The organism is Stenotrophomonas sp. YJH_SMC_101-4 (genome assembly GCF_059370395.1).
This window is the reverse complement of the sequence record NZ_JCAFTP010000003.1, coordinates 283846-339054: the sequence shown is the minus strand read 5'-3', so window position 1 is coordinate 339054 and position 55209 is coordinate 283846. Positions and strand designations below refer to the sequence as shown.

Genomic DNA, 55209 nt, shown 5'->3' with positions numbered 1-55209 from the left:
ATCCTGCGGACCCGCACCGCCTGTGAGCTGGCCGAAATCAGCTACGAGCGCCTGCATCAGCTGTTCCTCGGCCCGCTGTCGGCCGATGCCCCGCGCCTGCTGTACGCGCTGGGCCAGCAGATCTCCAAGCGCCTGCTCGACACCAGCCGCAAGGCCAGCCGACTGGCATTCCTGGACGTCACCGACCGGATCGTGCGCACCCTGCACGACCTGGCGCAGGAACCGGAAGCAATGAGCCACCCGCAGGGCAGCCAGCTGCGCGTCTCGCGCCAGGAACTGGCGCGCCTGGTCGGCTGTTCGCGCGAAATGGCCGGCCGCGTGCTGAAGAAGTTGCAGACCGACGGCCTGCTGCATGCCCGCGGCAAGACCGTGGTGCTGTACGGCACCCGTTGACCGTTGAGCACCCGGTGGGTGCGGACCTTGGTCCGCACTCCTTCGCGCGCTAGGCTCGGGGCATGGAGCTGAGCAGCGAATTCTGGTGGTTCATCCTCATCGGCCTCGGCGCGCAGCTGGTCGACGGCGCGCTGGGCATGGCTTTCGGCCTGGTCTCATCGTCGGTGATGCTGAGCATGGGCCTGCCGCCGGCGCAGGTCAGCGCCAGCATCCACACCGCGGAAGTGTTCACCACCGGCGCCTCGGGTGTGTCGCACCTCGCCGCCGGGAATGTCGATAAACGCCTGTTCCTGCGCCTGGCCCTGCCCGGCGCGGTGGGCGGCGCGGTGGGCGCCTACGTGCTCACCCAGATCCCGGGCGAGATCATCCGGCCACTGATCTACCTGTACCTGCTGGTGCTGGCGATCATCATCCTGGCCCGCGCGGCCGGACGCTGGATGCCCAAGGGCGAAATCCGCCGGGTACCGGTGCTGGGCTTCTTCGCGGGCCTGCTCGACGCCAGCGGCGGTGGCGGCTGGGGGCCGATCGCCACGTCCACCCTGCTCGCTCGTGGTGGCCAGGCGCGCACCACCATCGGTACGGTCAATGCGGCGGAGTTCGTGGTCACGCTGACGGTGTCGGCGACCTTCCTGCTGTCGATGGGGGTGCAGCACCTGCAGATCGTCGCCGGCCTGCTGATCGGCGGCATGATGGCCGCGCCGGTGGCGGCGATCCTGGTCAAGCGGGTGAAGGAGCGCTGGGTGCTGGTGGCCGTTGGCGTGCTGGTGCTGGGCATCAGCCTGTTCCAGATCGGCCATGCGGTGTACGGGCACCTGTATCGCTGAGGCATTCCCTGTAGAGCCGGGCCATGCTCGGCTGATCGCGCACGGATACCGCAACGAAGAGCAGCCGAGCATGGCTCGGCTCTACAACAGGCTCGGATCAGGCCTTGTCGCCACCACGGTCCACGCAGCCCCAGTTGAGGATGCGGGTGCCGGCCGGCAGCACGCGGCGGAAGAAGTCCACCCTGCCCGGCTTCGGGTTCACCACCACCGGCGCCTTGGCCGCCAGCAGCAATGGCAGGTCGGCAGTGCTGTCGGAGTAGGCGATATCGATATCGCCGTAGCCGCGCTCGCGCAGCATGCGCATCTTCTCTTCGTTGTGGCAGTGGCGGGTCGGGCCGACGCCGCCCAGCCGTGGGCCAACCTCGGTGCCGATCACCGGTACGTCCTGGTGGGCGACGAAAGCCAGGATCGCCCGTGCCAGCTCTGGCGGCGCGCCGGTGGCAACCACCACGCGGTCGCCCTTGGCGCGGTGCGCGGCGAACACCTCCAGCGCCTGCGGCAGCAGCTTGGCGCGCATCTGCGCCTCATTGCGCAGCACATAGGCGTCGATGACCTTGTTGAAATCGCGCGCACGGTGCAGGCCGAAGCTGCCGATCCACACATAGACCGAAATACCGGCACGACGGGTCGGCAGCAGCGCCACCATCGGCCCGGCAATCGGCGTGACCAGCAGCGCCGCCAGCATCCGCAACGGGTTGCGCTTGATCAGCGAGGCGAACAGGTGGGTGCCCGAATCGCCGTCGTAGAGGGTGTGGTCGAAGTCGAAGACCACCAGCGGCGCATCGTCGCGTGGCGTCGGATAGTGCGTTTTCATGCCGCGAAGAATAGCTGACGCAGGCCCTCGCCCGGCTCTTCCACGCGCATGAAGGCCTCGCCGACCAGGAACGCATGGATGCCGGCATCGCGCATCAGCGCCACGTCCTGCGGGCCGAGGATGCCGCTCTCGGTCACCAGCAGGCGGTCACGCGGCACCGCCTTCTGCATGTCCAGCGTGGTCTGCAGCGACACCTCGAAGGTGCGCAGGTTGCGGTTGTTGATGCCGATCATCGGTGCCGGCACCTGCAGCGCACGCTCCAGTTCGTCGATGTCATGCACTTCCACCAGCACGTCCATGCCCAGCGACAGTGCCAGTTCGGACAGGGTGGCCAGCTGGGTGTCGTCCAGCGCGGCGACGATCAGCAGGATGCAGTCGGCGCCCAGCACGCGCGCCTCGTACACCTGGTAGGCGTCAATCACGAAGTCCTTGCGCAGCACCGGCAGCGTGCAGGCCTCGCGGGCCTGCTGCAGGTAGGCGTCGGCACCCTGGAAGAAATCCACGTCGGTCAGCACCGACAGGCAACTGGCGCCACCGAACTCGTAGCTGACGGCGATATCGGCCGGGCGGAAATCCGGGCGGATCACGCCCTTGGACGGGCTGGCCTTCTTCACCTCGGCGATGACCGCGGGGTCGCCATTGGCCACGGCCGCCTGCAGGGCGCGCACGAAGCCACGTACCGGCGGGGCGCTGGCCACGGCGGCCTGAAGCGCCTCGAGCGGGCGCTGGGCGCGGCGCTGGGCCACTTCTTCGGCCTTGCGGGCCAGGATCGTCTGCAGGATGTCGCTCATCGTCGTCGGTTCGGTGCGGGGGCGGTGAGGACGGCCATTATCGGCCATCAAAAGGGTCAGGCTGAACCGCGCGCTCAGGCAACCAGCGCGCGGGTAGTCTCCACATACTGCTGCAGGCGCTGGCGGGCGCTGCCGTTGGCGATGGCTGCACGGGCACGGGCCAGGCCATCGCCGATATCGCTGGCCACGCCGGCCACGTACAGCGCGGCGCCGGCATTCAGCGCCACGATGTCCAGTGCCGGGCCCTGCTGGTTGTCCAGCACGGCGCGCAGCATGGCAATGGACTGCTCCGGGCCATCCACGCGCAGGTTGCGACTGGCCGACATGGCGATGCCGAAGTCCTCCGGGTGGATCTCGTACTCGCGCACCTTGCCGTCGCGCAGCTCGCCCACCAGGGTGCCGGCGCCCAGCGAGATCTCGTCCATGTTGTCGCGGCCCCACACTACCATCGCGCGCTCGGCGCCCAGCTCGCGCAGCACGCGCGCCTGGATGCCCACCAGATCGGGATGGAACACGCCCATCAGCACCGACGGCGCGCTGGCCGGGTTGGTCAGCGGGCCGAGGATGTTGAAGATGGTGCGCACGCCCATCTCGCGGCGGACCGGCGCGACCACCTTCATCGACGGATGGTGGATCGGCGCGAACATGAAGCCGATGCCGGTCTGCTCGATGGCCGCGGCCACCTGGGCCGGCTGCAGCTCGATGGCCGCACCCAGTGCTTCGACCGCATCGGCGCTGCCGGACTTGGACGACACGCTGCGGTTGCCATGCTTGGCCACGCGCGCACCGGCTGCGGCCGCCACGAACATCGCGCAGGTGGAGATGTTGAAGGTATGCGAGCCATCGCCACCGGTACCGACGATGTCGACCAGGTGGGTGGTATCGGCCACCGGCACCGCCAGCGCGAATTCGCGCATGACCGTGGCCGCGGCCGCGATCTCGTCGATGGTTTCCTTCTTCACCCGCAGGCCGGTGAGGATGGCGGCGGTCATCATCGGCGAGACATCACCGCGCATGATCTGCCGCATCAGGTCGACCATTTCGTCGAAGAAGATTTCGCGGTGCTCGATGGTGCGTTGCAGGGCTTCCTGGGGGGAGAAGCTCATGGGAATGCTCCTTGGATCAGGCCACCGGGCGCTGCAGGAAATTGCGCAGCAGGGCGTGGCCATGTTCGGTGAGGATGGATTCGGGGTGGAACTGCACGCCTTCCACCGGGAACTGGCGGTGGCGCAGGCCCATGATCTCTTCGATCGAGCCGTCGTCGTTCTCGGTCCAGGCGGTCACTTCCAGCACATCGGGCAGGCTGTGCTTGTCCACCACCAGCGAGTGGTAGCGGGTGGCCTGGTAACGATCCGGCAGACCGGCGAACACGCCCTTGCCTTCATGGCGGATGGGCGAGGTCTTGCCGTGCATGATGTTGCCCGCGCGGATGACCGTGCCACCGTAGACCTGGCCGATGCCCTGGTGGCCCAGGCACACGCCGAGGATCGGCGTGGTCGGGCCCAGGCGCTGGATCAATTCCAGCGACACGCCCGCTTCGTTGGGCGTGCACGGGCCAGGCGAGATAACGATGCGCTCGGGCTTCTGCGCGGCGATCTCGTCCACGCTCATCGCATCGTTGCGCACCACCTTCACTTCGGCGCCCAGCGTCTGCAGGTACTGCACGAGGTTGTAGGTGAAGCTGTCGTAGTTGTCGATCATCCACAACATGGTCAGGTTCCGTCGCTTATCAGGAAAATGGCGTATACGTTTTCGGTGTAGGTGATGGGGCCGGCTTCAATGGACTCCGGTGCACCGGGCGCAGGTGCCGAGGCCGGTGCATAGCTGCCGGTCACCGAGATCCTGTCCAGATACTCACCATCCTCGCCCGGCTGCGGCCATTGCCCGGCCTGGATGCCGTAGGCGAAGTCCGGCGCCACGTCGGAGATGCTGTACAGGCCACGCACTTTCGTTCCATAGGCCTTGGCCAGGCCCTGCGCGGACTCGCGGGTCTTGGCCGCTGCTTCGCCCTTGAGTTCGCGTCGCAGCGCCACTTCGCCCGAGTAGGTCGGGGCCACGCTGCTGACCTGCACGTTCTCGTTGGCCTTCAGCGCACCCAGCACGTCCTGCATCGCCTTCACGCTGGCGAAGCTGGCACGCAGCTGGCGCGACACGCGGGTGCCGATGAAGACCTGCCGGTTCTGCTCATAGCGCGTCGCCGGACCGATACGCAGGTTGTCCGCGCGCACGCTGCCCTCCACCGCCTTGTGCTGCTTGAACAGCGCCAGCACGCGCGCGACGTTGTCCTGCACGCGGTGGCGCGCGGCGTCGGCATCCATGTCGGTCTCTTCGATGTTCAACTGCAGGCCGAACCGGTCCGGCATCACCACGCGGCGCGCCTCGCCCTTCACCAGCAGGTGCGGCTGCGAAGGAATGGTATTGGCCTGCGCCCACGCAGACGGGGCCATCGTGGCCAGCAATGACGACCACAGCAATGCGCTCAGCAGCTTCATGCGGTACTCCTTGTCTTGAATGGGAACAGCAGGAGGTGCCGCGGCGCAGGCCACGGCACGGAAAGGCTCACAGGCCCTTGGCGGCCTGGGCGACGGCGCGGAACAGCGCGCGGCCCTTGTTCATCGTCTCGTCCCATTCCTTGTCCGGGTCCGAGTCGTAGACGATGCCGGCGCCGGCCTGCACGTACAGGCGGCCATCCTTGATCACCGCGGTGCGGATCGCGATCGCGGTATCGGCATCGCCGTGCCAGCCGATGTAGCCGATGCTGCCGGCATAGACATTGCGCTTGATCGGTTCCAGCTCGCGGATCACCTCCAGCGCGCGGATCTTCGGCGCGCCGCTGACCGTGCCGGCCGGGAAGGTGGCGCGCAGCACATCGGCATAGCTCAGCCCCGGCTGCAGCTGCCCGGTCACTTCGCTGACGATGTGCATGACGTGGCTGTAGCGTTCGATCACGAACTGCTCGCCCACTTCCACGGTGCCGGCCTTGGACACGCGACCGGCATCGTTGCGGCCGAGGTCGATCAGCATCAGGTGCTCGGCGCGTTCCTTCGGATCGGCCAGCAGTTCGGCTTCCAGCGCCAGATCCTGCTCGACGGTGGCACCGCGCGGACGGGTACCGGCGATCGGGCGCACGGTGACTTCGCCATCCTGCAGACGCACCAGGATTTCCGGCGACGAGCCGACCACCTGCAGGTCGCCGACATCCAGGAAGTACATGTACGGCGACGGGTTCAGTGCACGCAGCGCGCGGTACACATCCACCGGGCGCGCCTTGAACGGCACGCTCAGGCGCTGGCTGAGCACCACCTGGAAGATGTCACCGGCGCGGATGTATTCCTTGCTGCGCTGGACCGCATCGACGAAGCCTTCGCGGGTAAAACCGGAGACGAAATCGGACTCGTCCAGCACATCACTGTTGAGCGGGGCGGGATAACCGGCGCCCGGTGCGCGCAGCTTGGCGGTCAGGGCATCCAGGCGGGCCTGGGCCTGCTCGAAGGCGCCCTCGACCCGGGGGTCGGCATGCACGATCAGGTACAGCCGGCCCTTGAGATTGTCGAACACCGCCAGCTCATTGGAATCCAGCAGCAGGATGTCCGGGGTGCCCAGTTCATCACGGCCGGCCGGCGGCGCCAGGCGCGGTTCGATGTAGCCGATGCATTCGAAACCGAACCAGCCGACCAGGCCACCGGTGAAGCCCGGCAGGCCGTCCAGCTTGGGCACCGAGTGAGCACTGCGCAGCGCCTCGACCTCGGCGAACGGGTCGGCCACCTTGCGGGTTTCCACCATCTGGCCGTCTTCGCGCACGGTCAGCGTATGGCCGTGGAAGGCGTACACGCGGCGCGCCGGCAGGCCGATGATCGAGTAACGACCAAAGCGCTCGCCGCCTTCGACGGATTCAAACAGGTAGGTATTGGGGCCGTCGGCGAGCTTCAGATAGACCGAAAGCGGCGTGTCCAGGTCGGACAGCACTTCACGGACGACGGGAATATGGGTGTGGCCTTCAGCGGCCTGCTGCTGAAACTGAGCGTGCGAGTTCAAGACGACTTTCCTTCCGGGACACAGCGTTATGGGGGCGGACGACGGCAACGGGCCACCATCGCCACCAACGGCGTGCGGAAGAAAGGGTATGCGGGGTCGTCAGGCTGGACACCCCTTGACTGTATCGCAGCCGGGGCGGGAGGGGAACCCCGCCGCCGCGGCGCGGTTCATTCGGCCATTAGCCCATCCGCCGGGCGTTCTCCTGGGCCTCCAGCCCCTGTTGCTGGGCCAGTCCAGCCGCCGTCGCCTGTTCGCGACCGGTGTTCAGGGCGTCAACCTGCGCCGTGCTCACGGCCAGCGGCTGGGCCATGCCGGCCGCCACGTCCACGTGCGCATGTCGGCGGTGGGCCGCCTGCAGATCCGGGGTGTCGACCGCGAATGCCCGCGTGCGGTCGTCACTGAGCAGCACATGGGAAATGGCCTGCAGCCCATCGCGCTTGGCCTGCGCAGCCAACGCCCCGGCCAGCTGGTCGCTCTGCAGGTTCGGGATGCGGCCATGTGCCACATCGAGGCCGTGCACGCCGGTCTGCGCGCCCTTGAACAGATGGAAGTCGATGTGCCCCGGATCGTTCAGCGCTGGCATCTTCGCGGCCCCCTCCTGCAGCTGCGCATGCGGCCGTCCAAGCAGCTTGCGCGCGGCCGCCTCCTGGCTCGCGATTGCCGCGTCGAGACTGGGGTTCATCGTCTCGCTCATGCCATGCCGGTCCACCGACTCCCCCATGGTCGCACTGCCGCGCCCGATCACCCACGACGTCTTGGCAAGGTTGACCAGGTTCTGCGGCAGTGCCGGCGTGGGCAGGTGCGTGGCAATGCCCTTGTTGGCCATCGCACCCAGCCCGACGGTGCCGGCCAGCACGGCCGGCGCCTGCGAGGTCAGCCCGGTGATCTGATGGCTGCTCCAGTTCATGCCCATGTGGAAAGTCGCGCCGTACACGGCATAGCCATTGCGCAGCCCATTGGCCACGCCATGCACGCCCTGCTGCAGCTGGCCGCCCAGATGATGGCCGCCGGCGCGGATGCGGCCGGCATCCGCCGCTGCTTCACGGGTGGCTTCACGGGCCTTGGTTTCGTGTTGATTGCGGGCCGCGTCACCGTGCTCGCGCATCTGCCTGGCCATGTCGTCGGCACCGAGCGCACCCAGCACGCTGGCCCCGATGTTCCAGCCGTAACTGCCCTTGGCCTGCACGCGGTGGCTGACCGATTCGACCAGACCCTGCAGCTCGCGTCCCTTGGCAATGACCGTCGCACCGCCTTCGATGCCGACCCGCATGCTCTTTCCACCGTAGTCGACCACGGTGCCGATCGCATTTCCCTGCAGGGTCGACGCACGCTCGACGGCCACGCCGGACAGGCTCATGCCCCGGCCCGCCAGCGCGCCGACCTGCTCGACATGTTCACCGGCAACCCGTCCGGCACGCATGCCACGCGCACCTGCGATCAGCACCTCGGCCAACGGGCCACCGTATTCGGCAAGCTGGCTTGGCGCTTCTCGATGGCGGCGGTCCACCACCTTTCCATTCACTTCGGTCTTGGCATCCAGCAACAGTTCCATCCTGCCCGCGGCCACCGGAACATTGCGCAATGCCTCCGCCCCGGATTTCGACGCCAGCTGGTCAACCAGCTGGGCGGTGGCCGTCTGCGCACCGGCCGGCATCATCTCCTGCAGCTTGCGGGTAACCATCTGCTGCACGCCGGGCTGGCGCAGCAGCTGGCTGGTCTCGCTGGCCAGCAGGCCAAAGCCCTGCCGGTGATGCTCGTTGAGCCGCTTCAATCCGTTCTGCACATCGTTGAGCACTTCACCCGAGGTCTGGTAGGTGTGCACCGTGTCGCGCGTGTTGAACACCGGCAATCCGTGGGATTTCGCGTAGCGATCGGCGGTGGCCGGATGCAGGCCCGCCGAATTGAAGGTGGTCGCACGTACACCGGTCACCGCCGAAGCGGCAGAGGCCATGCCGCCGCCAAGCGAATGACCGGCGAGTTCAAAGTGGGTACCGGAGGTCTTCAAGCGACTCGCCAGTGCCATGGCCCGATCGTAGTAGTCGCTCTGCATGCCCACGCCCTGGCGTCCGTTGTTGAGGAAATCCTCGCCTCCGGACTCACGCCGCCCGCCTTTCGCCCGGGGATCGATGATTTCGCCCGTTGATCCCTTGAACACCAGCACCGGCTTGGCATCATCACCGAACACCCTTTTGTCCGGAATGTAGATCTCTGCGCGGAAACCCGAGTCGTTCGGCCGCATCAGCTTCTTCAGGTCGGCTGCACCCAGGCTGATGCCCGCCGCTTTGAGCGTGTCCGGGTCGGTCACGGCACTGGCTCGCGTCCACCCGACCGGCGGTTCTCCTTTGCCCTTTGCCGAGGCATACACATCATCAGCAAGCGAACCCAGCTCGCGGGCGTGATAGGTCTCGCGCAAGCGCGCCGCTTCGGTGGCGTGTCCACCGCCCTGCAGCTGCTCGACCAGGTGCTGCTGCGCCTGGACGCTCCTGGCGCGGGCCTGCAGCAGGCGTTCCTGCTGCTCGGGATCGTGACCGCTCATGGCAGACTCCATTGCTCATCAGTGAAGACGCGGTCATCCAGGACCTGCTGGAATGACCACGGTCAACGCTATCATCCCCCGAACGCGTCCATGTCAAGGAATCACATGCACCGTCACCCTCACAGTTCCTTTACGCCATTTTCCTGCCTGGCACTGATGCTGCTGATGCTGCTGAGCGCCTGCGCGCGCACATCTTCACATGGCGCGGAGCGCTATTTCGAGGGCAAGGCCCTGGAGCTGGCCATCGCCGCCGAACAGGGTGATGCGGCGACGATTACGCGCCTGATCAAGACCGAGGGCGTGAACCCCGACAAGGAGTTCTCGAAGCAGGATGGCATTCCGCTCATCGCGTGGCCGTTGCGCGCGCAGAACCTGGAAGGCCTGCGCGCGATGCTCGAAAACGGCGCCGACCCGAATGCACGGCGTATTGAAACGCTGGACGGCGAGACGTTCCGCCACAACAACGCCATGGTCTATGCCGCGAAGATGGACGATCCGCGCTACCTGGCCCTGCTGCTGGATCATGGCGGCGACCCGGACACGCGCACCTCCAATACCGAAACGCTGCTGTTCCAGGCCTTCATTTCCGGCAACCTGTGGAAGAACATCCAGCTGCTGGTGGAGCGAGGCGCACGCGTCAACGAATCCAACATCGGCCAGGCCGATACCGTTCTCAGCTGGTACACCGGCCGTGGCGGCTTCGAGCAGGCCTACTGGCTGCTTGAACATGGTGCGGACCCCACGATTGCATCGCCGTCATCGGCGCAACCGGGCGCGCCCGATCGGATGGCCATGGTCGAAGCCATCTACTGGGAAATCACCACACCGGACCTGCTGCCCTGGCAGAAGAAGTGCCAGCAGTGGCTGATCGATCACGGCATTGCCCGGCCGCCGCTGCCGCAGTACATCCGCGAGAAGCGCGAAGCATTCGGGTTCCCGGCGAAGGAGCAGGACATACCGCCGTTGTAGGACTTCCGGTCCGGCTCAGCGCGGCTCGGACAACAGTGCACAGCCCACGGGCAGGTGCATCCGCACCCTGCCCGGCACGCACGCGATGCGGAACAGGCGCGCCTGTACCGGTTCACCGTCCAGGTTGAGCGTCAGCGGGCGCTCGGACTCCACCTGCAGCCAAGGCAGCCGCGCGCGCGTTGCCAGCTGTTCCAGTGCGGCCTGGGTGCCGGACTTCAGCATCTGGCCGAGCGTGGCGGTGACTTCCCCCTCCAGCTCCGGAAGCACCGTCACGTCCAGCTGCCCATCATCGATCAGTGCCTGCGGGCACAATTGCTGGCCTCCGCCGGCCTGGCGGCCATTGCCGATGCCGAGCGCGATGAAGTCGCCTTCCCACGTGAAATCCGGGCCGGTCAACCGTGCGGTGATCGGCTCGATGCGACCCAGCTTGGCGATGCCGGTGATCACGTAGGCCAGCCCGCCCAGCATCTTCTTCAAGCCGGCATCGGTCTCCACCGTCACCTGTGTGCCGAAACCACCGCTGGCAAGGTTGGCGCACCACCAGTGGGTGCCATCGGCGTCCACGCGCAGGAGATCAATCGCATGCGGCGTTGCCTGCCCGATCAATCCGAAGGCCTCCTTCGGCTCGGTGGGAATGCCGGCAGCCGTGGCGAAGTCGTTGGCGGTCCCCATCGGAATCAGCGCCAGTGATGGCAGCGCATCCGCCGGTTCCTCACGGTGGGCCAGGGTCTCGGCCACCGCGCTGAGCGTGCCATCGCCACCGGCGGCCACGATCACGTCCACACCATGTTCGATCGCCTCGGCCACGTAGCGCTCGGCATCACCCTCCTCCCAGGTCACCCGCACTTCCAGCTGCACACCCTGCCCGCGCCAGTGGCCGACGGCGTCGCGCAACTCATCGTTGCCAGCGGATTTGCCATTGAGGATCAGGCGCCAGCGCGGTGCGGCCATGTGGTGCTTCCAGGACGGGGGCGCACAGGCTAGCAATGCGCTGTTTGTCCGCGGTGAATGTCACGCAGATGTCATTCAGCAACCGGAGAATGGAAGGCCATAGCAGGGACGACGGATGGAGGCAGGATCAGCCTCCCACGCATGCAGCGAGGCCACGCCGGGGTTTGGCGTGGTCTTTTTTTTTGCCTTGCCGCGACGGCTCAGAGATAGGCGTCGATCGGGCTGTGCAGCAGGCAGCTGTCAAAATCATCCACGTCGCGCAGCTCTGCGGGCTCGATTCCGTGCTGCTGCAGGAGGATGGCGAGTGCCGCCATGCCATCGGCAAACCGGCGCTCGACCCGCGTCAGCGGATCCTGCATGGCCAGGTCATAGTCGAAGCCATAGGCGGTTTCGGTGAAGCGTGCGGCGTGGGTGACAAGACGCGCCTCGAAGGCACCGTAGGCATCCGGCAGGACATGCACGAACCGGCGCAGGTCGTCCTGTGCTGGGAGCTCTGCTGCCAGCGGATGCCCCTGCGCGATCCGCTCCAGGGGAGGCAGCAGCGGTGCTGGATAGCGGCGCTGCCACAGCACCAGCGCGCGCTCGACATCATAGCCGCACCGCTGCAGGTCGGCGGCGGCCTCATCCACCGGGGCGCCCGTGCGCTGCCTGTACTCGGCAATCAGCCGGCGCACGATCCAGGCATACGCCACGGCAAGATCCCCGCCCGATTCCATCAGTGCCTGCCTGCAGATACGGATGGACGCGGGCAGCTGCTGGCGAAGCAGGGTGATGCGTTGCGGCAGGGTCAGCGCATCCACTTGGCGGCTACCCGGCAAATGCCTTCAGCGCAGCGCCTTCCAGCCGGTACACCGTCCACTCGTCCTGCGGCTTGGCGCCGGCGGCGGTGTAGAACTCGATGGCCGGGGTATTCCAGTCCAGCACCGACCATTCGAAGCGGCCGCAGCCTTCGGCCACGGCCTGCCGGGCGATGTATTTCAGCAGCGCCTTGCCTGCGCCGACGCCGCGCTTTTCCTGGCTGACGTACAGGTCTTCCAGGTAGATGCCCTTGCGGCCCAGCCAGGTGGAGTAGTTGTAGAAATACACCGCATAGCCGATGGCCTCACCGTCGGCTTCGCAGATCAACGCGCGTGCGGTCGCGTCGGCGCCGAACAGGCTCTCGGCGATGCCGATCTCATCGGTCTGCACCGAATGCTCGGCCTTCTCGTAGATGGCCAGCTCACGGATGAAGTGCAGGATCAGGCCGGCATCGGCCACGGTGGCCGGACGGATGTTCAACACGGCCACCGTACCCATGGCTCAGCCCCTTGCCGCAGCAACGTTCGCGCGCATCTGCGCGATCACGTCCTGGTAGCTGGTCTTGGCGTTGAAGATGGCCGAGCCGGCGACGAAGGTGTCAGCGCCAGCGGCGGCGATCTCACCGATGTTGTCGGCCTTCACGCCACCGTCGATCTCCAGGCGGATGTCCTTGCCGCTGGCGTCGATCATCTTGCGCACCACGCGCAGCTTGTCCAGCGCCGAGGGGATGAAGGCCTGGCCACCGAAACCCGGGTTGACCGACATCAGCAGCACCAGGTCCAGGTCATCCAGCACCCAGTCGAGGATGTCCACCGGGGTGGCCGGATTGAGCACAATGCCCGGCTTGCAGCCCAGCGAGCGGATCAGCTGGATGGTGCGGTGCACGTGGCGACTGGCCTCCGGGTGGAAGCTGATGTAGGTGGCACCGGCTTCGGCGAAGTCCGGGATGATGCGGTCCACCGGCTCAACCATCAGGTGCACGTCGATCGGCGCGGTGACGCCGTGCTTGCGCAAGGCCTGGCAGACCATCGGGCCGATGGTCAGGTTCGGCACGTAGTGGTTGTCCATCACGTCGAAGTGGACCCAGTCCGCACCGGCGGCGAGGACGTTGTCGACTTCCTCGCCGAGGCGGGCGAAGTTGGCGGAGAGAATGGACGGGGCGATGAGGCAGTTGGACATGGCCGGGGCCTTCGGAACGGGGAAAGGATTCTCCCGCCCGCAGGCGGGACTGTCGGGTCAGCGCTTGCGCAGGGTCTTGATGCGGTCGTAGGCGGCGTTGATCCGCCGCGACTTCTGCTCGGCCTGCTGCTGCAGCTCGGGGGCGGCACCGCCCAGCTTGTCGGGGTGGTACTGCGAGATCAGCTTGCGATAGGCGCGCTCTACCTCGGCATCGGTGGCCTCGGAGGTCAGCCCCAGCTCCCGGTACGGGTTCTCCTTGTTCAGGCGGAACCAGTCCGAGTCGAAGGCATGGCCGATCAACAGGCCGACCACCGCGCCAAACAGCGGATTGGGCCGGAACAGCAGGGCGCCGGCGATGAATCCGAGCAGTTTTCCGTACCAGCGCATGGCGCTCCGGGGTCGACCGACGAAATGGACGCTCATTTTACGTCACAGCGGGCCCGGACGGCTTTACACTAGGCCGCCCGCTGGTCAGCGGGCCCGCCGGGTCCGTTGGGCAGCCGTATCGACAACGCCCCAGGAGTGCCCGTGCCAACCACGCTGTTGCAATCCGATCTCCCCGGCCTGCCCTTGCGCCATCGCGGCAAGGTGCGTGATGTGTTCGATATCCCGCGCGAGCGGCTGCCCGCAGGGACCCCACCGGGCGACTACCTGCTGATGGTGGCCACCGATCGCCTGTCGGCGTTCGACGTGGTCCTGCCCGACCCGATTCCGGGCAAGGGCGAGATGCTCTGCCAGGTGTCCAACTTCTGGTTTGCCAAGACCGCGCACCTGATGCCCAACCACCTGACCGGCATCGACGTGGCCAGCGTGCTGCCCGAGGGCGTGGACCCGGCCCTGTATGCAAAGCGCGCGGTGGTCACCCGCAAGCTGAAGCCGGTGCCGGTGGAAGCGATCGCCCGCGGCTACCTGATCGGCAGCGGCTGGAAGGACTACCAGCGCACCGGCAAGGTCAGCGGCATCGACCTGCCCGACGGCCTGCGCCAGGCCGAGCAGCTGCCCGAGCCGATCTTTACCCCCTCGACCAAGGCCGCCGTCGGCGACCATGACGAGAACATCGATTTCGATGCGATGGTGAAGCAGGTCGGTGCGGACCTGGCCGAGCGCGTGCGCGATGCCACCCTGCGTATCTACAAGTTCGCCGCCGACTACGCCCGCGAGCGTGGCATCATCCTGGCCGATACCAAGTTCGAGTTCGGTACCGACGCCGATGGCCGCCTGTACATCATGGACGAGATGCTGACGCCGGATTCCTCGCGTTACTGGCCGGCCGACGAGTACGAAGTGGGCACCAGCCCGCCGAGCTACGACAAGCAGTTCGTGCGCGATTACCTGGAGACGCTGGACTGGGGCAAGACCGCCCCGGGCCCGAGCATCCCGGCCGAGATCATCGAGCGCACCCGCGCCAAGTACGCCGAGGCGCTGCAGCGCCTGGCCGGGATCAGCGTCGACTGATCCGCCTGCGCCCCCGGCCCGCCGGGGGCGTTTCATTTTGGTGGTAGTGCCGGCCGCTGGCCGGCAACCTCGGCGAATCCGCAGCCAGACATGGCCTGGCTCTACTGTCGGCCCTGGCGGGAGTATGCTGGCCGCATGCAGACATCCACCGAGCTTGCGCGGCCGATCGACCGCTATTTCGCCAGCTACTCCGACGACCACCGCAATGTGATCAACCAGCGCATCCACGTGATGGCGGTACCGGCGATCCTGTGGTCGGTGGTGGCCCTGCTGTGGTGCCTGCCGCCGCTGATCACCTGGTTCCAGTACGGCATCTGGTCGGCGTTCGCGATGTTCAGCGCGTGGTGTTTCTACAACAAGCTGTCGCGCCCGCTGGGCATCGGCATGCTCATCCAGTTCTTCGTGTTCGGCTGCCTGTGCCGCCTGCTGGAGGCCGAAATCGGCCTGCAGGCCCTGCGCTGGCTGGCGGTGGGCGTGTTCGTGGTGGCCTGGATCGCGCAGTTCATCGGCCACAAGTTCGAGGGCCGCAAGCCCAGCTTCCTGACCGACCTGACCTACCTGCTGATCGGCCCGGCCTGGGTGATGGCCAAGTTCTACCGCAAGCTCGACTGGCGCTATTGAACTGCGGCCGGCCGACGGCGACCGTCGTTTCCTGAACGGGCAGATTCCGTCACCCGCACTCCACGACGGCCCTGCCAGCCTGCCCCGGTGACTCGCTCCCCACTTCCCGCCCGTCGACGGCAGCCCCTGTGCGACAGGGCCTGCGGTCTCCCTGCGTGGGCGTAGGGTGTCCTCCCAGGGCTAGCGGGGAAGAGATGCAGGAACGCGATGCTGCACCGCAGAAAAAATGAATCAGCGAACGTTACATGCAATTGATCGCTGTTCGATGGGTTTCGGCGACATTTCGCAGCCTGTTATCCTCCCTGACCTGCTCGTGAATCATGGATTCCCTGCATGCTCCCCAGCCTGCCCCTGCTGCTGGCCCTGCCGTTCCTGATGGCAGCGGCTGTTGCGGCCTTCCCCCGTAGTTCGCGCTCGACTGCTGCCTGGCTGGCGGCGCTGGCGCCGTTGGGCGGACTGGCCATCCTCGGCTGGCTGACCCCGTCCGTACTCGACGGCCAGGTGGTGCGGACGATGGTCCCTTGGCTGCCACAGATCGGCCTGGACTTCACCCTGCGCCTGGATGGGCTGGCCTGGATGTTCGCCGGGCTGGTGCTGGGCATCGGCGCGCTGGTGGTGCTGTATGCGCGCTACTACCTGAGCCAGCAGGACAACGCGCACCGCTTCTACTGTTACCTGCTGCTGTTCATGGGCGCCATGCTGGGCATGGTGCTGTCGGGCAACCTGCTGTTGCTGATGATCTTCTGGGAAATGACCAGCATCAGCTCGTTCCTGCTGATCGGCTTCTGGTCGCACCGCCAGGACGCCCGCGAAGGCGCGCGCATGGCGCTGGTGATCACCGGCGGCGGCGGCCTGGCCCTGCTCGGTGGCGTGCTGCTGATCGGCCGTATCGTCGGCAGCTTCGACCTGGACGTGGTACTGGCCGCCGGCGAGCAGATCCGCGCCAGCGCGCTGTACCCGTACGCGCTGTTCCTGGTGCTGGCCGGCATCTTCACCAAGAGCGCGCAGTTCCCGTTCCACTTCTGGCTGCCGCACGCGATGGCGGCGCCCACCCCGGTCTCGGCCTACCTGCACTCGGCCACCATGGTGAAGGCCGGTGTGTTCCTGCTGGCGCGCCTGCACCCGGCGCTGGCCGGCAGCGACCTGTTCTTCTATACGGTCAGCGGCATCGGCGCGCTGACCCTGCTGATCGGTGCCTGGAACGCGATCTTCCAGCACGACCTGAAGGGCCTGCTGGCCTATTCAACGATCTCGCACCTGGGCCTGATCACCCTGCTGTTCGGCCTGTCCACGCCGATGGCGGTGGTGGCCGGCGTGTTCCACATCCTCAACCACGCCACCTTCAAGGCCTCGCTGTTCATGGCCGCCGGCATCATCGACCACGAAACCGGCACCCGTGACATGCGCAAGCTCGGCGGCCTGCGTAAGCTGATGCCGTTCACCAGCGCGCTGGCAATCATCGCCTCGCTGGCGATGGCCGGCATCCCGCTGCTCAACGGCTTCCTGTCCAAGGAAATGCTGTTCGCCGAAGCGCTGACCGCCGGTGGCGGCCCGGGTGCGATGCGCACGGCGGTGTCGGTCGCCGCGCTGCTGGCCGGCGTACTGGGCGTGGCCTACAGCCTGCGCTTCGTGCACGACACTTTCTTCGGCCCTGGCCCGCACGACCTGGACCGCGTGCCGCATGAACCGCCGCGCTGGATGAAGGTGCCGGTGGAACTGCTGGTGGTCATCTGCGTGGCGGTAGGCATCGCCCCGGCACTGACCGTGGCGCCGGTGCTGCATGCCGCTGCGGCGTCGATCCTCGGCAACGCCATGCCCGAGTACAGCCTGGCGGTCTGGCACGGCTTCAACCTGCCGCTGGCGATGAGCGCGATCGGCGTAGTCGGTGGCGTGGCGCTGTACTTCGGCCTGCGCAAGCTGATCAACCTGCACGGCGTGGAAACCCGCACCACCGGCCGCAACGTGTTCCATGCGCAGCTGGATGCCCTTTCCGCGCTGGCCATGCGCCTGACCAATGGCATCGCCAATGGCAGCCTGCAGCGCATGCTGCTGGGCCTGGTGCTGGTGGCGATCGTGGTCGCCGCCGCGCCGTTCGTGGCCAACCCGGCCTCGCCGAACTGGACCGCGCCGCAGCCGATCCCGCTGCTGGGCTGGGTGCTGTGGCTGGTGATGATGGCCTGCGCCGTTGCCACCCTGCGCGTCTACAAGCAGCGCCTGCTCGCGGTGCTGCTGGTGGGCGGTGTCGGCCTGATGGTGGCACTGACCTTCGTGTTCCTGTCCGCACCCGATCTGGCCCTGACCCAGCTGCTGGTGGAGATGGTGACCCTGGTGCTGATGCTGCTGGGCATGAACTACCTGCCCGCGCAGTCCGGGCCGGAGCGGCCGCGCTGGCGCAAGCGCCGCGATGCGGTGATCGCGATCATCGCCGGTGCCGGGCTTGGCGCGCTGGCGTACTCCGCGATGACCCTGCCGCCCAACACCATGGCTGGCGAACTGCTCGCCCGTGCCCTGCCCGAGGCATATGGCCAGAACGTGGTCAACGTGATCCTGGTCGACTTCCGCGGCTTCGATACCTTTGGCGAGATCACCGTGTTCGGCATCGCTGCGCTGGTGGTGCACGCGCTGCTGCGGCGTACGCGGATGGCACCGGAGCAGATCATGCCCGGCCCGCCGATCAAGCTGCCGGTGCCGGCCGACCTGGCGCAGATCATGTTCCCGCTCACCCTGACCGTCTCGATCTTCCTGTTCCTGCGCGGCCACAACGCGCCGGGCGGTGGCTTCATCGCCGGCCTGGTGCTGGCGGTACCGCTGCTGATCCAGTACGTGATCCAGGGCACCGCGTCGGTGGAATCGCGCTTCGGCTTCGACTACATCCGCTGTATCGGCATGGGCCTGCTGATCGCCCTGCTCAGCGGCAGTGCCTCGATGCTGTTCGGCGTACCGTTCCTGACAAGCGGGCACCTGGACCTGCACCTGCCGCTGATCGGCGACGTGCCGCTGGCAAGCGCGATCGGTTTCGACATCGGCGTCTACCTGGTGGTGTTCGGCGGCGCCATGCTGATGCTGTCGATGATGGGCACGATCAAGCCGTCGCGTACCCGCACTGCCCGCAAGGGTGAGATCGACCTGCAACGCCGTTCGGCCCGCACCGGGGAGATGCACTGATGGAACTGGCCCTGGCTACCGCGATCGGCGTGCTGACCGCCATCGGCATCTACCTGCTGCTGCGTGCGCGCAGCTTCGATGTGATCCTCGGCATGACCTTCCTGTCCTACGCCACCAACCTGCTGATCTTTGCCGGTGGCCGCGTGGTGCTGGGCAAGGCGCCGGTGCTGCAGGAAGGTGTGGACAGCCATCTCGGCAACTACACCGACCCGTTACCGCAGGCACTGGTGCTGACCGCGATCGTGATCGCCTTCGCGATGACTGCGGTGAGCATCGTGCTGGCCATGCGCAGCCGCAGCGACAACCACAGCGACCACGTGGACGCCCACGAGCCCGACGACGACCTGCAGGATGAGCGCGTGCCGCCGCGTCAGGGCGAGGACCGCGCATGAACCACCTGGTGATCCTGCCGATCCTGATTCCCCTGCTGGGCGCTGCGCTGTCGCTGTTCGTCGAACACCGTCGCTACGGCCCGAGGGTGCAGCGCGCGGTGGCCTGGACCGCGCTGTCGGCGCAGGCCCTGGCGGTGGGCCTGCTGTTTGCCAGCACGGCCAGCGGTGACATCAACGTCTACCTGCTGGGAGACTGGCCATCGCGGCTGGGCATCGCGCTGGTGGCCGACCGGCTGTCGGCGTGGATGCTGCTGACCACCCTGCTGCTGGCCATTCCCTGCCTGCTGCATGCCTGCTCGGGCTGGGACCGCCGCGCACCGCACTTCCATGCACTTTTCCAGTTCCAGCTGGTGGGCCTCAACGGTGCGTTCCTGACCGGCGACATCTTCAACCTGTTCGTGTTCTTTGAGGTGATGCTGATCGCCTCCTACGGCCTGCTGCTCAGCGGTGGCCGCGGCCTGCGCATGCGCATCGGCCTGCACTACGTGGTGTTCAACGTCACCGCCTCGACCCTGTTCCTGATCGCGCTGGGCCTGCTGTACGCCTCGCTGGGCTCGCTGAACATGGCCGAGCTGTCGCAGCGCATCGCCGAGGTGCCAGCGGCGCAGCTGACCCTGGTGAAGGCGACGATGGGCCTGTTGCTGCTGGTGTTCTGCGCCAAGGCCGCACTGATGCCGCTGTACCTGTGGCTGCCGGAAGCCTATTCGCGCGCGCCGGCCGCTGTGGCTGCGCTGTTCGCGATCATGACCAAGGTCGGCCTGTACTCGGTGCTGCGCATCCAGATGCTGTGGTTCGGCGACGATGCCGGCGCGATGACCGGCTATGGCCGCGACTGGCTGCTGTGGGCCGGCGTGGCAACGCTGGTGCTCGGTGGCCTGGGTGCGCTGGCCGCAACCCGCCTGCGCGTGCTGATCTCCTACCTGGTGATCGTGTCGGCAGCCACGCTGTTCATCGCCTTCTCGGTAGGCACGCCGCAGGTGCTCTCGGCCGGCCTGTACTACCTGCCGCACAGCAGCTTCGTGGCCGCTGCGCTGTTCCTGATTGCCGACCTGATCCGTCGCCGACGTGGTGGCGCCAGCGACCGCAAGGAAGTGGTGGCACCGATGCCGGGCAAGGAAACCCCAGCGGTGCTGTTCCTGATCGGCGCAGTGTCGGTGGCCGGCCTGCCGCCGCTGTCCGGCTTCCTGGCCAAGGCCGCGCTGCTGGCTGGCATGCCGGCACAGTACACCGCCCCCGTCTGGACCGCGGTGCTGGTCAGCAGCCTGCTGGTGATCATGGGCCTGACCCGCGGCGGCATCCGCCTGTTCTGGCGCGTGCCACCGGTCGATCCCGAGGCACCGAAGCCGCGCAAGGCACGCCTGCGCCGGGTCGAGCTCTACGCCGCCTGCCTGCTGCTGGGTTACGGCATCGGCATGACCCTGGCCGCCGCCCCACTGATGCGCTACACCGACGCCACCGCCGCACAGCTGCTGCACCCCAGCGAGTACGTGCAGCAGCTGCGCGCGACCACGCCGGAGATCCGCCAGCCATGACCGCCCAGCGCTCCCTGTTCCGCCGCGTCATTCCCTCGCCGATGCTCAGCATCATGGTGGTGGCATTCTGGCTGCTGATGTCCGACAGCTTCACCCTCAGCCAGATCGTGCTGGGGCTGGTGCTGGGCGTGGTGGTGCCGCTGTTCGCCGCGCGCCTGGACCGCGAGTTCGCGCGCATCGGCACCCTGCGCCCGTTGCCGAAACTGCTGTGCGTGACCCTGTGGGACATCCTGATGTCCAACATCCGCGTCGCCATCCAGGTGCTCGGCCCGGAGAAGAACATCCACCCCGGTTTCATCTGGTTGCCGCTGGACATCGCCAACATCCACGGCATCGCCGCGCTGACCAGCATGATCACCCTGACCCCGGGCACGGTCTCGGCCGCGCTCAGTGACGACCGCAAGTACCTGCTGGTGCACGTGCTGCACCTGGAGGACCCGCAGGACCTGATCGATACGATCAAGCGCCGTTACGAGGCGCCGTTGATGGAGATCTTCCCATGACCGGTTTTGAAGTCATCCAGACCACGCTGGTGGTGTGCATGCACGTGGTCGGCCTGGCGATGCTGCTGGCCACCTGGCGCCTGCTGCGCGGGCCGACCGTGCCCGACCGCATCCTCGCGCTGGACACGCTGTCGGTGACCGCGATCGCCGAGCTGATGCTGTTCGGCATGTACCTCAACTCGCCGATCTACTTCGAGGCCGCGCTGATCATCGCCATGCTCGGCTTCGGCAGCACCGTGGTGCTGAGCAAGTTCGTGCTGCGCCGGGACATCGTCGAATGATCACCGCGATCCAGATCGGCCTGTCGATCCTGCTGCTGTTCGGCTGCTTCTTCATCCTGGTCGGCGCACTGGGCCTGGTGAAGCTGTCCACCTTCTTCAAGCGCCTGCACGCACCGACCAAGGCCAGCACGCTGGGCGTGGGCTGCGTGCTGGTGTGCTCGGTCTGCTACCACATCTTCCTCGGCCAGGACCCGCAGCCGCGCGAGCTGCTGATCACCGTGTTCCTGTTCATCACCGCACCGATCAGCGCACACATGATGGCCAAGGCCGCGCTGTCGCTGCTGATGGAAACCCGCCCCAGCCTGCCCGGCAACGAGCCGGCCGCTGAAGAGCAGCTGCCTCCGCCGGAACCGGTGCGGGAAGAAGAGACCACGCAGAGCCGGTAAATCCGGTAGCGGCCGACCTTGGTCGGCGCATTGTTTGCGCGAGTGCCAACCAAGGTTGGCACCCACCGGGTGATCGGTGGTGGGTGCCGACCGTTGGTCGGCACGAAATCAACCGCATCCACGCATGGCGTGGATCTACAACGCCGGTGCGCCCACCAGCAGCAGCTCCAGCACGAGCCAGCCGACGAACGCGACCAGCAGGATCACGCCTTCGCCACGGCTGATCTTCAGATCGCCACGCAGCATCGGGTACAGCACCAGCGCGAACGCCAGCAGCGCCGGCAGCTCCAGGCGCACGAACGAGGCCGGCAACGCCAGCGGCTGCAGCACTGCCATCGCACCAATCACCAGCAGCAGGTTGACCACGCTGGAACCCAGCACGTGGCCCAGCACCATGTCGCCATGCCCGCGACGCGCGGCGGCGATGGCGGTGGCCACCTCCGGCAGTGCGGTGCCGATTGCCACCGGCAGCAGGCCGACCAGCAGGGGCGTCCAGCCCAGGGCTACGCCGAAGTCCGCGGCGGCGCCCACCACCAGGCGCGCGCCCCAGTACAGGGCCAGCACGGCGATCAGCACCCGCAGCACGTTCAACGGCAGGCTGGTGCGGCTCAGTGCGGATTCGGCGATGGCCGCCTGCACCTCGGCGCTCTCGCTACGGCCACGGCGCAGCAGCAGCACCTGCACCACGATGAAGCCGGCCAGCAGTATGCCGCCCTCCCAACGTGCGAGGCCGCCATCAAGCCCGAACAGGATCAGCAGCACACCCGCCGCCAGCAGCGACCACCACAGCACCGTCTGCAGGCGTGCGCGCAGCAGCAGGGGCGCAGCCATGGCCGCCACGGCGAGGGTCAGGCCCAGGTTGACGATGCTGCTGCCCACCGCGTTGCCCAGGGCCAGCTCCGGTTGGCCCACCGCCAGCGCGCGCGCATTGACCGCCAGTTCCGGCAACGAGGTGGTTACCCCGAGCAGCAGCAGCCCGGCGGTGAACGGGCTGGCCCCGAAACGTTGGGCCAGGCCGGACACGGCCTTGACGATGGAGTCCCCGCCCAGCGCCAGCAGCAGCAGGCCGAGCAGGAACCAGGCAATGGCAATGGCGATCATCGAGCACTCCCCCCAGCAGTGGTGGCGCGATTCTACGCTTGGCCCGCACGCGCGGCTGGGCCGTGGATCAAGGATCAGCCACACCCTTCCGCATAATCGACCTGCGGGGTCTGCCCGACGCGCCAGGCACCCACCCGGCCATCGGCACCGAGCGCGAAGTCGATCACCGCCCCGCCCTCCTGCGCCGGGCGAACGCGCAGGTGCTGGGCCTTCTCGTCGTACTTGTCAGGGCCGACATCGGCCCGCTCCGGATACAGCACCTGCAGCTCACCCAGGGTCATGCCGACCTTGCCGCCGCCTGGTGCGGTGATGGCGGCGCTGCGCACGTCGTAGCGCACCAGCTTGCGGCCTTCGATCATCAGGCGCGGGTCCTCGGCATCCTGCGGGCGCAGGAAGTAACAGCCATCGTTGCCATCGTCAGCCGGCAGCGGCTTGCCGGCGGCATCGGTGCCCAGCCCCTGCAGCGGCGTGCCGAAGCCGGCGCGCACGGCGGCGATGCCGGCCCCCAGCTTCGCACCAGCGAAGCCGTCCAGGCGGGCTGGACTGTCCTTGCGGAGGTCGTTCGCCGGGCGAGCCGCCAGATCAGGATCCGTCGACTGGGCGGGGCCGGTCGCCGAGGCGGTTTCCGCCGGAGTGTCGCTGCCGCTGCCGGCCGCCCCCTGCTTGTCGGGGCCGCCACTGCAGGCGGCGAGCGAAAGGAGCAACAGACCAGCAATCGGGAGGTGCTTCATCGGTGCGGTTCCCTGGCACGAAGATGGCTGCACGCTAGCCCATCCGGTGTGCAGGCGCTGCATTGTCATCGCGGTTTCATCGCCTTCGTTCAGGCTCGGCGAGCACCGACCTGGCCGTCCCTTCCATGCAACCGCGCAAGACCGATCTCGCCCGAACCGCGCTGCAGGCCCACCGCGCGCCGCTGGACATGCGCCAGCGCCGGCTGCTGATCCTGTGCGACGGCCAGCGCACCGTTGCCGACCTGACCGGTCTGCTCGGCCAGGAAGCACCGGCGATGGTCATCCAGCTGGTACAGGCGGGGTACCTGAGCACCGGCACGGGCGCCACGACCCCGGCACCGTCGACCGCAGCCGCGGTAGCGTCGGTGCCCACAGCACCGGCAGCGGCGCCTGCTACACCCGCGATCGAACGTCGCCGCTCGCTGGTGGCCGCGCGCATCTACGTGCTGGGCATATTGGAGATGCAGCGCCACCCGCAGGCGGCAGCACTGTTCCGTGACCTGCAGCAGGCGCGTGCGGAAGAAGAGGTGCTGCAGCGGCTGCAGTCAGCGATGCAGATGCTGCCCGGGCTGACCTCGGAGGGCTATTGCCAACGCGTGCGGCAGCGCCTGCTGGAGGCGTTGCCGCTGGAGCATTGCGAGGCGTTCGCCGAAGTGGCGTAAGCGCAAGTTCCGGCGGAGAGCATCACGACCGCCTTTCGCTAGATCCACGCCATGCGTGGATGCGATCAGGATCCGTGCCGACCAAGAGCGGCACCTACCAGGAACGGCAACCGGTAGATCTACGCCATGCATGGACGCGATCAAGATCCGTGCCGACCAACGGTCGGCACCCACCAAGGCAGCGGTTGGTAGATCCGCGCCATGCGTGGATGCGATCACGATCTGTGCCGACCAAGGTCGGCATCCACCACGCTAGCGGGACGACCGGAAGTTGTTACGCAGGCCGTTCCAGCACTGCTGGTAATCGCCCTGGCGGTGGCCGGCGGCCAGCGCCTGTGCAGTCGGGCGGATCACTGCGCGGGTCTCGAACATGAAGGCCATCGTGTCCTTGATCACATCGGCCTTGGACAGATCGGCGTTGGAGGCCTTGTCGAAGGTCGGTGCATCCGGACCGTGGCCGCTCATGCAGTTGTGCAGCGAGGCACCGCCGGGCACGAAGCCTTCGGCCTTGGCATCGTAGGCGCCATGCACCAGGCCCATGAACTCGCTGGCGATGTTGCGGTGGAACCACGGCGGGCGGAACGTGTTCTGCGCCACCAGCCAACGCGGCGGGAAGATCGCGAAGTCCATGTTGCTGGTTCCCGGCGTGTCGCTGGGCGAATGCAGCACCAGGAAGATCGACGGGTCCGGGTGGTCGTAGCTGATCGATCCGATGGTGTTGAAGCGACGCAGGTCGTAGCGGTACGGCGCGTAGTTGCCGTGCCAAGCCACCACGTCCAGTGGCGAATGGTCGATCGGCGCACGCCACAGTCGGCCTTCGAACTTGGCGATCAGTTCGAAATCACCATCAATATCCTCGAACGCCGCGTGCGGGGTTTCGAAGTCCCGCGGGTTGGCCAGGCCGTTGGAACCGATCGGGCCGAGGTCGGGCAGCTTCAGCAACGCACCGTAGTTCTCGCAGATGTAGCCGCGGCTCGGGCCATCGGGCAGTTCGACGCGGAAACGCACGCCGCGCGGAATCACCGCGATCTGCTGCGGCTCGATCTCGATCACGCCCAGCTCGGTCAGCAGGCGCAGCGCGCCCAGCTGCGGCACGATCAGCAGTTCACCGTCGGCGTCGTAGAAGTAGCGGCCGACCATGTCGCGGTTGGCCGCATACAGATGGATGCCGACACCGGCATGCGCGTCGGGTGAGCCGTTGCCACCCATCGTGTACAGGCCCTCGACAAAGTCGGTCGGCAGCTCCGGCAGCGGCAGCGGGCTCCAGCGCAGCTGGTTCGGCGAGGCCGGCTGTGCGCCGAAATCACACTGCAGCTGCGACTGCGCAAATGGAGTGAACTCGCCATGGGTCACCGCCGGGCGGATCCGGTACAGCCAGCTGCGGCGATTGCTGCCGCGCGGCGCGGTGAAGGCGGTGCCGGTCAGCTGCTCGGCATACAGGCCGTGGGCCACCTTCTGCGGCGAGTTCTGCCCGACCGGCAGCGCGCCGGCGACGGCCTCGGTGGCGAATTCGTTGCCGAAGCCGGACTGGTAGCCGCGGGCGGTGATGGCGGGGGACATGGGGGCTCCTGGGTACGGCGAGACCGGAACGGAAAGCAGCCGAGCATGGCCCGGCTCTACAGATGGGCAGGCGCCGGGACTGGCCCGGCGCTACCGATGACCTTACAGCACGCCGCGGCGGATCTGGTCGCGTTCGATGCTCTCGAACAGCGCGGTGAAGTTGCCTTCGCCGAAGCCTTCGTTGCCCTTGCGCTGGATGATCTCGAAGAAGATCGGGCCGACGCAGTTCTGGGTGAAGATCTGCAGCAGCTTGCGCTGGTGGGTTTCCGGATCGGCATCGATCAGGATCTTGTTCTTGGCCAGGCGCGGCACGTCTTCACCGTGGTTCGGCACGCGCTGGTCGATCACCTCGAAGTAGGTCTCCGGCGTATCCAGGAAGTCCACGCCCTGCGCGCGCATTGCTTCGACGGTCTCGTAGATGTTCTCGGTGAAGCAGGCGATGTGCTGGATGCCCTCGCCCTTGTACGCGTCCAGGTACTCGTTGATCTGGCTCTTCGGGTCCGAAGATTCGTTCAGCGGAATGCGCACGATGCCATCGGGCGCGGTCATCGCCTTGGACACCAGGCCGGTCTTCAGGCCCTTGATGTCGAAGTAGCGGATCTCGCGGAAGTTGAACAGGCGCTCGTAGTAATCCGACCACTGCTGCATGTTGCCGAAGTACAGGTTGTGGGTAAGGTGGTCGATGAAGGTCAGGCCGAAGCCGACCGGGTGCAGGTCGGCCCCTGCGATCGGCTCGTAGTCGCCATCGTAGATGCTGCCGGCGCTGCCATAGCGGTCGACCAGGTACAGCATGCAGTCGCCGATGCCCTTGATGACCGGCGCGCTGACCGCCTTGCTGTCCGGCTTGAAGGCGATGGCTTCGGCGCCGTTGCCCAGCGCGGTCTGGTAGACCTCCTGGCCCGGCTTCTTGAAGCGGATGGCGAAGCCGCAGGCGCACGGACCGTGCTTCTCGGCGAAGTCGGCGGCGAACGAATCGGGGTCTTCATTGACCAGGAAGTTGACGTCGCCCTGACGATAGACGGTAATCGAACGCTGCTTGTGCTTGAGCACCGCGCTGAAGCCCATCTTCCGGAAGTACTCGTGCAGCTCCTGGCCACGGCCGGCCGGGGCGGCGAATTCGACGAACTCGAAGCCGTCGATGCCCATCGGGTTCTCGAAGGTGGTGACCTGCATGCCGGGGTTGGGGTGCGAGGCGGTCGGGACTGCGGTATTCATGGCGTGGCTCCGAATCGGTACCGCATCGGTACAAACCAGGTGCGGGCAGGTAGGGACCCGGCGAGAATGCAGGGTCTGGACCTACCCCTTATAGTTACACTTGAAACCACCAGCAAGGTGCACCGCAACATGAGCCCCGCCGATCCCGCCTCGACCCGCCTGCGTGCCTCGCACGTCCTGCTCGACCTGGAACAGTTCCTGCCGTACCGGCTGAGCGTGCTGTCCAACCGGGTCAGCGGCAACATCGCCAAGCTGTACGGTGATCGTTACGGTCTGGCGATTCCCGAATGGCGGGTCATCACCATCCTGGCGCTGTACCCGGGCTCCTCGGCCAGCGAGGTCTCCGACCGCACGGCGATGGACAAGGTGGCGGTCAGCCGCGCCGTGGCCCGCCTGCTGGAGCGCGGCTTCATCAAGCGCGAGACCCACGGCGACGACCGCCGCCGCTCGGTGCTGGCGCTGTCCGCAGCCGGCTTCGAGGTCTACGAGACCATCGCGCCGATGGTGATCGAGATCACCCGCAAGCTGATGTCGGTGCTGAGCGAGGAGGAGGAGCAGCTGCTGGAAAAGCTGATCCTGCGCCTGGCCGGTGACGGCCTGGAGCGGATGGGCGAAGGGGTCTGAAAGCAAAAGGGGACGGAGGGGATTAAGCCGTTTCAGGCACACGAGGGCTGATTACGGCTTAATCCCCTCCGTCCCCTTATTTCAGCTCAGATGCTTGCGGCGCGCATGGATCCACGGCACCGCCAGTGCGGCAATGGCACCGCCGGCGAAGCCGAGCGAGGCGGCAACCGTGGCCGCTTCGACCGCCCCCGGCAGCGCCAGCGCGGCAGCTACAAGCAGCAGCGACGGCAGGCCGACGAAGGTGCCCAGGAAGAAATGCCAGCGCGGCGACCAGGTGTTGAGCTGCAGCAGGCTGACCGGCTGCCAAGCATCGGATGCGGCATCTTCGGCGATCTTCGCCACGGCCTTGGCCAGATCTACTTCCGGCAGCGCGCGCCCCTGCCGTGCGGTGGCCAGCAGCTCGGCCACGGCCTCCACCGGCGGGAAGCTGGACGGCCACGCCACCGGGGCCGGCACGCCGTAGGCGGTCAGCACCGGCACGCTCAGCCACGGCGCTACCAACGGACGCATGCGACGGCGACCGTGCACGCACCAGATCTGCGACTGGCCGTGCGCGGTGACGCTGTACAGCGCCAGTTCGTTGGCCGGCGGATAGCCGAGCATGGTCACCCGTGCCGCCAGGCTGTCCTGGCCCATCGCGCGCAGGAAACCGGGGCGGCTGCGCCCTTCCTGCATCCACGCTAGGCCGAGTGCACCCACCAGATAGGCCTCGGCCACGTCCTTGCTGCCGGCGGCGGCGCGTTCGTCGCTAGCCAGGTACCAGGCCAGCGATTTCGGTTCGGACACATCGTCCAGGCCCCAACGGCTGTCGTCCCCCAGCACATGGCGCACTGGCAGGCGCGCGGGCGCGGTTTCGCCACGCTCGCCTGGCTGCAGGAACGGCAGCACGCCCTGGATGAAGGTGGACAGTTCGATCGCACGCACGCCATGGCCCTGCCATTCCGGCGGCAGCAACCCGGCCAGCTGGCCGTCGACGGCCAATGCATCGAGCCTTGATTTCTGCTCAACCAGTTTCTGCACCGCCCCCTTCAGCACCACGTTGTCGGGCAGCGCGATCTGCGGCAGGCGATGGCGCGGCGGGGCCAGTTCAACACTGTCCTCGCCGGTACCGGCGTCATCCAGCAGCGCCTCCTGCGGCGGCAGGGTCACACCCTCGCCTGCTTCGCCTTCGGCCAGAGTACTGGCAGGTTCGGGCAGTCGTTCGGCGTGGTCGCTGTGCATGGGCGTTCCGGTAGGTTGCATCGACGGGTGTCGACTGAGGTCCTTGCCGGTAACGGCGAGCGCGTTGCGATATTGAGATGCCGATTTCGGGAATGTGACCGCAACCACAGTAGATCCACGCCATGCGTGGATGCGACCCGACATCAGTGCCGACCAACGGTCGGCACCTGCCGAGCATGCCGGCCAGCAACCGGCACTACCCTATTCCGGTTTGTCAGGTGCCCACTGCTTGAGGAACGCGGTCACGCGCGCGGGCTGGAAGGTTTCGCCCTTGCGCAGTTCACCCGTCGCCTGCGATACCAGCAGGCCGCCATCGGCGTCGAGCACCAGCAGGTACGGGTAGTCGCGCTCCATCACCGGGTAGTGGGCGAAGAAGGCGGCGTTGGGTTGTTCGTCGCTGGCGTTGACCTTCACCCACACGTAGTGGGCATCGCGGAAGCGGCGCAGGTCGCCGTTGCCTTCCACCACTTCGTCCAGCGCCCGGCAGCGATCGCAGGCGGCGTTGCCGACCTCGAGCAGGATGCGCTTCTTGCCGCGCTGGGCTTCCACCTTGGCGGTGGCCAGATCGTCGGCGGGGTTGCGGGCCGGGTCGAACTGCGCGCCGAGCCCGGCGATGGCGGCAATATCCGCCGCCACCGGGGTGTTGCCCGAGGCCACCGGTTCGCTGGGGTCAGCGACCGGTGGCTCGGTGGGTCGGGTATCCAGCGGCTGCGTGGGCTCGGCGGCGGCAGGCGGTTGCGGTTGGGAACAGGCGCCGATCAGCGCCGCACAGACCACCACCACTGCTCCACCGAGCTTCATGCGCATGCCTTCTACCCTCTCATCGTTACTTGACGCCGTGCATCAGCTTGTTGATCAGCGGGGCGATCAGGAACAGCACCACGCCGGAGCCGATCAGGGCCCAGAACCCGAAGGTATACCCCTTCAGGGCCGACTCGACCGTCATGCCGCCTTCACCACTGACCACGCCGGCGAAGATGCCCGACAGGTTGTTTCCGATGCCGGTGGACAGGAACCAGCCACCCATGCCGAAGCCGACCAGGCGCACCGGGGCCAGCTTGGTCACCATCGACAGGCCGATCGGCGACAGGCACAGCTCACCCACGGACTGGATGACGTAGACCATGAACAGGGTCCAGAACGGGATCTTGCCGTCCACGACCATCTGCGACAGCGCGTACATCAGCAGGGCGAAGGCGGCGCCATTGAACAGCAGGCCCAGGCCGAACTTGCGCGGGATGGACGGATTGGCGCGGCCCATGGCCACCCAGATCCAGGCGATGATCGGGGCCAGGGTGATGATGGCCACCGAGTTGACCGACTGGAACCACGCGGTCGGGAACGTCCATTCACCGAACTGGCGGTTGACGATGTTCTCGGCCAGGAAGGTAAACGAGCTGCCGGCCTGTTCGAAGAACATCCAGAACATCACGTTGAAGGCGAAGATGATCAGCATGGCGATCACGCGGTCGCGCTGCACCTTGCCCTCGCGGATGCCCTCGACCAGCAGCAGGATGGCCAGCGCGGTGAACATCGCACCCAGGATCCAGGCCAGCGCGGTGGCGCCGGTGGCCAGCAGGAAGTACGCGACCGGGATGGCGACCACGGCACCGGCCAGCACCATGATGATGCGGCCGAAGCCTTCAGCGCCGGCCGGCGGTGCACCGATGCCCTTCAGGCCGGCGCGACCGATGTAGAACCACACCAGCGAGATCAGCATGCCCACGCCCGAAGCGATGAACACGACCTTGTAGGACGGCATGGCATCGGTACCGAAGACCTTGCGGGCCAGGTACTCGGTCAGCACCGGGGCGATCATCGCGCCAATGTTGATGCCCATGTAGAAGATGGTGAAGCCCGAATCGCGGCGCTCGTCCTTCAGGCCGTACAGCTTGCCGACCATGGTCGAGATGTTCGGCTTGAACAGGCCATTGCCGACGATGATCGTGGCCAGGCCGAGCTTGAAGATGTGCTCCTGCGGCAGCGAGATCATGAACAGGCCGGCGGCCATGATGATCGCGCCGGTCAGGATCGATCGCTGATAGCCCAGTACCCGGTCAGCCACGTAGCCACCGAAGATGGCTGCGGCATACACCAGGGCCAGGTAGGCCCCGTAGATGCGGCTGGCGTCGCCTTCACCGGCAGCGCTGCCGTTGTAGAACTGGGCAACGATGTACAGCACCAAGGCCCAGCGGATGCCATAGAACGCAAAGCGCTCCCAGAACTCGGTCATGAACAGCATCCACAACGGGCGCGGGTGGCCCAGCGTGGTCTTGAAGTCCGGCAGCGCCGGCTCTGGGGTGTTCGCAGTGGCGTTTACGCTCATGCGGGTTTCCTGGTTCGGTGGATGACGAGCACGTCCGCTGTGCAGTTGGAGCAACGCGCGAGGATCACCGACTTCTGGCGTTCACGTCAAATACACGCCGTTTGAGGCAGGTGCCAGCCTGCTCGCTGAACTTGCATCTGAAACGATCCAGCCAGTGGCCGGGATCCAAGCTGAATACGGATCAGCCCTGCGCTGACGGGGGCCCGGCCTGCAGGCTGGTGCGCACCTGGAACAGCTCGGGGAAGAAGGTCAGTTCCAGCGCCTTGGCCAGGAAGCCCACCCCGGACGAGCCGCCGGTGCCGCGCTTGAAGCCGATCACCCGCATCACGGTGCGCATGTGTCGGAATCGCCATAGCTGGAAGGCGGTCTCCAGGTCCACCAGGTCCTCGCACAGCGCGTACTCGCGCCAGTAGCGGTCGGTGTCCTGGTAGATGCGTTCGAAGACCGGCTGCAGTGCGTCGTCGGCCACATGTGGCTGGGTCCAGTCGTGGTTTTCATACACGGCCGGTACGGCGTGGCCGAAGCGGGCCAGGTACTTCAGGAACTCCTCGTACAGGCTGGGCGCCTCCAGCACGGTGCGCAGCTGCGCCTGTCCGGCCGCATCGTGCTCGAACACCTGCAGCATCTGCGCGTTCTTGTTGCCCAGCAGGAACTCGATGTAGCGGTACTGCAGCGACTGGAAACCCGACGACGGGCCCAGCACGTCGCGGAAGCCCATGTACTCGGACGGGGTCAGCGTTTCCAGCACCGACCACTGCTCGGTCAGCTGGCGCAGCACCTGCTTGCTGCGCGCCAGCACCTTGCGGCACTGCCAGACTTCATCGCGCTGCAGGAAGCCGATTGCGGCGCGCAGCTCATGGCCCAGCAGCTTCAGCCACAGCTCCGAGGTCTGGTGCTGGATGATGAAGAGCATCTCGTCATGGTGCGGCGGGTTGGACAGCGGCTGCTGCGCGCTGAGCAGCTGGTCCAGCCGCAGGTAGCCGCCGTAGGTCAGGCGCCCCTGCAGGTCGGTGTGGATGCCGGCTTCGAGATCGCGTTGGTTGTTGTCGACGGACATGGGCGGGACCAGATCGGGGGCGGCAAGGGTAGCGCGTTGCCGCCGCGCTGGCAGCCGCCGGGCCCATACCCGGGCGTGCGGTTGGCCGTGGAGCATCGGCCGATCCCGGGCCTGCGCGTGGAACCGTCCAGGCCGTTGTACTGGCGGTCAGCCAGAGGCGTATTCTGATGCTTTGCAGCAACGACTGAATACGTTGTTGTTATTGGCCCCCCACCCGCCGGCAGGGGTAAAACGGGGAATCGCCGTGTTGCGGCGCAGGAAGGCTATTCCGTACGCGTTCCTTAACATGGCGATTCATATCATTTGTAACTTCTCTGTCGAAGGTGCAGTACGCAATGACGGTTGCCGCTGAATTCAAGATCGAATACCTGCAGTACCTGGATACGGACGGCACGCTCGTCCGCGACGACCTGCCCGCGTCGCTGCGCGACCCCAAGGTCCTGGTACCGCTGTTCAAGCAGATGCTGTTCGTACGTACGTTCGACAGCAAATCCATCGCGCTGCAGCGCACCGGCAAGCTCGGCACCTATGCCGCCTGCCTGGGCCACGAGGCTGCGCACGTGGGCATCGGTGCTGCGATGCAGAAGGACGACGTGTTCGCACCTTCGTACCGCGAGTATGGCGCGATGTTCATGCGTGGCGTGCGCCCGCACGACGTGCTGATGTACTGGGGCGGCGACGAGCGCGGCAACGATTACGGCGGCAACGCGGCCAAGGACTTCCCGTTCTGCGTGCCGATCTCCACCCAGTGCCTGCACGCCGCAGGTGCCGCGCTGAAGTTCAAGCTCAACAAGGAACCGCAGATCGCGGTGGCCGTGTGCGGCGACGGCGGCAGCTCCAAGACCGACTTCTACGCGGCACTGAATTCGGCCGGCGCCTACAAGCTGCCGCTGATCCTGTGCATCGTCAACAACGGTTGGGCCATCTCGGTCCCGCGTTCGGCCCAGACCGGTGCCGAAACGCTGGCGCAGAAGGGCCTGGCCGGCGGCCTGCATTGCCTGCAGGTGGACGGCAACGACCTGATCGCGGTGCTGGCGGCGATGGAGCAGGCACGCGAGCGTGCACTGGCCGGCGACGGTGGCACCGTGCTGGAACTGATGACCTACCGCCTGTCCGACCACACCACCGCCGATGACGCGCGCCGCTACCGCGACGACGCCGAGGTGAAGGATGCCTGGCAGCGCGAGCCGATGCTGCGCCTGCGCAAGTACCTGATCAACGCCGGTGTGTGGAGCGAAGAAGAGGAAACCGCCTGGGTTGCCGAGTGCGGCACGCGCGTGGACGAGGAAGTGAACCTGTACCTCAACACGCCGGTGCAGCCGGTCGAGGCGATGTTCGACTTCCTGTATGCAGATCCGCCGCCGGACCTGCTGGCCCAGCGTGCCCAGGCGATCGCCCTGGAGAAGCGCCATGGATGAGATCAAGAACGGCGCGCCCGGCGCGCACACCAACGCCGCCGACAGCGCTGCTGTCGCGCGCGGAGAAGAGAGCATGACCACCACGCCGATCACCCTCATCGAAGCCATCACCCAGGCGCTGGCCTGGGAGCTGGAGCACGACCCGTCGGTGCTGGTGCTGGGCGAGGACGTGGGCGTCAACGGCGGCGTGTTCCGCGCCACCGCCGGCCTGCAGCAGCGCTTCGGCTCCGAACGCATCCTCGACACCCCGCTGGATGAAACCACCATCGCCGGCCTGACCATTGGCCTGGCCGCGCAGGGCATGAAGCCGGTGGCAGAAGCCCAGTTCGACGGCTTCATGTATCCGATGGTCGACCACATCGTCTGCCACGCCGCACGCCTGCGTTACCGCACCCGTGGTCGCCTGCACTGCCCGATGGTGCTGCGCGTGCCGTGGGGCGGTGGCATCCGCGCGCCGGAACACCACAGCGAAGCCAACGAGGCGATCTTCACCAACGTGCCGGGCCTGCGCGTGGTGCTGCCGTCGTCGCCGCAGCGTGCCTACGGCCTGCTGCTGGCCGCGATCCGCGAACCGGATCCGGTGATCTACATGGAGCCCAAGCGCATCTACCGCCAGTACAAGGAAGTGGTCGTCAATGACGGCGAAGCCTTGCCGCTGGACGTCTGCTTCGTGCTGCGCGACGGCACCGACGTGACCCTGGTGACCTGGGGCGCACAGGTGAAGGAAGCGCTGGAAGCGGCCGACAAGCTGGCCGGCGAAGGCATCAGTGCCGAAGTCATCGACGTGGCCACGCTGCGTCCGCTGGACTTCGCCACCATCGCCGAGTCGGTGGCCAAGACCGGCCGCTGCGTGATCGTGCAGGAGGCCCCGAAGACCGCGGGCTTCGGCGCCGAGATCGCCGCGCGCCTGGCCGAGGAATCGATCTACGACCTGCTGGCGCCGGTCGAACGCGTTACTGGCTACGACACCCACATTCCGCTGTTCCGCCTGGAAATGAAGTACCTGCCGAGCGTTGAGCGGATCGTGGCTGCAGCCAAGCGCGCGGTGGCGGCCGGCTGACATGCGGGCCCGCCTTCTGGGGGCTTACCGCAGCCAGTATCCCAATCCGCTCCGGTTCCACACCGGCCAGATCGTCGAAGTAGGTGTCCGTGACGAGGAATGGCCGGCGTTTGCCTGGGTACGCACCAACGATGGGCGCGCTGGATGGGCGCCCATCGCCTGGTTGCAGCTGCTGGACGAGGGTCGCGCCGAAGCCCTGTGCGACTACGACGCCCGCGAGCTGGATGTGGAAAGCGGCGAGATGGTGAAGCTTCATCACGAACACGGTGGGTGGTGGTGGTCCGAGCGCGCCAATGGCGCGACGGGCTGGCTGCCGGCCCGCGAACTGGAACTGCTGGAAGAGAACTGCAAATGAGCCAGACCAAGAACTTCAACCTGCCCGACCTGGGCGAAGGCCTGCCGGACGCGACCATCGTCGAGTGGTTCGTCAAGGAAGGCGATGTGATCAAGCTGGACGAGCCGCTGGTCTCGATGGAGACCGCCAAGGCCGTGGTGGAAGTGCCCTCGCCGTTCTCCGGCAAGGTGCTGAAGCTGTCCGGCGGCGCCGGCGACATCATCCCGACCGGCTCGGTGCTGGCCAGCTTCGAACTGGACCCGAACCTGCCGCAGCGTGCCGATGGCCAGGACACCGGCCACAGCCATGGTCACGCCGCACCTGCCGCTGCACCGACGCCGCCGCCGCTGCCGGCCGCTGCCGCACCGGTCGCGGTGGAAGAAGCCAAGCCCGCCGCGGCCGAGCGTGATGACGCCGGTACCGTGGTCGGCGCGATGCAGAGCTCCAATGCCGTGCACGCGGAGCAGGCGCTGGCCGTCGGTGGCGTCAAGGCCGTGCCGGCCGTGCGTGCGATGGCGCGCAAGCTGGGCGTGGACCTGAGCCGCGTGGCCGCTACCGGCACCGATGGCGCGGTGACGATGGCCGACGTCAAGCAGGCCGCCGCCAACGGCACCGCCAAGCTTGGCGCCGCTCCGGCACCGGTCGCTGCCGCGGCGTATGCAGCGCCGGCCCCGGCGCAGGTGTCTGCCCCGGTGCAGAGCGAAGCCCGCACCCCGCTGTCTGCCGCCGGCAAGCCGATGCGCACCCAGCCGCCGGGCGTGGTCGCCAAGGGCCAGCCTGAACCGCTGAAGGGCGTGCGCCGCAACATGGCCCGCGTGATGGCCGATGCACACAGCAAGGTCGTGCCGACCACGCTGAACGACGACGCCGACATCCACGCCTGGCTGCCGGGCAACGACGTCACCGCGCGCCTGGTGCGTTCGATCGTGGTCGCCGCGCAGAAGGTGCCGGCGATGAACGCCTGGTTCGACGGTGAAGCGCTGACCCGCACCCTGCACGCGCAGGTGGACATCGGCATCGCGGTGGACACCGACGACGGCCTGTTCGTGCCGGCCCTGCGCAATGCCGACATGCTCGACGCACGCGGCATCCGCGAGGGCGTCAACCGCCTGCGCGAGCAGGTGGAATCGCGTTCGATCGCTGCCTCGGAACTGAGCGGCTACACCATCTCGCTGTCCAACTTCGGCATGTTCGCCGGCCGCTATGCGACCCCGGTCGTGGTACCGCCGTGCGTGGCCATCGTCGGTGCCGGCCGTGCCCGCCACCAGATGACCCCGGTGATGGGCGGCGTGGAAGCGCACAAGGTGATCCCGTTGTCGGTCACCTTCGACCACCGCGCGGCTACGGGTGGTGAAGCCGCCCGCTTCCTGCGCGCGATGATGGACGATCTGGCGCTGGCCAGCTGATCGGCCACCTGACCGGTGGGTGCCAACCGTTGGTTGGCACATGAACTGGGAAAACGCCGGGCGCAGCCCGGCGTTTTTTGTGCCTGCTCCGTCGCGCTCCATCCACGCATGGCGTGGATCTACACAATGCGGGCGATCAATCGCGCGCGACCAAGCCCTCGGCGCGGCTGTAGACACGCAGGCGGTGGCCGTCAGGATCTGCTCCAACGAAAGTGTGGCCGAACTCCAGTGTCACCGGCGCCTGCAGGATCTGCACGCCGAGGGCGCGCCACGCATCGTGCATCTGCTGCACGGCGTCGGGGTTGGCGACCACCATCGCCAGTTCTGCGGCACCGGCCTGCGTGGACACCGGTGGTTGCACATCGTCGCGCTGCCACAGGCCGAGTGCGGCGCCATCGCCTAGCAGGAACAGGGCGAAGCCAGGAGACTGCTCGACCGGCGGTTTGCCGAGGATGCCGCTGTAGAAGGTGGCGCTGGCGGCGACGTCGCGCACGTACTGCAGCAGGGTGCTGGGCGTGAACATGGGGAAGCTCCGTTGTTGGGAGCGTTCATGGTGGTATGGGCCTGCTGACAGATTCTGTCAGCATATTCGACTGTCGGTAGAGTCGTCTGTCGGTAGAGTCGACTGTTAGTCGACTGCTCTTCCTTCAACGCGCTTGAAACCCCGCGCTGCGCGCGATAGTCGACTAACAGTCGACTCTACCCCGCCGCCCGCTTCCCGCTGTTGCTGTGGTTATGAGCGGTCCAACCAGTCCGGTGCGATGCCCTGTGCCTTCTGCCACCGCCGCAGCAGGGTGGCGCGTGGCACGAGGTAGTGATCCTCCAGCACACGCACCTGGCGGATGCGGTCCAGCCGGAAATGACGGAAATCCTCGCGGCGCTCACACCACGCCGCCAGCATCGGCACTTCATCGAAGTAGCCCAGCGCGAACGGCCAGACGGTGCGCTCGGTACGCTGGCCCTGCGCGTCCTCGTAGCCGAACTTCAGGCGCTGCTGTGAACCGACAGCCTCTCGCACGGCCTGCAGACGAGCTGGGGGAACCTTGGCCGCCGCACGCGAAGGGCCCACCCGCAGGCCACTGTCACGCAAGGCCTCGCGCCGCGCTGCGGGCAACACATGCGCGATACGCGCCAGGGCATCGCGTGCGGCTTCGGCCAACGCGGGTTCGGTACGGGCCGCAACCCAGCGCAGGCCCAGCACCAGCGCATCGATCTCGGCCGGTGGCAGGGTCATGGGAGGCAAGGTATCGCTCGGTGCCAGCAGGTAGCCGACGCCGGCCTCGCCACGCAGGTCAGCGCCCTGCTCGCGCAGGGTCTCGATATCGCGGTACAGCGTGCGCAAGCTGATGCCCAGCGCGTCGGCCAGCGCCTGCCCCGCCACCGGACGTCGATGACGGCGCAGCAGCTGCAGCAACTGGGTCAGGCGCAGCGCACGTGACATCAGCCGACCAGTGCGCTCGATGCCACCACGTGCTCGCCCGGCTGCGGGGTCAACGCGGCCTCGACCAGCGCTTTGGCAATTTCAGCGGCCGGATTGATCCGCCACGCCCGCGGCAGCACCGGCCCCAGCACGCCCAGCACCTTCAATGCGAGGCGCTCACCGCGGCGGACCTCGCTGCGCTCGCCCCCGATCAGCCCTGGGCGGACCAGGGTCAACGAGTTGAAGCCCAGCGCGCGAAGGTCGCGTTCCAGCTCGCCCTTCACCCGGCTGTAGAAGATCGACGACTGCGGGTTGGCGCCAGCCGCGGAATTCAGCACATAGGTCTGCGCACCCTGCGCCTTCGCCAAGCGGGCGAACGCCAGCGGATAGTCGTGGTCGATGCGATGGAAGGCCTCGCGGCTGCCGGCCTGGGCAATGGTGCTGCCCAGCGCGCAGATGACCGCGTCTACGCGCGCCCATTCGGGCGAGGTGGGCAACGCGTCGAAGGCCAGCACCGGGTTCTCCAGCTTCCCGTGGGTTACGCCCAACGGGCGGCGGGTGGGCGCCACCACGGCGCTGCAGCGCGGGTCGACCAGCAGCCTGGGCAGGGTCAGCCCGCCGACCAGGCCGGTCGCCCCCAGCAACATCACGCGCATCACCACCTCCGCTGCGGCATCCTGTCGCCCATCGTAGCCGTTCAAGCCATCGGCAGCCGCGCCGATATGCTGGAACCTGCCCCTGCCAGCCCCAGGATTCGCTCCATGACGGACCAGCCCGACCACCGCCCTGCCCCCGGTACCGCCCTTGGGCCGCCGGCACGCGTGCGCGCGGTGGTGGACGATGGGCTGGGCGACCGCGTGGTGCTGCAGGGCGGCGGTGGCGTGGCCCTGCAGCAGCTGTTCGCAGGCGCCGACGCGCCGGAACCGCTGCTGGCGGCGTTCGCCAACGGCATGGCCACGCTGCCTGGCGAGCTGGGCGACATGGGCGACCGCCTGCAGTCGGCGCAGGCCAGCGCCGATTGGCCGCGCTATGGGCGCGCGATGCGGCAGCTGATCGACAAGTACATCCGCACCATCGAGCAGCATTCGCCGGACGGTCAGCCGGAAAGCCTGCGCCTGTCCGAGCAGCTGCGGTTGCTGCTGGGCGGTGCGGTGGTGGCCCTGCTGCAGCACGACCCGGATCTGCGCGAACAGGCGCAGGCCCTGGCCACGCGCCTCCGCCAGTGGCAACCGGGTACCGCACTGGAGCCGATCGAACAGGGCGTGCGCGAACTCGGCCACCAGGTTGGCGTGCGCGCCGAAAGCTGGCAGGAGCAGCAGGCGCTGCTGCTGGAGCTGTTCGCGCTGTTGCTGGAGAACGTGAGCGAGCTGCTGGACGACCGCAGCTGGCTGCAGGGCCAGATCGCGGCGGTGCGCCAGTTGCTGGACGGACCGCTGGAAGCCGAAGCGGTCGAGCGCACCCGCGCCGAACTGCGCGAAGTGATCTACAAGCAGGGACTGCTGCGCCAGGGCATTGATGATTCGAAGGCGGCGATGCGCGGGTTGATGGGCGAGTTCATCGAGCGCATGGATGGCATGGCCACCAGCACCGGTGAATACCACGACCGCATCGGCAGCTACGCGCTGCAGCTGCGTGAGGCGCGCAGCATCGCCGACCTCAACCAGCTGCTGCAGGAGGTGATGCGCGATACCGGCAAGGTGCAGCAGCAGGCCGCGCAGGCCCGCGATCATCTGGCCAGCGCGCGGCAGGAAGTGGAACGCGCAGAGCAGCGCATTGCCGAGCTGGAGCAGGAACTGCGTGCTGCTGGTGACCTGGCGCGTATCGATCCGCTGACCCAGGCACTGAACCGCCGCGGCCTGGACGAACTGCTGCAGCGTGAGCTGGCGCGTGCCATGCGCAACAACTCGCCGCTGGGCGTGGCGGTGATCGATCTGGATGATTTCCACCTGACCAACGAGGCGCACGGTCACGCGGGTGGCGATGCTTTGCTGCAGCACCTGGTGGCCGTGTGCAAGCTGCTGCTGCGCGCCACCGACGGCATCGCACGGTTGGGCGGCGACGAGTTCGTTCTGGTACTGCCGGAAACCCAGGGCGCCGACAGCATGGCCACCGTGCAGCGCCTGCAACGTTCACTGGCGCACCGCGTGCTGACCGTGCAGGACCGGCGGGTGCCGGTGCATTTCAGCGCCGGGCTGGCGCAATGGCAGCCCGGTGACGATACCGAGACCCTGCTGCGCCGCGCCGATGACGCGCTGTATGCGGCCAAGCGGCAAGGCAAGAACCGGGTGCAGGCGGGCTGATGATCCAGCGTGCAGACGCTGTAGCGCCCGAGCCCATGCTCGGGCGGCGGCGCGCAGCGCCGTAGAGCAGCCGAGCGTGGGCTCGGCTCTACAGATCACTTCCCGCGCAGCTTCTGGAACCCGGTCACCGCCGCCAGCACGATGGCGCCGGCGATGATGCCGACCACCATGTTGGCCGCAGCACTGATCAGCCAGCCCCACTGCCCTTCACCGCCCAGCGCCTGCACCGCGTGGTGCAGCGCCGGCACGTTGTGCACCAGGATGCCGCCGCCGACCAGGAACATGGCGATGGTGCCAGCCACCGACAGGAACTTCATCAGCCACGGCGCCGACGCCACCAGACCGCGACCGAAAGCGGCAATGGCTCCGCCCTTGCGCGACAGGTACAGGCCGACGTCATCAAGCTTCACGATGCCCGCGACCAGCCCATAGACGAACACCGTCATCGCCAATGCAACCACGGCCAGCGTGACCACCTGGTTGGTGAACGGCGCGGTGGCCACCACGCCCAGGGTCAGCACGATGATCTCGGCCGAGAGGATGAAGTCGGTGCGGATCGCGCCCTTCACCTTGTCCTTCTCCCACGCCACCATGTCCACCTGCGTATCGGCCAGCGCCTTGCGCCGTTCGGCCTGATGCTCGGCGTCGTCCTCGGCTGAGTGCAGGAAGCGGTGCGCCAGCTTCTCCACGCCTTCGAAACAGAGGAAGGCACCACCGATCATCATCAGCGGCACGATCAGCGGCACGTTCCAGCCGCGGCTGTGCAGCCAGGCCTCCAGGGCGCTGATCGCCAGTGCTGCCGGTACCAGGATCACCTTGTTGACCAGCGAGCCCTTGGCCACCGCCCACACCACCGGCAGCTCGCGGTTGGCGTTGACCCCGGTCACCTGCTGCGCGTTCAGCGCCAGGTCGTCGCCCAGCACACCGGCGGTTTTCTTCGCCGCGACCTTGGTCAGGACCGAGACATCGTCGAGGAGGGTGGCGATATCGTCGAGCAGGGCGAACAGGCTGGCACCGGCCATGGGAAGTCCAGAGAGGGAATGAGCGGATTCTGACCGATACCGGGGCGGCTGCGGAAGCGGTCGGATTCACCGCGTGCCTACCGCCCCCCGGCGACACTGCGGAATCCGGACATTGCTGGCCAGCGGCCGGCACGACCGTCTTTGCCGCATGGGAGTTCCGCTTGAGCAATCCGCCCACCGCCAATGGCAATCCCCCGCTGGTCAAAGGCATGAACCGGCGCAGCCAGATCCTGCGCCTGTTGATGCGCTACCGCCATTCAGGCGTATTTTCCGGCATGAACCTGGATGCCGCGGGCAATCCGGCCGACGTACCGGCAGATGGCAACCCGGAACAGTTCGTCAGTGACCTGGAAGCCTTGGGGCCCACCTTCGTCAAGCTGGGCCAGATGCTCTCTACCCGCCCGGACATGGTGCCGGTGGAGTTCGCCACGGCGCTGGAGCGCATGCAGGAGAAGGTGGCCGAGATTCCGGTCGAGCGCATCCATGCCATCGTCGAGCAGGAACTGGGCGCCCCGGTGAACAAGCTGTTCGCTGCGTTCGATCCCGAGCCACTGGGCTGCGCGTCGATCGCGCAGGTGCACCGCGCGGTGCTGCACGATGGCCGCCAGGTAGCAGTGAAGGTGCAGAAGCCTGAAGTCGCCGCGCAGCTGCGCTCGGACCTGGAGGCGCTGCGCAGCTTCGCGCTGGCCGCCGACCACCTGACCCAGGTGGGCCGCCGCGTGCGCCTGCGGGATTGGCTCAACGAGTTCGCCAAGACCCTGATGCAGGAGCTGGACTACCACGCCGAGGCCGAGAACCTGGCCCGCTTCGGCCGGCACCTGAAGCCGTTCCGCCGCCTGTGGATACCGCAGCCGCTGTGGGACTACAGCAGCCAGCGCGTGCTGACCATGGAACTGGCCACCGGCGTGCGCGTGGATGCGATCCCCGATGTGCGCCGCACCGAACAATCGATGGACCCGTTGGCGGCGGCGCTGATCCGCGGCTACCTCGACCAGATCTTCGTGCACGGCGAGATCCACGCCGACCCGCACCCCGGCAACCTGCGGGTGATGCCCGATGGCCGGCTGGCGATCTTCGACCTGGGCATGGTCGCGCACATGCCGCCGCGCCTGCGCGAGCGCTTGCTGAAGATCCTGTTCGCCGCGGTCGACGGCCGTGGCGAGGAAGTGGCCGACGACCTGATCAGCATCAGCACGCGGCTGGAGGCGTTCGACGAGGAACGTTATCTGCGCGAGACCGGCCAGTTGATCGCGCGTTACGCCGCCAGCGGCACGTTCTCCGAAGGCCGCGTGGTGCTGGACATGGTGCGCATCGCCACCGCCTGCGGGCTGCGCACGCCGCCGGAACTGAGCCTGCTGGGCAAGGCACTGCTCAACCTGGAAACCGTGTGCCGGCTGCTGGCACCAGAGCTGGAAACACGTCGCATCGTCGAGCGCCAGCTGCAGCACGTGATGCGCGCACGCCTGAAGAAATCGCTGTCTGCCGCCAACCTCGCCAGCGAGGCGATGGAGCTGCAGCAGCTGCTGCGCGATGGGCCGCGCAAGCTGTCGGACATCATGGCCCTGCTGGCCGAAAACCGCCTGCAGATGAAGGTGACCGGCCTGGAAGAATCGCGGTTGATGGAGAACCTGCAGAAGATCGCCAACCGCGTCGCGGCCGGCATCATCAGCGCCGCGTTGATCATGGCCGCCGCGATGATGATGAAGATCGACACCGGCTGGCATCTGTTCGGCTACCCGCTGATTGCGCTGATTCTGTTGTTCATCGGCGTGGTGCTCGGCCTTGGCATCGTGACCAGTGCATTGCTGTTCGACCGTCGCGCACGGGCACGCGAAGAACGCGGGCATCGCTAGCGCATCAACGAAAACGCCGTATTCATGCGGTTTTTAATGCAATCCAACGTAGCCTTTCACGCTCGTTTTACCTTCTGAGCGCGATTTCGCGCGCGTCATTCCAACAAACATTTCAGTCAGGTTCGTGCATGCACTATCGAGTCATCGGCCTGTCATGTGCATGTGCTTGCGACAGCGCCGGTCGGATGGACACGCGTCGGTACGACGTCCATCAACATCCCGTCACTGCCGAAGCTGCCTATGCTCTGGATACTGTTGTTGTCGTTGTTGCTGCTGTGCTGGCTGTTCCTCGCGTCCGACAAGTGGGTGTGGTGGAAGGCCAGCGCATTCTCGCTGCTGCTGCTCATGCTCAGCGCATGGTGGCTGATCGACAAGCTGTCCGGTGATGGACTCAACGCTGCAACCCTGTACCACCTCGGCGCCGACATGGAAGGCGCCGGTGTCTCCGACTTCAAGGGCTACATCGCCGGCTTCATCGTGCTGGCGCTGGTCTCGCTGCTGCCGCTGTTCGCCACGCGGGTGAAGCGCTGGCGCCGGCCCGGCCACGGTGGCGCGTTGTTCGCCGGTTTCGCGGCCGTGTGGGTGGCCACGATCATGATCAGCCCACTGGCCCGCGACGGCCAGCGCCTCTACCAGCAGCTGCGCCCGGTCGACTTCGCGCGCATCGCCCCCGAGTACCAGGTGCCGACACAGCCACTGCAGCGCCCGCGCAACATCGTCTGGATCTACGGCGAAAGCCTGGAGCGCACCTACCTGGATGAGAACGTGTTCCCGGGCCTGATGCCCAATCTCAACCGGCTGGCCACAAAGTCGCTGGACGTGCGCGGGCTGGCCTCGGCCGAAGGCAGCGGCTGGACCATCGCCGGCCTGGTGTCGTCGATGTGCGGCGTGCCGTTGACCACCTCGCAGGGCGATGAGAACAGCATGGACCGCATGGGCAGCTTCCTGCCCAAGGCGGTATGCCTGGGCGACTACCTGAAGCAGCAGGGCTACACCAACCACTATCTGGGCGGTGCCAACGGCCAGTTCGCCGGCAAGGGCCAGTTCCTGGCCAGCCACGGTTTCGATGAAGTGCATGACCTGGCCTGGTTCAAGCAGCAGAAGAAGATCGGCCGCATCCACTACTCGGCCTGGGGCGTGCACGACGACGTGCTGCTGGACACCGCCTACCAGCGCTTCGAGCAGCTCTCGCGCGCCGGCTCGCCGTTCATGCTGACCACGCTGACCATGGATACCCATCACCCAGCCGGCCATCTGCCGGTGTCGTGCAAGGGCGAGCGCTACCAGAGCCAGTACGGCAACATCAACATGCTCAACGCGCTCAAGTGCAGTGACCGGCTGATCTCGCAGCTGGTGCAGCGCATCCAGGCCAGCCCGTACGGCAAGGACACGTTGATCGTGATCGCCTCCGATCACCTGGCGATGCCCAACGATCTGACCCACATTCTGACCCGGCAGAAACGCGAGAACCTGCTGCTGTTCCTGGGCGATGGCATTGCCCCGCAGCAGCTCAGCGCCGACGCCGGCACCACCCTGGATTCGGGTGCGACCCTGCTCAGCCTGCTGGACCCGAACCTGAAGACGATGGGCTTTGGCCGTTCGCTGATCGATACCCAGCGCGCGCCGAGCGCCAGCGTCGCCGCACGCCGCGACGGTGGCCGCGACTACCCGCAGTATCTGGCCTTCGCCCGTTCACTGTGGCTGGGTGAACCGACCCGCGAGCTGAAGATCGACGGCGACGACCAGGTGGTGGTCGGCTTGCAGCACGTGCAGCCACCGGTGCTGCTCGAGTACGACAAGGACTGGGGTTTGAAGTCCGTGTATCTGGAAAACACCTCACGCCAGTTCGATGATGCCAACCCGGACAACACCCTGGCCTATGTCGACCGTTGCACCGCGTTCGAGGACGGCTCGGCCGACGGTGACTGGTGCGCCCTGCTGGTCAACCGCGACAACGGCATCAAGCTGTACCGCGACAACGACCTGCGTGGCGGCATTGCCGTGGATGCGCCGCTGGACGCCTTCCAGGGCCCACGCCCGAGCGTGCGCCAGGCACACATGATCACCCAGAAGGGCCGCCGTACCCGCGCCGGCCAGTACATGCTGCAGCTGGTGGCGAGTACGCGCCCGGATCGTGGTTTCTGGATCGAAGCGGTGTCGTCGCAGCGCAAGGTGGTGCTGGCCCAGCAGTGGGTGCAGCCCGATGCTGACGGCAAGATCAACGTGTCGTTCGGGCTGGATCACGAAGTGGACGATCTGGAGATCCGCGCGTGGTTGAACCACGCCGAGAAGCTGGCGGTGGATACGTTCGCACTGGTGCCCTCGCGCAGCCGACCGCGGGGGTAGGGTTCTTTGCAGGGCTGCGCCCTGCACCCGCTACAAGCCGGGGCAACAGCAACGGCAACAGCGTGCATTCCGTGGTTGGGTGGGGCGGTGTCGGAGTGCGGGGACGCCGTGAATCCGTCCTTGGAGGCTTGGCAGCCGCATCCATGCGGCTGACACCCCGCACTCCGACACCGCCCCACCTCTGACAGATTCCTGCGGCTGTCGGTAGGTGTCGACCTTGGTCGACACAATCTGTCAGATATCGAAAATCAAAATGGGGTCAGATCCGTTTTCCTACGGAAAACGGATCTGACCCCAAAAGCAATTCCAACAGATCGCAGAAATCTGTCGAAGGCGGGGTGGGGCCGGTTGCGGGAGTGTCCGCGGCATGGATGCCGCGGCCAAGCCCCCAAGGATGGGTTTACGGCGTCTCCCGCAACCGGACCCACCCCGCCAATCCTCGGAATGCCAGCTTTTGCTGTTGCTCTTGCGGTTGACGTTGCTTCGGCGGGTGCAGGGCGCAGCCCTGCAGAACACCCCCTACTCCTGCGGATCGCGGGTGATGTGGATGTCGGTCGGGGTCGACAGCGGAATGTTCCGCTCGGCCAGGATCTGCAGCAGGCTGAAGTACAGATCGCTGCGGGTCGCATACACCTGCCGCGGGCTGGCTACGTACGCGAAGCTGTTGATGGTGATCTGGCCACCGGCAATGCTGTCGATGTAGACCGTCGGTGCCGGCTGATTCAGCACGTTGGTGTGCGCGGTGTACGCATCCAGCAGCGCCTGCCGCAGGTTGCCGACATCGGTGCTGGGCGGCACCGCGAACTGGATCTGGATGCGGCCCTGGTTGTTGCCCATCGTCATGTTGCGCACGGTCTTGGTGACCAGCTCGGAGTTGGGCACGATCAGCGTCGACTTGTCGCCCACCTGGATCTCGGTCGAACGCAGGCTGATGCGGCGGATGTCGCCTTCCTGATCACCCAGCTTCACCCAGTCACCGATCTTCACCGGGCGCTCGGCCAGCAGGATCAGGCCGGAGACGAAGTTCTGGGTGATCACCTGCAGGCCGAAACCAATACCCACCGACAGCGCGCTGACCAGCAGTGCCAGCTTGCTCAGCTGCAGTCCCATCGCGCTCAGGGCCCAGATCACCGCGATGATGATGCCGACGTAACGGGCGACGGTGCTGACCGAATTGCGTGCGCCCAGATCCAGTTCGGTCTTGGGCAGGTAGGTGTCGGTCAGCCAGCGCTGCACCAGCTGGGTGATCGCCAGGCCGGCCAGCAGCGCCAGTACCGCCATCACGATCCCTGCCGGTGCCAGCTTGGTACCACCGATATCGAAGCCGGTCGTGAACAGAGAAGTGAATCGATCCACCACTGCGCCGATGTTGCCGAACGGTGCCACCAGGGCAAGCAGCGTGAGCAGCACAACCACGGTACGCAGCGCCGCCGACAGCAGCACGCCGGCCTGCTCCAGGCGCGACACGCTCAGGCCGGTGCTGAGCAGGATGGTCTGGCCCACCTTGCTGTCCGCGTTGAGCATCCACGTGCTCAGGTCATCAACGAACTTGAACAGCAGGGTCGCTGCCAGCACCACGATGCTGCCGCCGATCAGCTGCTGGTTCACGAACTTGGCGAAGTTCAGGTAGCCCAGCAACGTCGCGACGATGGCGGCCACCACCGCGACGTTGCCCGCCACGCGTGCCAATACCAGCCAGCTGCTGCGGCGCACCGGCGTGGCCGCGCCCACGCCATCGGCCTGTGCCTCCAGCTTGGCCTCGGCCTCGGCGGTCTGCCGGCGATGCAGGCGTGCCAGGGTCACCAGCATGGCCATGATCAGGCCCAGGTAGGTCAGGGCAATCAGGCCATCCAGCGCCACCGTGGTGACATCGCTGGTGCGCGTGGCCTGGTCGAGGGCCATCAGCACCGTGCTCAGCCAGGCCAGCGCCGCCGCGCCCCACGCGTACTTGCGCAGCTTCAGCGCGGCGGTGTCGTCCAGGTTCAACAGCCGCCATGACGGGCGCTTGGGCACCAGCATGCAGGCGCTGAGTGCAGCGATGAAGGCGGCGCGGAAGGTGGCCGTCTCCAGGCCGTCGGCCACCACCTGCAGGCGCGGCGCGATGGCATCGATGGCGTCCAGCGCCGCCATCAGCACCACCACGGCATAGCCGGGCAGCAACGTGCCGACCAGCAACAACCACATGGCCAGGCCGGAACGGCGCAGGCGTCCATCAGGCGCACGATCGGACGCGGCGAACTGCCGCCCCAAGCGGCGCAGCCACAGCCGCAGCGGGAACATCATCACCAGCGCGGCGATCAGGCCCAGCAACGGCGTGCCCCAGCCATTGGCCCGGATGCCGGCAACGAACGTATCGCGCCCCTGCTCGGCCAACGGCGCGACGCGTGCGATATCGATGGGCAGGCGCTCGGCCACCTTGCTCCACAGTGCCGGAGACAACGGCGAGGCGACCTTCTTCCCCATGTCTTCGGCGCGCTGCGCAGTGCGCTGCTGGTCGATGTCGGCTGCCAGCTGCTGGGCACGCACGGCACTGGTCTTGGCCTGCGCCACCGATGCGGCCAGGCCGTCGCGCTGCTTGTTGATCGTGCGCCGTTGCGCCGCCAGTTCGGGCGGCTCGGTGGTGCCCTCGGCAGGCGTGCCCAGCTGCGCCAGCTGTTCGTCGAGACGGTCCAGCTGCGGCTGCAGCGACTTCTCCAGCGCCTCGGCGTCACGCCGGGCCTTCGAAGCGTCCTCGGACAGCATGGCCAATGTTTCGATGGCCGCGGCATCACCACGCTTGCGGTCGACTTCCTTCAGCTTCGCATCGATATCCGCCAGCTGCTGCTTCGGCGTGGGGTCTTCATCCTGTGCCAGCACCGGCGCGGACAGCAGGAGGGCGGTGCACAGCATCAGGACCCACCAGGGGCCCCGTGCACGGATCGATCGCAGGAAAGAAGACACGCCAGCCACACCGGTTCGCGCGGACCACCGCGCCTGCGCGCGACTATACGGCACAGGCGGTAAAGGGCGGATGGGCGACGCGCAGCAATATCAGTACTTCAGGCGCAGCTCTTCCACGGTCGGCTGCTGCAGCGCGTACCAGTCCTGGAACTCTTCCTCGGTGATCTCATCGGGCGCGTACACCGCCACCGGATGCCAGTCGTGGTCGGTCGGCAGCGGCTGGCGCGGCCCGGCACGCAGGCTGTAGGACACGCCTTCGTAGTCGACCAGATCATCGACCTGCGGCCACTGTTCGCGTGCGAACGCGGATTCACTCTTCAACAGGATCACCTGGTACATCGGCACCTCCACTTCGGTTGGATCAGGAAAACACGGCGCTGGCGGCAGCATACCGCCGCACCGGTGACAACGGGCACGCCGCAGCAGCGACGGAACGTTCTGGACACGGCCATCGCCCCGGCTTCACCCGCCCATGGCAAGGCCATCGGCATCGTGGAGGCCCCCCCTGCCACGACCGCCGATGACCGAGCACCCGCCGCTGAAGACCGTTGCCGACCTCAAGCTGCCCCGCTACCTGGGCACCTGGTACGAGATCGCACGCCTGCCAATGCGCCATGAACCGGAAGGCTGCACCGACGTGTCGGCGCACTACACCCTGCTCGACAACGGCAACGTCGGTGTCACCAACCGCTGCCGCATGGACGGCGAGATCGAAGAGGCCACCGGCGAGGCCTGCGCGATCGACAACGACAGCGCGCGCCTGGAGGTCAGTTTCCTGCCCAAGGGCCTGCGCTGGCTGCCGTTCGCCAAGGGCGACTACTGGGTGATCCAGGTCGCCCCGGACTACAGCGTCGCGCTGGTCGGCAGCCCGGACCGCAAGTACCTGTGGCTGCTGGCCCGCGAACCGCAGCTGGACGCCACCGTGCAGGACCATTATCTGGCGTCCGCGCGCCTGCAGGGCTTCGATCTGTCCGAACTGATCCAGACCCCGCATACCGGCCAGCCCACGGCCTGATCTACGGGCAATGGTGGACGCCAACCGACTCCGCCCATGACGTTATCCCCCATCGCGACATTCATCAGCAGCAGGCAAACTTCTGGTTTAACCAGTCCCCGAGAGACATGGAAGAGCAGTCATGGAATATCACCTGACAGAGGGACAGCTCAATGGCCCGGCTGAAATGTCGGCCATTGCTGATCTGTCAGCCCGCGTGGGAGTGGCACTTCCCGAGAGTTACCTTGAATTCCTTAGGGCGCACAACGGTGGCGAAGGATTTATTGGCGACAACTACATTGTCTTCTGGAAAGCGGAAGAGGTGGTCGACTTCAATCGTGAGTATGAAGTTGAATCATACGCGCCGGGCATATTCCTGTTCGCGTCGGACGGCGGCGGGGAGGGATTTGGATTCGACACACTGGACGCAGCAATGCCGGTAGTGCGGATTCCATTCATTGGCATGGAACGTCAGTACGCCCTCCCGGTAGCGCGCGACCTCCCCGACCTGTTTGCTCGACTGCTTGCAGATCAGCCTGAGGACGAGCATGAAATCAATCCGGCAGGCTGACCCATGGACCTGAAGAGTGGCTACCCGTGGTGGGCGGTTCGCAATGGCCTGATCCACGCCTTCCCGCCGCTGCAGCAGGACCTGCGCTGCGACGTGCTGGTGGTCGGCGGCGGCATCACCGGCGCGCTGATTGCCGACGAACTGTCCCGGCATGGCCACGACGTGGCGGTGATCGAGCAGCGCGACATCGGCTGGGGCAGCACGGCCGCGAGCACCGCGCTGCTGCAGTACGAGATCGATACCCATCTGCTGGAACTGGCCCAGCGCTACGGCCAGGACGCCGCCGCGCTTGCCTACCGTGCGTGTGCCGAGGCCATTCCGGCCCTGGGCGACGTGGCGCGCGGGTTGAAGGATGTGGATTTCCAGCGCATGGACAGCCTGTACCTGGCCAGCCGCCATCGCGACGTGCCGCGCCTGATGGCCGAGGGCGATGCCCGTCGCGGCATCGGCCTGGATGCCCGCTGGCTGGGCCCGGAGGCACTGCGGGAACGTTTCGACGTTGAGGCCGGCGGCGCCCTGCTGACCCGGCAGGCGGCCCGGGTTGATCCGTATCGGCTGACCTATGCGCTACTGCAGCGCCTGCGTCGGCGCGGCGGCCATGTGCATGACCGCACCGTACTGCACAGCCTCGATGCTACCGCGCGCGGGGTGGCCGCCCGTACCGAAGCCGGTGCCACCATCCGCGCACGCCACGTGGTGCTGGCCATGGGCTATGCCAACCAACGCTGGCTCAAGCAACGGGTCGCACGCAACGGCAGCAGCTACGCCTTCATCACCGATCCCATCGATGCGGACGTGCTCGGCCGGCTGCGCACCACGATGGTGTGGGAAAGCGCACGCCCCTACCTGTACCTGCGCGCCACCGGCGACCAGCGCCTGCTGGTCGGCGGGCTGGACGACGCCATCGACATCCCCGCCCGCCGCGACCGGCGCGTTCAGAGCAAGGCCGACCAGCTGATGAAGCAGCTGCTGCGCTGGTTCCCACGGCTGGACCCGGTGCCGGCGTTCTCCTGGGGCGGCACCTTCGCCGAGACCGCTGATGGCCTGCCGTTCTTCGGCCCGCACGAACAATGGGGCCCGCGGGTGCACTTCGCCATGGCCTACGGTGGCAACGGCATCACCTATTCGATGATCGGCGCGCAGCTGCTGCGGGCCCGGATCGAGCGGCGCACGCATGCGCTGGAGGGGCTGTTCGGGTTCGGCCGGTTGTAGCCTGCAGCCAGGCATGGCCTGGCTCTACCGTAAGCGGGCGCCGACAGGCATCATTCAAGCAACCCCTGCTAGCGTCGGCCTGTACCGCCGCGTGTTGCGTGGCCACCTGTCCGCTGGAGCGCCGTCATGATCCGCCCCCTGACCCTGCTGCTGTGCCTGGCCCTGCCGGGAACCGTGCTGGCCCAGTCCGCCGCAGGCGCCACCGCGCCGCAGGCGGCCGGCCTGGACCTGACGCTGCCGCAGGCGCCGATGCGCTACCTCAACGACCCGGCCCTGCAGCAGGACCCGCCGGGCACGTACTACGGCGACAAGAGCGGCCCGCGCGTGCACGACGACGCGAAGATCGCCGACGTGACCGACGACAAGGTCAAGGTGTCCGGCAGCTTCACCACCGGCATCGGCTATTCCAAGAACGGTGGCAACAGCCACTACAACGCCGCCACGCTGAACCTGAGCAAGAACTACACCACCGATGAAGGCAAGACCCACGGGGTCAACGTCAACATCCACGTGAGCGAAGGCAAGGGACCGGGCTTCTTCGGTCCGTATGGCGGCTATTACGGCCGCGGCCCGGGCTATTGGGATTACCCGCCGCCGTTTGGCTGGTAAGCCCCGACCCATCGATTAGGACATCCCTCGGCTGGTAGGTGTCGAACTTGGTCGACACGCTCTGTGTTGCACGCAATCCAGGCCGTCATCACCCGCACCTGTGAATCTAAATGCGCAGTGAGCGATAAGGGCAAGGCAGACCACCAACGCCATTAATTTGACGGCGATGGATTTGCTCTGGGTTGTATTGCAAATCTGCGCGGCTCAGGTCATCGTCACCATCAGGGGCTCGCCAGAAACTGGGCGAGGTTGGACGAAGTACCGTACAAGGAAGCACGGCTCAATGAGCATTGGACTCGGCATCGCGAGGCCGCATGTCACACGCTGGTTGTTGCGTCAGCGGCAGAAGAGCCATTCGCGCAAGAAGCATTGTCGCTTTTCGACCGGCACCGCCCCCCTCGATTTCCAGTTTGGCCGACCGCCGCCTGCGGCGTCTTCGCTGACACGATCAATACAAGCCTTCGAATGGCGGGCGATTTCCCCGCCGAAGCAGCCCGGCGTCGCACCGGCTTCTGTGGCGTGCGACAGGTTGTGTCGCATTCATCGATCAAGCTCAAGGCAACGGCGTCGCTGAACGTCGCACTATCGTCATGAGCGTCGATCAGAAAATGAGCTCCCGCAAGAAGAAGGACCCAACACGACGCAACGTCGTGCTGCTACGTCTGATTCCCCGTTACCCCGCAAGCATCTCGACGGTGCAGCTGCGTGATGCGCTGCTTCAGGAGGATCCTGACTTCGATATCAGCCCACGCTCATTGCAGCGCGACCTGGAAGGAATGCTCAATGGCCGTTTCAACCTCATGTGTTCGAAGGACCACGAGGACGCAGCCATCAGGCGGAAAAGGCCCTATCGCTGGTCATACGAGCCGCATGCGCGGGCAGGAGCTCCAGTAATGAGCTCGGCTGAAGCACTGGCCCTTTGCCTGTCCGAGAATCACCTGCGGCACGTTCTTCCCCCTGATGTCATGGCCCTTCTCGGGCCGCACTTCTCGGATGCACACTCTCGTATCAATGGCCAGATATCGGGTGGTCACGGTCGCTGGGCCCAGCGAGTACGCAGCATACCCAATGGCAAGTCGCTGCTGCCCGCGGTGGTGGATGGAACCGTCTGGAACACGGTAGCCGAGGCACTGCTGCATCAACGCCAGCTACAAGTAGATTATCTCAGTCGCACAAAAGGCGAGAGCAAACGCATGACCCTTCATCCCAAGGGTCTCGTTTCGCGCGGACCAGCAAGCTATCTGATAGCAAGCGTGTCCGGCTACCAGGATGTACGCCACTTTGCACTGCATCGCATCGCTCAGGCGTCGCTTCTGGATATTCGCTCCGATGATGATGGGTTCGAGATGGACCACTATCTGCCTGGTGCGGCGTTCACACCGCGGCAAGGCTCGGGAAACATCGAACTGATTGCCGACATCCATCCTCAGCTTGCTTGGACGCTCCGGGAAACACCACTGTGCGAAGACCAGCATCTTGAAGCGCTGGAGGCTACGGACTGGGTTCGTCTCCACGCGCACCTGCCAGACGACCAGGAGAATTTCTGGTGGCTGTACAGCCTGGGGGACAACATCCGGGTCCTTCAGCCCAGTGGGCTTCGCGAAGCCATTCTTGACCGTAACCAACGCGTCATTTCCCTTTACTGATCATTGTGCGATCCCGCACAGAGCATGCTGATTACCAAGAGAAATTCCATGGAAGATCAAACCAGAAAAGCAGTCCCGGCCGCTGTCAGCGTCTGTCCAATCTGGACGGGAGCCGCTGCCGAGAAGGTCGGCCAGATGATCCACCAGATCGATCAGAGCACCACGCTCATGCAACGAATTGCTTCGACTGCCCAGAATAAAGCGATCAAAGGCGGATTTGCGGCCGAAGCGTGGCATGCCGAAACTTTCAATCTTGATGCGATCCTTAAAGACAAGGATGTCCGTGCGTTCACCGACACGTTCAGCAACAGCCCACTGCCACGCAATCACACGACCCACGATATCGTTGTGATGAAAGGGGATGAGCAGCTGCTGGGTGCGCAGCTCAAGTACTTCAAAGATGCTGATGCAACCCAGAAAGCCTTCCGCTCAAGCAAGGACGGCATTCATCGTTACCAGGACAGCGATCTGTTCGTCGGGCCATCCGACCAGATAGAGGGTATCCGTCAGTCTGCCCAGCGCGACGTGTTGAAGAACCAGCAGACGCGTCCCGCCGTGTCCGAGGCTGCGGCCAAGGTCCGCGACAAAACTGCAGGCAGTATGGAGGTCGATGGAGCCGCCTCAACTCCACTCAGCAAACGCGATGCCGAACAGCTCGGCACCGGTAGCGCAGAGGGGAAAGCTGCTCACAAACAGATGCAGGATGGCTACCTGAACAAGGCGACGCTGCAGCAGAGCATGCGTGCCGCCGGCTCCGCCGCACTGGTTACCACGGTGATCGCCGGCAGCATCAACACCTTCCAGCACCTGCAGCACGTCCGCGACGGAAAGATCACTACCGAACAAGCCGTACACCGGATCCTGCAGAACACCGTCATCGCCGCTGGCGATGCGGCGCTCAAAGCCGGCACGGCGACCGCAAGCGTTGCACTGGCCACCCGCGCCATGCCGGCCCTGTTTGCAGGCGCAGGCTTCAACAGCGTCCTTGCCCGCGGTGGTGTCGCCGGCGCGGCAGTGTGCGCCGTCGACTTGGTCCAGTGCCTGGTGATGGTCGGGGTTGGTCGCATGACGTTTGCAGAGCTGGAGACACGGACCGGCACCAACATCCTGCAGACCAGCGCGGGCGTCCTGGGCTCCTCCATCGGCGCGACGCTGGGCATGGTGGGCGGGCCACCGGGTGCCCTTGTCGGCGGCATCATCGGCGGCATCATTGCCTCGATGGCAATGACCATCGCCGTGGACAACCACGTCGAAAAAGCATTCCGCTTGACGCTGGAAGGAACCCGCGAGGTCGTTGAGAACGGGCTGTCAATGCAGCAATCCCTTGAGCTGCTGCAGGAATCCCAACTGTTCTATGCCGATTTCCACAAGGGGCTGGTGCTCTCTGAAAAGCACTTTGCAGGGCAGATAACGACCCTGCAAGCCCAAAGTCGTCAACTTCGCGAAAAACTCAACCGTCTGTAAGGCCAGCCATGAACAGCATCATCGAAGACACATCCATGGACGTTTTCCATTCGTCGCTCGACGCGGATGAACAGCGAGCAGTCGCAGATCTTGTTGAACGTCACCGCGGCAATGCGGCCATGACCCAGCGATTGGCGCTCGACGCGTCCCGACTGCTGACCAGCAGCCAGGACCGGCTGCAGAAGCAGGCCGGGGCCGGCTTCTGCAAACGTCTGCTCGGCGCCATCAGCGGCTCGACCCGCAACAATGCGCTTGCCAACCAACATGACACGCTGAAGATCCAGAAGATTGCCTGGTATTATCTCCAACAGCTTCAGCAGCAGAACCTGATCAACGCTCAGGCCATCGCCGTCATCCGCAACAATCTCGGGACGATGAATGAGTTCATCATCGAAACCCGCTGTTTCCTCGACGAGGCAATCGACAGGATTGGCAACCGGCTTCGCCCCCTTGAAAACAATGTCCGGCTCAACAAGTGGTCGCTGAACATCG

Annotated in this window: 54 protein-coding genes (2 of these 54 cut by a window edge); 27 read left to right on the top strand and 27 right to left on the bottom strand. The window is 66.4% G+C overall.

Annotated features, from left to right (window positions below):
- Positions 1-393 carry the 3' portion of a cAMP-activated global transcriptional regulator CRP gene (gene crp / locus AC5P8D_RS12395; RefSeq protein WP_010482649.1) on the top strand. It extends 297 nt beyond the left edge of the window, so only the last 393 of its 690 coding nucleotides appear in the window; its start codon lies beyond the left edge, outside the window; the stop codon is at positions 391-393.
- Positions 394-455: 62 nt separating this feature from the next.
- Complete coding sequence (locus tag AC5P8D_RS12390) at positions 456-1217, top strand: sulfite exporter TauE/SafE family protein (protein ID WP_010482650.1); 762 nt, start codon at positions 456-458, stop codon at positions 1215-1217.
- 97 nt (positions 1218-1314) lie between these two features.
- On the opposite strand, the gene AC5P8D_RS12385 is transcribed toward AC5P8D_RS12390, so the two are convergent.
- The 7 genes from AC5P8D_RS12385 to AC5P8D_RS12355 form a co-directional block, all read right to left on the bottom strand.
- Positions 1315-2031, bottom strand: coding sequence for a haloacid dehalogenase-like hydrolase (locus tag AC5P8D_RS12385; protein ID WP_010482651.1), 717 nt, complete (start codon positions 2029-2031; stop codon positions 1315-1317).
- Positions 2028-2822, bottom strand: a complete 795-nt coding sequence (trpC, locus tag AC5P8D_RS12380; RefSeq protein ID WP_019336605.1) for an indole-3-glycerol phosphate synthase TrpC — start codon at positions 2820-2822, stop codon at positions 2028-2030. Before trpC ends, AC5P8D_RS12385 begins: the two co-directional genes overlap by 4 nt.
- 74 nt (positions 2823-2896) lie before the next feature.
- Positions 2897-3928 (bottom strand): anthranilate phosphoribosyltransferase, encoded by a 1032-nt coding sequence (gene trpD / locus AC5P8D_RS12375; protein ID WP_329765924.1) that lies wholly within the window; start codon positions 3926-3928, stop codon positions 2897-2899.
- 16 nt (positions 3929-3944) lie between these two features.
- On the bottom strand, positions 3945-4532 hold the full coding sequence (locus AC5P8D_RS12370) for an anthranilate synthase component II (RefSeq protein ID WP_313299646.1): 588 nt from the start codon (positions 4530-4532) through the stop codon (positions 3945-3947).
- A gap of 2 nt (positions 4533-4534) precedes the next feature.
- A complete protein-coding gene (locus AC5P8D_RS12365; protein ID WP_010482656.1) occupies positions 4535-5314 on the bottom strand; it encodes an SIMPL domain-containing protein in 780 nt (259 codons plus the stop codon).
- A gap of 67 nt (positions 5315-5381) precedes the next feature.
- A complete protein-coding gene (gene trpE / locus AC5P8D_RS12360) occupies positions 5382-6857 on the bottom strand; it encodes an anthranilate synthase component I (RefSeq protein WP_100446893.1) in 1476 nt (491 codons plus the stop codon).
- A 178-nt stretch (positions 6858-7035) separates the two neighbouring features.
- Positions 7036-9393, bottom strand: coding sequence for a Tle-like phospholipase domain-containing protein (locus AC5P8D_RS12355; protein ID WP_057503648.1), 2358 nt, complete (start codon positions 9391-9393; stop codon positions 7036-7038).
- 105 nt (positions 9394-9498) lie between these two features.
- Here AC5P8D_RS12355 and AC5P8D_RS12350 point away from each other — a divergent pair, with 105 nt between their 5' ends.
- Positions 9499-10362 (top strand): ankyrin repeat domain-containing protein, encoded by an 864-nt coding sequence (locus AC5P8D_RS12350; protein ID WP_329763887.1) that lies wholly within the window; start codon positions 9499-9501, stop codon positions 10360-10362.
- A 15-nt stretch (positions 10363-10377) separates the two neighbouring features.
- Here AC5P8D_RS12350 and yegS read toward each other — a convergent pair whose 3' ends face one another.
- From yegS to AC5P8D_RS12325, 5 genes are all read right to left on the bottom strand, one after another.
- Positions 10378-11313, bottom strand: coding sequence for a lipid kinase YegS (yegS, locus tag AC5P8D_RS12345; RefSeq protein ID WP_495203370.1), 936 nt, complete (start codon positions 11311-11313; stop codon positions 10378-10380).
- Positions 11314-11513: 200 nt separating this feature from the next.
- Positions 11514-12113, bottom strand: coding sequence for a hypothetical protein (locus AC5P8D_RS12340; protein ID WP_331601368.1), 600 nt, complete (start codon positions 12111-12113; stop codon positions 11514-11516).
- Between the two features lie 7 nt (positions 12114-12120).
- Entirely contained in the window at positions 12121-12600 is a 480-nt protein-coding gene (locus AC5P8D_RS12335; protein ID WP_049411837.1) for a GNAT family N-acetyltransferase, read from the bottom strand.
- A gap of 12 nt (positions 12601-12612) precedes the next feature.
- Positions 12613-13290, bottom strand: coding sequence for a ribulose-phosphate 3-epimerase (gene rpe / locus AC5P8D_RS12330; RefSeq protein WP_010482664.1), 678 nt, complete (start codon positions 13288-13290; stop codon positions 12613-12615).
- Between the two features lie 57 nt (positions 13291-13347).
- Positions 13348-13677 (bottom strand): J domain-containing protein, encoded by a 330-nt coding sequence (locus AC5P8D_RS12325; protein ID WP_005411327.1) that lies wholly within the window; start codon positions 13675-13677, stop codon positions 13348-13350.
- 141 nt (positions 13678-13818) lie between these two features.
- Between AC5P8D_RS12325 and AC5P8D_RS12320 the strand changes: the two genes are divergently transcribed.
- The 8 genes from AC5P8D_RS12320 (at position 13819) to AC5P8D_RS12285 (ending at position 21625) form a co-directional block, all read left to right on the top strand.
- Positions 13819-14745, top strand: a complete 927-nt coding sequence (locus tag AC5P8D_RS12320; RefSeq protein ID WP_008266180.1) for a phosphoribosylaminoimidazolesuccinocarboxamide synthase — start codon at positions 13819-13821, stop codon at positions 14743-14745.
- 135 nt (positions 14746-14880) lie between these two features.
- A complete protein-coding gene (locus AC5P8D_RS12315; RefSeq protein WP_495203369.1) occupies positions 14881-15366 on the top strand; it encodes an Mpo1 family 2-hydroxy fatty acid dioxygenase in 486 nt (161 codons plus the stop codon).
- Positions 15367-15699: 333 nt separating this feature from the next.
- The gene (locus AC5P8D_RS12310; RefSeq protein ID WP_159360656.1) at positions 15700-18531 is read left to right on the top strand and encodes a monovalent cation/H+ antiporter subunit A; all 2832 of its coding nucleotides are present in this window, start codon (positions 15700-15702) and stop codon (positions 18529-18531) included.
- A complete protein-coding gene (locus AC5P8D_RS12305) occupies positions 18531-18923 on the top strand; it encodes a Na+/H+ antiporter subunit C (RefSeq protein ID WP_005419863.1) in 393 nt (130 codons plus the stop codon). Before AC5P8D_RS12310 ends, AC5P8D_RS12305 begins: the two co-directional genes overlap by 1 nt.
- Positions 18920-20455: a monovalent cation/H+ antiporter subunit D gene (locus tag AC5P8D_RS12300; protein WP_262102359.1), complete on the top strand. Its 1536-nt coding sequence runs from the start codon at positions 18920-18922 to the stop codon at positions 20453-20455. The genes AC5P8D_RS12305 and AC5P8D_RS12300 overlap by 4 nt, the downstream gene beginning before the upstream one ends.
- On the top strand, positions 20452-20958 hold the full coding sequence (locus AC5P8D_RS12295) for a Na+/H+ antiporter subunit E (protein WP_495203368.1): 507 nt from the start codon (positions 20452-20454) through the stop codon (positions 20956-20958). Before AC5P8D_RS12300 ends, AC5P8D_RS12295 begins: the two co-directional genes overlap by 4 nt.
- The gene (locus AC5P8D_RS12290; RefSeq protein WP_005411334.1) at positions 20955-21239 is read left to right on the top strand and encodes a K+/H+ antiporter subunit F; all 285 of its coding nucleotides are present in this window, start codon (positions 20955-20957) and stop codon (positions 21237-21239) included. The genes AC5P8D_RS12295 and AC5P8D_RS12290 overlap by 4 nt, the downstream gene beginning before the upstream one ends.
- Entirely contained in the window at positions 21236-21625 is a 390-nt protein-coding gene (locus tag AC5P8D_RS12285; protein WP_126929389.1) for a Na+/H+ antiporter subunit G, read from the top strand. The genes AC5P8D_RS12290 and AC5P8D_RS12285 overlap by 4 nt, the downstream gene beginning before the upstream one ends.
- Before the next feature lie 135 nt (positions 21626-21760).
- Here AC5P8D_RS12285 and AC5P8D_RS12280 read toward each other — a convergent pair whose 3' ends face one another.
- Both AC5P8D_RS12280 and AC5P8D_RS12275 read right to left on the bottom strand, forming a co-directional pair.
- Positions 21761-22726: a sodium:calcium antiporter gene (locus AC5P8D_RS12280; protein WP_049480629.1), complete on the bottom strand. Its 966-nt coding sequence runs from the start codon at positions 22724-22726 to the stop codon at positions 21761-21763.
- A 74-nt stretch (positions 22727-22800) separates the two neighbouring features.
- Positions 22801-23457: a hypothetical protein gene (locus AC5P8D_RS12275; protein WP_095378390.1), complete on the bottom strand. Its 657-nt coding sequence runs from the start codon at positions 23455-23457 to the stop codon at positions 22801-22803.
- A 125-nt stretch (positions 23458-23582) separates the two neighbouring features.
- On the opposite strand from AC5P8D_RS12275, the gene AC5P8D_RS12270 reads away from it, so the two are divergent.
- The gene (locus AC5P8D_RS12270) at positions 23583-24119 is read left to right on the top strand and encodes a hypothetical protein (protein ID WP_329763882.1); all 537 of its coding nucleotides are present in this window, start codon (positions 23583-23585) and stop codon (positions 24117-24119) included.
- Between the two features lie 252 nt (positions 24120-24371).
- On the opposite strand, the gene hmgA is transcribed toward AC5P8D_RS12270, so the two are convergent.
- Complete coding sequence (gene hmgA / locus AC5P8D_RS12265) at positions 24372-25679, bottom strand: homogentisate 1,2-dioxygenase (protein ID WP_100446901.1); 1308 nt, start codon at positions 25677-25679, stop codon at positions 24372-24374.
- Between the two features lie 102 nt (positions 25680-25781).
- Positions 25782-26894 carry a 4-hydroxyphenylpyruvate dioxygenase gene (hppD, locus tag AC5P8D_RS12260; protein ID WP_495203367.1) on the bottom strand — a complete coding sequence of 371 codons (1113 nt, stop codon included), beginning with the start codon at positions 26892-26894 and terminating at the stop codon, positions 25782-25784.
- Positions 26895-27023: 129 nt separating this feature from the next.
- Here hppD and AC5P8D_RS12255 point away from each other — a divergent pair, with 129 nt between their 5' ends.
- Entirely contained in the window at positions 27024-27518 is a 495-nt protein-coding gene (locus AC5P8D_RS12255; protein ID WP_010482680.1) for a MarR family winged helix-turn-helix transcriptional regulator, read from the top strand.
- A gap of 81 nt (positions 27519-27599) precedes the next feature.
- Here AC5P8D_RS12255 and AC5P8D_RS12250 read toward each other — a convergent pair whose 3' ends face one another.
- The 4 genes from AC5P8D_RS12250 to AC5P8D_RS12235 all read right to left on the bottom strand — a co-directional run bounded on the left by AC5P8D_RS12250 (position 27600) and on the right by AC5P8D_RS12235 (position 32122).
- Positions 27600-28739: a hypothetical protein gene (locus AC5P8D_RS12250; protein WP_495203366.1), complete on the bottom strand. Its 1140-nt coding sequence runs from the start codon at positions 28737-28739 to the stop codon at positions 27600-27602.
- Between the two features lie 201 nt (positions 28740-28940).
- Positions 28941-29546, bottom strand: coding sequence for a thioredoxin family protein (locus AC5P8D_RS12245; RefSeq protein WP_159360662.1), 606 nt, complete (start codon positions 29544-29546; stop codon positions 28941-28943).
- A gap of 19 nt (positions 29547-29565) precedes the next feature.
- Positions 29566-31065, bottom strand: coding sequence for a peptide MFS transporter (locus tag AC5P8D_RS12240; protein WP_043399407.1), 1500 nt, complete (start codon positions 31063-31065; stop codon positions 29566-29568).
- Between the two features lie 181 nt (positions 31066-31246).
- Positions 31247-32122, bottom strand: coding sequence for a tryptophan 2,3-dioxygenase (locus tag AC5P8D_RS12235; protein ID WP_019338596.1), 876 nt, complete (start codon positions 32120-32122; stop codon positions 31247-31249).
- Between the two features lie 335 nt (positions 32123-32457).
- On the opposite strand from AC5P8D_RS12235, the gene pdhA reads away from it, so the two are divergent.
- Genes pdhA through AC5P8D_RS12215 form a run of 4 tightly spaced genes read left to right on the top strand, consistent with a single transcriptional unit; the run spans position 32458 to position 36340 of the window.
- Positions 32458-33540, top strand: a complete 1083-nt coding sequence (gene pdhA / locus AC5P8D_RS12230) for a pyruvate dehydrogenase (acetyl-transferring) E1 component subunit alpha (RefSeq protein WP_049401686.1) — start codon at positions 32458-32460, stop codon at positions 33538-33540.
- Positions 33533-34600, top strand: coding sequence for an alpha-ketoacid dehydrogenase subunit beta (locus tag AC5P8D_RS12225; protein WP_019338598.1), 1068 nt, complete (start codon positions 33533-33535; stop codon positions 34598-34600). Before pdhA ends, AC5P8D_RS12225 begins: the two co-directional genes overlap by 8 nt.
- Before the next feature lies 1 nt (position 34601).
- Complete coding sequence (locus AC5P8D_RS12220) at positions 34602-34955, top strand: SH3 domain-containing protein (protein ID WP_005411349.1); 354 nt, start codon at positions 34602-34604, stop codon at positions 34953-34955.
- A complete protein-coding gene (locus tag AC5P8D_RS12215; RefSeq protein ID WP_495203365.1) occupies positions 34952-36340 on the top strand; it encodes a dihydrolipoamide acetyltransferase family protein in 1389 nt (462 codons plus the stop codon). The genes AC5P8D_RS12220 and AC5P8D_RS12215 overlap by 4 nt, the downstream gene beginning before the upstream one ends.
- A 136-nt stretch (positions 36341-36476) precedes the next feature.
- On the opposite strand, the gene AC5P8D_RS12210 is transcribed toward AC5P8D_RS12215, so the two are convergent.
- The 3 genes from AC5P8D_RS12210 to AC5P8D_RS12200 all read right to left on the bottom strand — a co-directional run bounded on the left by AC5P8D_RS12210 (position 36477) and on the right by AC5P8D_RS12200 (position 38416).
- A complete protein-coding gene (locus AC5P8D_RS12210) occupies positions 36477-36863 on the bottom strand; it encodes a VOC family protein (protein WP_049453966.1) in 387 nt (128 codons plus the stop codon).
- Positions 36864-37073: 210 nt separating this feature from the next.
- A complete protein-coding gene (locus tag AC5P8D_RS12205) occupies positions 37074-37781 on the bottom strand; it encodes a helix-turn-helix transcriptional regulator (protein WP_495203364.1) in 708 nt (235 codons plus the stop codon).
- Complete coding sequence (locus tag AC5P8D_RS12200) at positions 37781-38416, bottom strand: Rossmann-fold NAD(P)-binding domain-containing protein (RefSeq protein ID WP_495203363.1); 636 nt, start codon at positions 38414-38416, stop codon at positions 37781-37783. The genes AC5P8D_RS12205 and AC5P8D_RS12200 overlap by 1 nt, the downstream gene beginning before the upstream one ends.
- A 105-nt stretch (positions 38417-38521) precedes the next feature.
- Here AC5P8D_RS12200 and AC5P8D_RS12195 point away from each other — a divergent pair, with 105 nt between their 5' ends.
- Entirely contained in the window at positions 38522-40060 is a 1539-nt protein-coding gene (locus tag AC5P8D_RS12195; RefSeq protein WP_049453972.1) for a GGDEF domain-containing protein, read from the top strand.
- Positions 40061-40155: 95 nt separating this feature from the next.
- Here the strand turns inward: AC5P8D_RS12195 and AC5P8D_RS12190 are convergent, their stop codons facing one another.
- Positions 40156-41082 carry a DUF808 domain-containing protein gene (locus AC5P8D_RS12190; protein ID WP_043399421.1) on the bottom strand — a complete coding sequence of 309 codons (927 nt, stop codon included), beginning with the start codon at positions 41080-41082 and terminating at the stop codon, positions 40156-40158.
- Between the two features lie 209 nt (positions 41083-41291).
- Between AC5P8D_RS12190 and AC5P8D_RS12185 the strand changes: the two genes are divergently transcribed.
- Positions 41292-42935, top strand: coding sequence for an ABC1 kinase family protein (locus tag AC5P8D_RS12185; protein ID WP_224329419.1), 1644 nt, complete (start codon positions 41292-41294; stop codon positions 42933-42935).
- 240 nt (positions 42936-43175) lie between these two features.
- A complete protein-coding gene (locus AC5P8D_RS12180; RefSeq protein ID WP_260363725.1) occupies positions 43176-45281 on the top strand; it encodes a phosphoglycerol transferase I in 2106 nt (701 codons plus the stop codon).
- Positions 45282-45800: 519 nt separating this feature from the next.
- Here AC5P8D_RS12180 and AC5P8D_RS12175 read toward each other — a convergent pair.
- Positions 45801-48170, bottom strand: coding sequence for a DUF3772 domain-containing protein (locus tag AC5P8D_RS12175; protein ID WP_495203362.1), 2370 nt, complete (start codon positions 48168-48170; stop codon positions 45801-45803).
- A gap of 141 nt (positions 48171-48311) precedes the next feature.
- Positions 48312-48560: a hypothetical protein gene (locus AC5P8D_RS12170; protein WP_006474562.1), complete on the bottom strand. Its 249-nt coding sequence runs from the start codon at positions 48558-48560 to the stop codon at positions 48312-48314.
- Between the two features lie 181 nt (positions 48561-48741).
- On the opposite strand from AC5P8D_RS12170, the gene AC5P8D_RS12165 reads away from it, so the two are divergent.
- From AC5P8D_RS12165 to AC5P8D_RS12150, 4 genes are all read left to right on the top strand, one after another.
- Positions 48742-49236 (top strand): lipocalin family protein, encoded by a 495-nt coding sequence (locus AC5P8D_RS12165; RefSeq protein ID WP_019336294.1) that lies wholly within the window; start codon positions 48742-48744, stop codon positions 49234-49236.
- Positions 49237-49357: 121 nt separating this feature from the next.
- A complete protein-coding gene (locus tag AC5P8D_RS12160; protein WP_019336293.1) occupies positions 49358-49786 on the top strand; it encodes an SMI1/KNR4 family protein in 429 nt (142 codons plus the stop codon).
- A 3-nt stretch (positions 49787-49789) separates the two neighbouring features.
- Positions 49790-50998 carry an NAD(P)/FAD-dependent oxidoreductase gene (locus AC5P8D_RS12155; protein ID WP_495203361.1) on the top strand — a complete coding sequence of 403 codons (1209 nt, stop codon included), beginning with the start codon at positions 49790-49792 and terminating at the stop codon, positions 50996-50998.
- 126 nt (positions 50999-51124) lie between these two features.
- Positions 51125-51607: a hypothetical protein gene (locus AC5P8D_RS12150; protein WP_005411364.1), complete on the top strand. Its 483-nt coding sequence runs from the start codon at positions 51125-51127 to the stop codon at positions 51605-51607.
- A 336-nt stretch (positions 51608-51943) separates the two neighbouring features.
- On the opposite strand, the gene AC5P8D_RS12145 is transcribed toward AC5P8D_RS12150, so the two are convergent.
- A complete protein-coding gene (locus tag AC5P8D_RS12145) occupies positions 51944-52147 on the bottom strand; it encodes a hypothetical protein (protein WP_495203360.1) in 204 nt (67 codons plus the stop codon).
- 50 nt (positions 52148-52197) lie between these two features.
- Here AC5P8D_RS12145 and AC5P8D_RS12140 point away from each other — a divergent pair, with 50 nt between their 5' ends.
- The 3 genes in view from AC5P8D_RS12140 to AC5P8D_RS12130 are tightly spaced (at most 48 nt apart) and all read left to right on the top strand, a layout consistent with a single transcriptional unit that may run on beyond the window.
- Positions 52198-53253 carry a helix-turn-helix transcriptional regulator gene (locus AC5P8D_RS12140; protein ID WP_088027679.1) on the top strand — a complete coding sequence of 352 codons (1056 nt, stop codon included), beginning with the start codon at positions 52198-52200 and terminating at the stop codon, positions 53251-53253.
- Positions 53254-53301: 48 nt separating this feature from the next.
- Positions 53302-54717: a hypothetical protein gene (locus AC5P8D_RS12135; RefSeq protein WP_029550633.1), complete on the top strand. Its 1416-nt coding sequence runs from the start codon at positions 53302-53304 to the stop codon at positions 54715-54717.
- Between the two features lie 8 nt (positions 54718-54725).
- Positions 54726-55209: the start of a hypothetical protein gene (locus AC5P8D_RS12130; protein ID WP_197597562.1), read on the top strand. 2720 nt of this gene lie beyond the right edge of the window; 484 of the gene's 3204 nt are visible here — the first part of the coding sequence; its start codon is at positions 54726-54728; its stop codon lies beyond the right edge, outside the window.

Excerpts from the sequence above, each read along its gene's own strand:
- AC5P8D_RS12390 (WP_010482650.1), top strand. The coding sequence starts at position 456 with ATGGAGCTGAGCAGCGAATTCTGGTGGTTCATCCTCATCGGCCTCGGC.
- AC5P8D_RS12385 (WP_010482651.1), bottom strand. The coding sequence starts at position 2,031 with ATGAAAACGCACTATCCGACGCCACGCGACGATGCGCCGCTGGTGGTC.
- trpC (WP_019336605.1), bottom strand. The coding sequence starts at position 2,822 with ATGAGCGACATCCTGCAGACGATCCTGGCCCGCAAGGCCGAAGAAGTG.
- trpD (WP_329765924.1), bottom strand. The coding sequence starts at position 3,928 with ATGAGCTTCTCCCCCCAGGAAGCCCTGCAACGCACCATCGAGCACCGC.
- AC5P8D_RS12370 (WP_313299646.1), bottom strand. The coding sequence starts at position 4,532 with ATGTTGTGGATGATCGACAACTACGACAGCTTCACCTACAACCTCGTG.
- AC5P8D_RS12365 (WP_010482656.1), bottom strand. The coding sequence starts at position 5,314 with ATGAAGCTGCTGAGCGCATTGCTGTGGTCGTCATTGCTGGCCACGATG.
- AC5P8D_RS12355 (WP_057503648.1), bottom strand. The coding sequence starts at position 9,393 with ATGAGCGGTCACGATCCCGAGCAGCAGGAACGCCTGCTGCAGGCCCGC.
- AC5P8D_RS12350 (WP_329763887.1), top strand. The coding sequence starts at position 9,499 with ATGCACCGTCACCCTCACAGTTCCTTTACGCCATTTTCCTGCCTGGCA.
- yegS (WP_495203370.1), bottom strand. The coding sequence starts at position 11,313 with ATGGCCGCACCGCGCTGGCGCCTGATCCTCAATGGCAAATCCGCTGGC.
- rpe (WP_010482664.1), bottom strand. The coding sequence starts at position 13,290 with ATGTCCAACTGCCTCATCGCCCCGTCCATTCTCTCCGCCAACTTCGCC.
- AC5P8D_RS12325 (WP_005411327.1), bottom strand. The coding sequence starts at position 13,677 with ATGCGCTGGTACGGAAAACTGCTCGGATTCATCGCCGGCGCCCTGCTG.
- AC5P8D_RS12315 (WP_495203369.1), top strand. The coding sequence starts at position 14,881 with ATGCAGACATCCACCGAGCTTGCGCGGCCGATCGACCGCTATTTCGCC.
- AC5P8D_RS12310 (WP_159360656.1), top strand. The coding sequence starts at position 15,700 with ATGCTCCCCAGCCTGCCCCTGCTGCTGGCCCTGCCGTTCCTGATGGCA.
- AC5P8D_RS12305 (WP_005419863.1), top strand. The coding sequence starts at position 18,531 with ATGGAACTGGCCCTGGCTACCGCGATCGGCGTGCTGACCGCCATCGGC.
- AC5P8D_RS12300 (WP_262102359.1), top strand. The coding sequence starts at position 18,920 with ATGAACCACCTGGTGATCCTGCCGATCCTGATTCCCCTGCTGGGCGCT.
- AC5P8D_RS12295 (WP_495203368.1), top strand. The coding sequence starts at position 20,452 with ATGACCGCCCAGCGCTCCCTGTTCCGCCGCGTCATTCCCTCGCCGATG.
- AC5P8D_RS12290 (WP_005411334.1), top strand. The coding sequence starts at position 20,955 with ATGACCGGTTTTGAAGTCATCCAGACCACGCTGGTGGTGTGCATGCAC.
- AC5P8D_RS12285 (WP_126929389.1), top strand. The coding sequence starts at position 21,236 with ATGATCACCGCGATCCAGATCGGCCTGTCGATCCTGCTGCTGTTCGGC.
- AC5P8D_RS12280 (WP_049480629.1), bottom strand. The coding sequence starts at position 22,726 with ATGATCGCCATTGCCATTGCCTGGTTCCTGCTCGGCCTGCTGCTGCTG.
- AC5P8D_RS12275 (WP_095378390.1), bottom strand. The coding sequence starts at position 23,457 with ATGAAGCACCTCCCGATTGCTGGTCTGTTGCTCCTTTCGCTCGCCGCC.
- AC5P8D_RS12270 (WP_329763882.1), top strand. The coding sequence starts at position 23,583 with ATGCAACCGCGCAAGACCGATCTCGCCCGAACCGCGCTGCAGGCCCAC.
- hmgA (WP_100446901.1), bottom strand. The coding sequence starts at position 25,679 with ATGTCCCCCGCCATCACCGCCCGCGGCTACCAGTCCGGCTTCGGCAAC.
- hppD (WP_495203367.1), bottom strand. The coding sequence starts at position 26,894 with ATGAATACCGCAGTCCCGACCGCCTCGCACCCCAACCCCGGCATGCAG.
- AC5P8D_RS12255 (WP_010482680.1), top strand. The coding sequence starts at position 27,024 with ATGAGCCCCGCCGATCCCGCCTCGACCCGCCTGCGTGCCTCGCACGTC.
- AC5P8D_RS12250 (WP_495203366.1), bottom strand. The coding sequence starts at position 28,739 with ATGCACAGCGACCACGCCGAACGACTGCCCGAACCTGCCAGTACTCTG.
- AC5P8D_RS12245 (WP_159360662.1), bottom strand. The coding sequence starts at position 29,546 with ATGCGCATGAAGCTCGGTGGAGCAGTGGTGGTGGTCTGTGCGGCGCTG.
- AC5P8D_RS12240 (WP_043399407.1), bottom strand. The coding sequence starts at position 31,065 with ATGAGCGTAAACGCCACTGCGAACACCCCAGAGCCGGCGCTGCCGGAC.
- AC5P8D_RS12235 (WP_019338596.1), bottom strand. The coding sequence starts at position 32,122 with ATGTCCGTCGACAACAACCAACGCGATCTCGAAGCCGGCATCCACACC.
- pdhA (WP_049401686.1), top strand. The coding sequence starts at position 32,458 with ATGACGGTTGCCGCTGAATTCAAGATCGAATACCTGCAGTACCTGGAT.
- AC5P8D_RS12225 (WP_019338598.1), top strand. The coding sequence starts at position 33,533 with ATGGATGAGATCAAGAACGGCGCGCCCGGCGCGCACACCAACGCCGCC.
- AC5P8D_RS12220 (WP_005411349.1), top strand. The coding sequence starts at position 34,602 with ATGCGGGCCCGCCTTCTGGGGGCTTACCGCAGCCAGTATCCCAATCCG.
- AC5P8D_RS12215 (WP_495203365.1), top strand. The coding sequence starts at position 34,952 with ATGAGCCAGACCAAGAACTTCAACCTGCCCGACCTGGGCGAAGGCCTG.
- AC5P8D_RS12210 (WP_049453966.1), bottom strand. The coding sequence starts at position 36,863 with ATGTTCACGCCCAGCACCCTGCTGCAGTACGTGCGCGACGTCGCCGCC.
- AC5P8D_RS12205 (WP_495203364.1), bottom strand. The coding sequence starts at position 37,781 with ATGTCACGTGCGCTGCGCCTGACCCAGTTGCTGCAGCTGCTGCGCCGT.
- AC5P8D_RS12200 (WP_495203363.1), bottom strand. The coding sequence starts at position 38,416 with ATGCGCGTGATGTTGCTGGGGGCGACCGGCCTGGTCGGCGGGCTGACC.
- AC5P8D_RS12195 (WP_049453972.1), top strand. The coding sequence starts at position 38,522 with ATGACGGACCAGCCCGACCACCGCCCTGCCCCCGGTACCGCCCTTGGG.
- AC5P8D_RS12190 (WP_043399421.1), bottom strand. The coding sequence starts at position 41,082 with ATGGCCGGTGCCAGCCTGTTCGCCCTGCTCGACGATATCGCCACCCTC.
- AC5P8D_RS12185 (WP_224329419.1), top strand. The coding sequence starts at position 41,292 with ATGAACCGGCGCAGCCAGATCCTGCGCCTGTTGATGCGCTACCGCCAT.
- AC5P8D_RS12180 (WP_260363725.1), top strand. The coding sequence starts at position 43,176 with ATGCTCTGGATACTGTTGTTGTCGTTGTTGCTGCTGTGCTGGCTGTTC.
- AC5P8D_RS12175 (WP_495203362.1), bottom strand. The coding sequence starts at position 48,170 with ATGCTGTGCACCGCCCTCCTGCTGTCCGCGCCGGTGCTGGCACAGGAT.
- AC5P8D_RS12170 (WP_006474562.1), bottom strand. The coding sequence starts at position 48,560 with ATGTACCAGGTGATCCTGTTGAAGAGTGAATCCGCGTTCGCACGCGAA.
- AC5P8D_RS12165 (WP_019336294.1), top strand. The coding sequence starts at position 48,742 with ATGACCGAGCACCCGCCGCTGAAGACCGTTGCCGACCTCAAGCTGCCC.
- AC5P8D_RS12160 (WP_019336293.1), top strand. The coding sequence starts at position 49,358 with ATGGAATATCACCTGACAGAGGGACAGCTCAATGGCCCGGCTGAAATG.
- AC5P8D_RS12155 (WP_495203361.1), top strand. The coding sequence starts at position 49,790 with ATGGACCTGAAGAGTGGCTACCCGTGGTGGGCGGTTCGCAATGGCCTG.
- AC5P8D_RS12150 (WP_005411364.1), top strand. The coding sequence starts at position 51,125 with ATGATCCGCCCCCTGACCCTGCTGCTGTGCCTGGCCCTGCCGGGAACC.
- AC5P8D_RS12145 (WP_495203360.1), bottom strand. The coding sequence starts at position 52,147 with ATGCGACACAACCTGTCGCACGCCACAGAAGCCGGTGCGACGCCGGGC.
- AC5P8D_RS12140 (WP_088027679.1), top strand. The coding sequence starts at position 52,198 with ATGAGCGTCGATCAGAAAATGAGCTCCCGCAAGAAGAAGGACCCAACA.
- AC5P8D_RS12135 (WP_029550633.1), top strand. The coding sequence starts at position 53,302 with ATGGAAGATCAAACCAGAAAAGCAGTCCCGGCCGCTGTCAGCGTCTGT.